The 54390-nt window shown below is 68.1% G+C and carries 46 protein-coding genes and 7 pseudogenes (1 of these 53 cut by a window edge); 31 read left to right on the top strand and 22 right to left on the bottom strand.

Annotation, left to right across the window (positions count from 1 at the left end; translation table 11 throughout):
• The first annotated feature begins 20 nt into the window (after positions 1-20).
• A complete protein-coding gene (locus G9373_RS11905) occupies positions 21-1829 on the top strand; it encodes an alkyl sulfatase dimerization domain-containing protein (RefSeq protein ID WP_167115269.1) in 1809 nt (602 codons plus the stop codon).
• Here the strand turns inward: G9373_RS11905 and G9373_RS11900 are convergent.
• Positions 1819-2493 carry an acyl-CoA dehydrogenase family protein gene (locus tag G9373_RS11900; RefSeq protein WP_240960463.1) on the bottom strand — a complete coding sequence of 225 codons (675 nt, stop codon included), beginning with the start codon at positions 2491-2493 and terminating at the stop codon, positions 1819-1821. The two genes, G9373_RS11905 and G9373_RS11900, sit on opposite strands and share 11 nt — an antisense overlap.
• Positions 2494-2604: 111 nt before the next feature.
• On the bottom strand, positions 2605-3582 hold the full coding sequence (locus tag G9373_RS11895) for an acyl-CoA dehydrogenase family protein (RefSeq protein WP_169692798.1): 978 nt from the start codon (positions 3580-3582) through the stop codon (positions 2605-2607).
• A 438-nt stretch (positions 3583-4020) separates the two neighbouring features.
• On the opposite strand from G9373_RS11895, the gene G9373_RS11890 reads away from it, so the two are divergent.
• The 3 genes and pseudogenes from G9373_RS11890 to G9373_RS11880 form a co-directional block, all read left to right on the top strand.
• Entirely contained in the window at positions 4021-6573 is a 2553-nt protein-coding gene (locus G9373_RS11890) for a LuxR C-terminal-related transcriptional regulator (RefSeq protein ID WP_167115266.1), read from the top strand.
• A 90-nt stretch (positions 6574-6663) separates the two neighbouring features.
• Positions 6664-6912 (top strand): hypothetical protein, encoded by a 249-nt coding sequence (locus G9373_RS11885; RefSeq protein ID WP_005253439.1) that lies wholly within the window; start codon positions 6664-6666, stop codon positions 6910-6912.
• Positions 6913-6964: 52 nt separating this feature from the next.
• Positions 6965-8770, top strand: a pseudogene (locus tag G9373_RS11880) (serine/threonine-protein kinase PknD); the annotation flags it as partial.
• A gap of 10 nt (positions 8771-8780) precedes the next feature.
• Here the strand turns inward: G9373_RS11880 and G9373_RS11875 are convergent.
• Positions 8781-9116, bottom strand: coding sequence for a WhiB family transcriptional regulator (locus G9373_RS11875; RefSeq protein WP_054245890.1), 336 nt, complete (start codon positions 9114-9116; stop codon positions 8781-8783).
• Positions 9101-10105, bottom strand: a complete 1005-nt coding sequence (locus G9373_RS11870) for an ROK family glucokinase (protein WP_005562100.1) — start codon at positions 10103-10105, stop codon at positions 9101-9103. The genes G9373_RS11875 and G9373_RS11870 overlap by 16 nt, the downstream gene beginning before the upstream one ends.
• A 229-nt stretch (positions 10106-10334) precedes the next feature.
• Here G9373_RS11870 and ugpC point away from each other — a divergent pair, with 229 nt between their 5' ends.
• The gene (gene ugpC / locus G9373_RS11865) at positions 10335-11417 is read left to right on the top strand and encodes a sn-glycerol-3-phosphate ABC transporter ATP-binding protein UgpC (RefSeq protein ID WP_005253435.1); all 1083 of its coding nucleotides are present in this window, start codon (positions 10335-10337) and stop codon (positions 11415-11417) included.
• A 2-nt stretch (positions 11418-11419) separates the two neighbouring features.
• Here ugpC and G9373_RS11860 read toward each other — a convergent pair whose 3' ends face one another.
• Positions 11420-12412, bottom strand: a complete 993-nt coding sequence (locus G9373_RS11860) for a LacI family DNA-binding transcriptional regulator (protein ID WP_206032090.1) — start codon at positions 12410-12412, stop codon at positions 11420-11422.
• A gap of 207 nt (positions 12413-12619) precedes the next feature.
• On the opposite strand from G9373_RS11860, the gene G9373_RS11855 reads away from it, so the two are divergent.
• From G9373_RS11855 to G9373_RS11840, 4 genes are read left to right on the top strand one after another with little or no spacing between them, the layout of a single operon-like run.
• Positions 12620-14305 carry a glycoside hydrolase family 13 protein gene (locus tag G9373_RS11855; protein ID WP_167115263.1) on the top strand — a complete coding sequence of 562 codons (1686 nt, stop codon included), beginning with the start codon at positions 12620-12622 and terminating at the stop codon, positions 14303-14305.
• Positions 14302-15567, top strand: coding sequence for an ABC transporter substrate-binding protein (locus G9373_RS11850; protein ID WP_167115260.1), 1266 nt, complete (start codon positions 14302-14304; stop codon positions 15565-15567). The genes G9373_RS11855 and G9373_RS11850 overlap by 4 nt, the downstream gene beginning before the upstream one ends.
• A 12-nt stretch (positions 15568-15579) precedes the next feature.
• Positions 15580-16617 carry a sugar ABC transporter permease gene (locus G9373_RS11845; protein WP_167115257.1) on the top strand — a complete coding sequence of 346 codons (1038 nt, stop codon included), beginning with the start codon at positions 15580-15582 and terminating at the stop codon, positions 16615-16617.
• Between the two features lie 3 nt (positions 16618-16620).
• Positions 16621-17508: a carbohydrate ABC transporter permease gene (locus G9373_RS11840; RefSeq protein WP_054245886.1), complete on the top strand. Its 888-nt coding sequence runs from the start codon at positions 16621-16623 to the stop codon at positions 17506-17508.
• Between the two features lie 52 nt (positions 17509-17560).
• Here the strand turns inward: G9373_RS11840 and G9373_RS11835 are convergent, their stop codons facing one another.
• Positions 17561-18619, bottom strand: coding sequence for an AraC family transcriptional regulator (locus G9373_RS11835; protein ID WP_206032073.1), 1059 nt, complete (start codon positions 18617-18619; stop codon positions 17561-17563).
• Positions 18620-18710: 91 nt separating this feature from the next.
• Between G9373_RS11835 and G9373_RS11830 the strand changes: the two genes are divergently transcribed.
• From G9373_RS11830 to G9373_RS11820, 3 genes and pseudogenes are all read left to right on the top strand, one after another.
• Positions 18711-20171, top strand: a complete 1461-nt coding sequence (locus G9373_RS11830) for an NAD(P)/FAD-dependent oxidoreductase (RefSeq protein WP_167115254.1) — start codon at positions 18711-18713, stop codon at positions 20169-20171.
• Positions 20168-21097, top strand: coding sequence for an alpha/beta hydrolase (locus G9373_RS11825; protein ID WP_206032072.1), 930 nt, complete (start codon positions 20168-20170; stop codon positions 21095-21097). Before G9373_RS11830 ends, G9373_RS11825 begins: the two co-directional genes overlap by 4 nt.
• Positions 21094-21704 (top strand): annotated as a pseudogene (locus tag G9373_RS11820) (SDR family NAD(P)-dependent oxidoreductase); the annotation flags it as partial. The gene G9373_RS11825 and the pseudogene G9373_RS11820, both read left to right, overlap by 4 nt.
• A 42-nt stretch (positions 21705-21746) precedes the next feature.
• Here G9373_RS11820 and G9373_RS11815 read toward each other — a convergent pair.
• Together G9373_RS11815 and G9373_RS11810 are read right to left on the bottom strand one after the other, a co-directional pair.
• Positions 21747-22064: an SHOCT domain-containing protein gene (locus G9373_RS11815; RefSeq protein WP_120659866.1), complete on the bottom strand. Its 318-nt coding sequence runs from the start codon at positions 22062-22064 to the stop codon at positions 21747-21749.
• A gap of 16 nt (positions 22065-22080) precedes the next feature.
• Positions 22081-22551, bottom strand: a complete 471-nt coding sequence (locus G9373_RS11810; protein ID WP_206032071.1) for a DUF6325 family protein — start codon at positions 22549-22551, stop codon at positions 22081-22083.
• A gap of 393 nt (positions 22552-22944) precedes the next feature.
• Here G9373_RS11810 and G9373_RS11805 point away from each other — a divergent pair, with 393 nt between their 5' ends.
• The 5 genes from G9373_RS11805 (at position 22945) to G9373_RS11785 (ending at position 27478) form a co-directional block, all read left to right on the top strand.
• Positions 22945-24183, top strand: a complete 1239-nt coding sequence (locus tag G9373_RS11805) for a low temperature requirement protein A (protein ID WP_206032089.1) — start codon at positions 22945-22947, stop codon at positions 24181-24183.
• A gap of 116 nt (positions 24184-24299) precedes the next feature.
• Entirely contained in the window at positions 24300-25550 is a 1251-nt protein-coding gene (locus G9373_RS11800) for a molybdopterin-dependent oxidoreductase (protein ID WP_064081039.1), read from the top strand.
• Between the two features lies 1 nt (position 25551).
• Complete coding sequence (locus G9373_RS11795; protein ID WP_167115248.1) at positions 25552-26064, top strand: hypothetical protein; 513 nt, start codon at positions 25552-25554, stop codon at positions 26062-26064.
• Positions 26061-26720 carry a class I SAM-dependent methyltransferase gene (locus G9373_RS11790; protein WP_206032070.1) on the top strand — a complete coding sequence of 220 codons (660 nt, stop codon included), beginning with the start codon at positions 26061-26063 and terminating at the stop codon, positions 26718-26720. The genes G9373_RS11795 and G9373_RS11790 overlap by 4 nt, the downstream gene beginning before the upstream one ends.
• Positions 26721-26809: 89 nt before the next feature.
• Positions 26810-27478: a hypothetical protein gene (locus tag G9373_RS11785; RefSeq protein ID WP_054248869.1), complete on the top strand. Its 669-nt coding sequence runs from the start codon at positions 26810-26812 to the stop codon at positions 27476-27478.
• Positions 27479-27516: 38 nt separating this feature from the next.
• On the opposite strand, the gene G9373_RS11780 is transcribed toward G9373_RS11785, so the two are convergent.
• Positions 27517-28929, bottom strand: coding sequence for a hypothetical protein (locus tag G9373_RS11780; protein WP_054248868.1), 1413 nt, complete (start codon positions 28927-28929; stop codon positions 27517-27519).
• 20 nt (positions 28930-28949) lie between these two features.
• Here G9373_RS11780 and G9373_RS11775 point away from each other — a divergent pair, with 20 nt between their 5' ends.
• The 7 genes and pseudogenes from G9373_RS11775 (at position 28950) to G9373_RS11745 (ending at position 34140) form a co-directional block, all read left to right on the top strand.
• Entirely contained in the window at positions 28950-29756 is an 807-nt protein-coding gene (locus G9373_RS11775) for an S-methyl-5'-thioadenosine phosphorylase (RefSeq protein ID WP_005567860.1), read from the top strand.
• Positions 29753-30820 (top strand): NAD-dependent epimerase/dehydratase family protein, encoded by a 1068-nt coding sequence (locus tag G9373_RS11770; protein ID WP_005567858.1) that lies wholly within the window; start codon positions 29753-29755, stop codon positions 30818-30820. The genes G9373_RS11775 and G9373_RS11770 overlap by 4 nt, the downstream gene beginning before the upstream one ends.
• A 7-nt stretch (positions 30821-30827) precedes the next feature.
• Positions 30828-31487, top strand: a pseudogene (locus tag G9373_RS11765) (glycosyltransferase family 2 protein); the annotation flags it as partial.
• Positions 31484-32158: pseudogene (locus tag G9373_RS11760) on the top strand (DUF2064 domain-containing protein); the annotation flags it as partial. The pseudogenes G9373_RS11765 and G9373_RS11760, both read left to right, overlap by 4 nt.
• A gap of 74 nt (positions 32159-32232) precedes the next feature.
• Positions 32233-32439, top strand: a complete 207-nt coding sequence (locus G9373_RS11755; protein ID WP_240960467.1) for a TetR family transcriptional regulator — start codon at positions 32233-32235, stop codon at positions 32437-32439.
• Positions 32440-32699: 260 nt separating this feature from the next.
• Positions 32700-32912: a hypothetical protein gene (locus G9373_RS11750; RefSeq protein WP_120661348.1), complete on the top strand. Its 213-nt coding sequence runs from the start codon at positions 32700-32702 to the stop codon at positions 32910-32912.
• Between the two features lie 70 nt (positions 32913-32982).
• Positions 32983-34140, top strand: coding sequence for an alpha/beta hydrolase (locus G9373_RS11745; protein WP_167115242.1), 1158 nt, complete (start codon positions 32983-32985; stop codon positions 34138-34140).
• Here G9373_RS11745 and G9373_RS11740 read toward each other — a convergent pair.
• Both G9373_RS11740 and G9373_RS11735 read right to left on the bottom strand, forming a co-directional pair.
• Positions 34109-35062, bottom strand: a complete 954-nt coding sequence (locus G9373_RS11740) for a phosphatase PAP2 family protein (protein WP_206032085.1) — start codon at positions 35060-35062, stop codon at positions 34109-34111. The two genes, G9373_RS11745 and G9373_RS11740, sit on opposite strands and share 32 nt — an antisense overlap.
• 86 nt (positions 35063-35148) lie before the next feature.
• Positions 35149-35934, bottom strand: coding sequence for a crotonase/enoyl-CoA hydratase family protein (locus G9373_RS11735; RefSeq protein ID WP_054247987.1), 786 nt, complete (start codon positions 35932-35934; stop codon positions 35149-35151).
• Between the two features lie 79 nt (positions 35935-36013).
• Here G9373_RS11735 and G9373_RS11730 point away from each other — a divergent pair, with 79 nt between their 5' ends.
• The 3 genes and pseudogenes from G9373_RS11730 to G9373_RS11720 all read left to right on the top strand — a co-directional run.
• A complete protein-coding gene (locus tag G9373_RS11730) occupies positions 36014-36625 on the top strand; it encodes a TetR/AcrR family transcriptional regulator (RefSeq protein WP_005567845.1) in 612 nt (203 codons plus the stop codon).
• Positions 36622-38259: an acyl-CoA dehydrogenase family protein gene (locus G9373_RS11725; RefSeq protein ID WP_054247989.1), complete on the top strand. Its 1638-nt coding sequence runs from the start codon at positions 36622-36624 to the stop codon at positions 38257-38259. The genes G9373_RS11730 and G9373_RS11725 overlap by 4 nt, the downstream gene beginning before the upstream one ends.
• Positions 38256-39287: pseudogene (locus G9373_RS11720) on the top strand (crotonase/enoyl-CoA hydratase family protein); the annotation flags it as partial. The gene G9373_RS11725 and the pseudogene G9373_RS11720, both read left to right, overlap by 4 nt.
• Here the strand turns inward: G9373_RS11720 and G9373_RS11715 are convergent.
• The 4 genes from G9373_RS11715 to G9373_RS11700 are packed head-to-tail and all read right to left on the bottom strand — an operon-like array spanning position 39254 to position 42035.
• A complete protein-coding gene (locus G9373_RS11715) occupies positions 39254-39943 on the bottom strand; it encodes a cation transporter (RefSeq protein WP_064079895.1) in 690 nt (229 codons plus the stop codon). The pseudogene G9373_RS11720 and the gene G9373_RS11715 sit on opposite strands and share 34 nt — an antisense overlap.
• Complete coding sequence (locus G9373_RS11710) at positions 39943-40272, bottom strand: metalloregulator ArsR/SmtB family transcription factor (protein WP_005253404.1); 330 nt, start codon at positions 40270-40272, stop codon at positions 39943-39945. Before G9373_RS11710 ends, G9373_RS11715 begins: the two co-directional genes overlap by 1 nt.
• Before the next feature lie 57 nt (positions 40273-40329).
• A complete protein-coding gene (locus G9373_RS11705) occupies positions 40330-41553 on the bottom strand; it encodes an RNA polymerase sigma factor (protein ID WP_206032069.1) in 1224 nt (407 codons plus the stop codon).
• Between the two features lie 41 nt (positions 41554-41594).
• Complete coding sequence (locus G9373_RS11700; protein WP_005253402.1) at positions 41595-42035, bottom strand: YciI family protein; 441 nt, start codon at positions 42033-42035, stop codon at positions 41595-41597.
• A gap of 220 nt (positions 42036-42255) precedes the next feature.
• On the opposite strand from G9373_RS11700, the gene G9373_RS11695 reads away from it, so the two are divergent.
• Positions 42256-44079 (top strand): NAD(P)/FAD-dependent oxidoreductase, encoded by a 1824-nt coding sequence (locus tag G9373_RS11695; protein ID WP_005567837.1) that lies wholly within the window; start codon positions 42256-42258, stop codon positions 44077-44079.
• A 61-nt stretch (positions 44080-44140) separates the two neighbouring features.
• Here the strand turns inward: G9373_RS11695 and G9373_RS11690 are convergent, their stop codons facing one another.
• A complete protein-coding gene (locus G9373_RS11690; protein ID WP_206032084.1) occupies positions 44141-45532 on the bottom strand; it encodes a wax ester/triacylglycerol synthase family O-acyltransferase in 1392 nt (463 codons plus the stop codon).
• A 441-nt stretch (positions 45533-45973) separates the two neighbouring features.
• Here G9373_RS11690 and G9373_RS11685 point away from each other — a divergent pair, with 441 nt between their 5' ends.
• Positions 45974-46882, top strand: a complete 909-nt coding sequence (locus G9373_RS11685; RefSeq protein WP_005567833.1) for a glycosyltransferase family 2 protein — start codon at positions 45974-45976, stop codon at positions 46880-46882.
• A gap of 62 nt (positions 46883-46944) precedes the next feature.
• Here G9373_RS11685 and G9373_RS11680 read toward each other — a convergent pair.
• Together G9373_RS11680 and G9373_RS11675 are read right to left on the bottom strand one after the other, a co-directional pair.
• Positions 46945-47379: pseudogene (locus G9373_RS11680) on the bottom strand (SRPBCC family protein); the annotation flags it as partial.
• 9 nt (positions 47380-47388) lie between these two features.
• Positions 47389-47688, bottom strand: coding sequence for a DUF4193 domain-containing protein (locus tag G9373_RS11675; protein ID WP_005248611.1), 300 nt, complete (start codon positions 47686-47688; stop codon positions 47389-47391).
• 467 nt (positions 47689-48155) lie between these two features.
• Between G9373_RS11675 and G9373_RS11670 the strand changes: the two genes are divergently transcribed.
• Entirely contained in the window at positions 48156-48539 is a 384-nt protein-coding gene (locus tag G9373_RS11670; RefSeq protein ID WP_005567830.1) for a hypothetical protein, read from the top strand.
• 8 nt (positions 48540-48547) lie between these two features.
• On the opposite strand, the pseudogene G9373_RS11665 reads toward G9373_RS11670, so the two are convergent.
• Together G9373_RS11665 and G9373_RS11660 are read right to left on the bottom strand one after the other, a co-directional pair.
• Positions 48548-50932, bottom strand: a pseudogene (locus tag G9373_RS11665) (glutamate--cysteine ligase); the annotation flags it as partial.
• Positions 50933-50941: 9 nt separating this feature from the next.
• Complete coding sequence (locus G9373_RS11660; protein WP_005253397.1) at positions 50942-51133, bottom strand: hypothetical protein; 192 nt, start codon at positions 51131-51133, stop codon at positions 50942-50944.
• Positions 51134-51247: 114 nt separating this feature from the next.
• Between G9373_RS11660 and G9373_RS11655 the strand changes: the two genes are divergently transcribed.
• Positions 51248-52258 (top strand): LLM class flavin-dependent oxidoreductase, encoded by a 1011-nt coding sequence (locus tag G9373_RS11655; protein ID WP_005567824.1) that lies wholly within the window; start codon positions 51248-51250, stop codon positions 52256-52258.
• 18 nt (positions 52259-52276) lie between these two features.
• Here G9373_RS11655 and ggt read toward each other — a convergent pair whose 3' ends face one another.
• Together ggt and G9373_RS11645 are read right to left on the bottom strand one after the other, a co-directional pair.
• Complete coding sequence (gene ggt, locus G9373_RS11650) at positions 52277-54247, bottom strand: gamma-glutamyltransferase (protein WP_167115237.1); 1971 nt, start codon at positions 54245-54247, stop codon at positions 52277-52279.
• 37 nt (positions 54248-54284) lie between these two features.
• Positions 54285-54390: the final stretch of an FUSC family protein gene (locus tag G9373_RS11645; protein ID WP_206032083.1), read on the bottom strand. The gene runs 1421 nt beyond the window's last position; only the last 106 of its 1527 coding nucleotides appear in the window; the start codon falls outside the window, past its right edge; it ends in the stop codon at positions 54285-54287.

Genomic DNA, 54390 nt, shown 5'->3' with positions numbered 1-54390 from the left:
CGACACGAGAAGGAAGAATCATGACACCCGATTTCTCGGACACCACCGATTTCGAGGACGCCGACCGCGGCTTCGTCGACCGTCTCGACCCCCGCACCGTCACGGATGGGGACGGTCGCGTGGTGTGGGACATGCAGGAGTATTCGTTCCTGAACGGCGACTGCCCGGACACCGCCGACCCGAGCCTCTGGCGTCAGTCGCAACTGTGCGCGAAGGACGGCCTGTACGAGGTCACCGAGGGCATCTACCAGCTTCGCGGTATCGATCTGTCCAACATGACGATCGTCGAGGGCGAGACGGGCATCCTGGTGATCGACCCGCTGATCTCGCAGGAAACCGCGGCCGCCGCGCTCGCGCTGTACCGGAAGAACCGTGGCGATCGGCCCGTCACCGGAGTGATCTACACGCACTCCCACATCGATCACTTCGGCGGCGTCGTCGGCGTTCTCCCGGACGGTCGCGGCGACGTCCCGATCCTCGCCCCCGAAGGGTTCCTCGAACACGCGGTGGCCGAAAACGTCTACGCCGGAACCGCTATGGGACGCCGCGCCACCTACATGTATGGCGCGTTGCTCCCCAAGGGGCCGCGCGGTCACGTCGGCGCCGGCCTCGGCACCAACGTGTCGTCGGGTGTCCCCGGACTGATCCCACCGACCGTCGACATCACCCACACCGGTCAGGAGGAGACCGTCGACGGCATCCGGATCATCTTCCAGGTGACGCCGGGAACGGAGGCGCCCGCCGAGATGAACTTCCTGTTCCCGGACCACCGGGCACTGTGCATGGCGGAGAACGCCACCCACAATCTGCACAATCTCCTCACGCTGCGGGGCGCGCTGGTCCGGGACCCCCGCGCCTGGTCGCGGTACCTCGATCAGGCGATCGAGATGTTCGACGGCGGCTACGACGTCGCGTTCGCCTCCCACCACTGGCCGACGTGGGGTCGCGACCGGGTGGTGAAATACCTGTCGGAGCAGCGCGACCTGTACCAGTATCTGCACGATCAGACCCTGCGGATGCTCAACTCCGGGCTGACGGGGCTCGAGATCGCGGAGAATTTCCCGATGCCTCCCGCCCTCGAATCAGCCTGGCACACACGTGGTTACTACGGCTCCGTCAGCCACAACGTCAAAGCGATCTACCAGCGCTACATGGGCTGGTTCGACGGCAACCCGACGTCGCTGTGGCAGCACACGCCGGAGAACGTCGCGACACGGTACGTCGAATGCATGGGCGGTCAGGACGAGGTCCGGGCAAAGGCGCAACGGTATTTCGACGACGGCGACTTCCGGTTCGCCGCCGAACTCCTCAAGCATGCGGTGTTCGCCGACTCGTCGGACAGCGACGCGAAAGAACTACTCGCTCGCACCTACGAGCAACTCGGGTTCGGCTCGGAGAACGCGACGTGGCGCAACTTCTACCTCACCGGCGCACTCGAATTGCGCGGCGGCATCGTTCCGCCTCCAATTACCGAACTCGGCGCGGACATGCTGAGCGCCCTGACGATCGAGCAGATCTTCGACTCCGTCGCCCTCCGCATCAACGGCCCGCGAGCCTGGGACAAGACCCTCGTCGCGGAGTGGCACTTCACCGAACCCGAAGCGCACTACCGGACGACGCTGTCCAACGGTGCACTCATCCAGACGCTGTCGCCGAGGACCGCGACGCAACCGGACGTCTCGCTGACCCTGACGAAGATGCAGTTGGTCGGACTGTTCGCCGGCAAGGGACTCGAGGGCGTAGAGGTGGCGGGTGACCCGTCGAAGCTCTTGGTCCTCACGGAACTCGTCGACCCACCCGACAGCGCGTTCCCGATCGTCACTCCGTAGGCGCTCCGCGCCCGTGCACCTTTTTGGTAGCTGGGACAACCAGAAAGGCGCACGGGCGGCGGAGCCGCCTAACCACGTACCCCGGCTGCACCGCCTGGAATTTGCCCACCGCGCGACCGAACTGCGTGCGCGCCGAGGTGTGCTCGACGACGAGGGCCAGGACGCGTTCCATGGTCCCGGCCATCGCGAGCGCCCGAGCCAGTGCGCCGCGCCGGAGGAACTCCGTCACGACGTCGGCGGGCACCGGCGTGCCCTGCTGCGCGGAGACGTCGACCCGGACGTGGTCCCGGGGCATCGACGCGAGGTTGGCCGCCTCCGTCACCTCGACATCCGCGCGGGCGAATTCGGCGACCCGCCACGTGACGTCCGCCTCCCACACGGCCACCAGCGCATCCACCGAACGCGCCCACGGGACGTGCCGCGCGGTGCCGTCGGCATCCAGCACGGCTGCGGTGCGGACCACGGCGGGGCCGGAAGTCGCGGTCGGGCAACCGGACCTGCCGAGCAGCCAACCCGCGAGCAGATCGTTCTCGGCGATCGGGAGATCAGCGGCGCCGGCGGCCGCGAGCAGGTACGCCGACTCCGTCCACCCGGCGTCGCTGCCACCCCCGGATTCGGGGCCGGTGAGCCTCGTGAGGCCGAGTTCGGCGAGCGTCGACCACAACTCTCAGATCGAACTCCCGAGCCTCGCCCGGGGCCCGCCGATCTGTGGCGAAGACCTGGCCGAGCATGCGTGCGAACTCCCGCATCTCGGTGTCGGTTGCCGGTCCGGTCATCAGCGCATCCCCAATCCCCGCGCGATGACGCCGCGCAGAATCTCACTCGTACCGCCTCGCAGGGTGCCGAGGACCTTCACCACCGAGGCGCCGAGCTCGGCGTCGTCACCACGCCCCAGTGCCTCCGACACCGCGCGGGACATGTGATGGAGGCCGAAGGTCCGGGCGACGAGCGCTCCGATGCGGGCATCGGCCGGTTGCCGTCCCTCCCGGATTTCCTCGGCCATTGCGGCGAGGATCGAGAACGTGGACATGAAACGTTCCGGACCACTGCGTTCGAACCCGAGCTCGGACGTGACCTGCTTCCAGCCTTCGCCGATGCGGCCGAGCACCAACTCGTCGGGCACGAACACCTCGTCGAGGATCACCTCGTTGAAATGGTGGTCGCCCGACATCGAGAGGATCGGCCTGATCTGCACACCCGGGGAGTCCAGCAGAACGATGAATTGGCTGAGCCCGGCGTGGCGCTGCGCCTGGTCGAGCGGAGCCGACCGCGCGAGCGCGAAGAAGGCGTCGGCCCGGTGGGCGCCGGACGTCCACAATTTGGTCCCGGTGATCCGCCAGCCGCCGTCCACCCGGACCGCTTTCGTGCGGACACTCGCGAGGTCGGAGCCCGATTCCGGTTCGCTCATTCCGATCGCCCAGCTGATCTCGCCGGTGGCGATTCCGGGGAGGAAACGCTGCTTCTGTTCCTCGGTGCCGTAGGCGAGCAGCGACGGTGCGGCCTGCCGGTCCGCGACCCACTGTGCGGCAACGGGCGCGCCGACGGCCAGCAATTCTTCGGTGACGACGAACCGCTCCATGAACGTGCGGCCCTGCCCGCCGTACTCCGCCGGGATCGTCATGCCCAGCCAGCCGCGGGCCGCGAGGGCCTTCGTGAAGTCCGGGTTCCACCGGGTGAGCCACGTGTCCACACCGGGTGTGAACACGCCGGCGTCGATCTGCTCGCGCAGGAACGCTCGCACCTCGGCCCGCAACGTGTCGAGGTGGTGATCGGGTGGGTCCGCGGCCGGCACCACCTGTGTGCATGCTGTCCACTTTCGTTGACGTGTGGCGGATGTTTCCGCAGGCTCACGCCTGCAACGCGGCTTTGGCCAATTTTCTCAGGTCACCGCGAAGTGACGGACTCCGAATCGGGTGCACGATCGCGATGACGAAGTAGTCCGAACGACATCACGAAAGCGTGGCGTTGCCGTTCGGTAAAACACGTTCACCCACACAAAACAACGCATTCTCGCTAAAATCGTCGCACCGGCCTACGGCGTCGGGGATTGGCGTTTGTCGAAGATCGTTTCTCGGTGCAGCGAGAATTGGGGGTCGGCGTGACGGCAGCACCTCTCGGGGAATTTCATCTGAGTACTCGAATACCTTCGAGTGCAGGGGGTCGGACGGTTACCCGGACCCGCCTGCACACCATGCTCACCGAAGCGCTCACCGACGACGCCCACCCCTGCCCGGTTGCGCTCGTCTGTGCACCGGCCGGGTCGGGCAAGACGCGGGCCGTGGCCGACTGGGCACGGGAGGTGCTCGCCGCCGCCGACGCTCCGACCATTGCCTGGCTCACGATCGAGGAGCGGCACAACGACCTCGACGTAGTCCACCGTGCCATCCTCCGCTCACTCAGCGACACCGGAAATCCTCGCCTGCAGAAGGCTTGCGCCGGGCTCGATTCCGAGGCGCCGGACGTCGGCGCGCACTTGTCGGCCGCGTTGCACGAACTCGGCGAGAACATCTGGATGGTCATCGACGACGCCCACCTCCTCCGCGACACCGACGTACTCACCGACCTCGAGTCGTTCATGCGCTGGCAACCTCCGATGTTGCGGACGGTCATCATCGGGCGATTCGAGCCGCCGCTCGCTCTGCAGCGACTTCGCCTGGACGGCAAGCTGTTCACACTCACGGCGAAGGCTCTCGCGTTCACGTCCGCCGAGGCGGCCGAGATGCTCGACGAGCACGACGTCGTGCTGCGTCCGGCCGATCTCGACGCGCTGATGGACCGCACGGAGGGGTGGGCGGCCGGAATCCGCTTGGCGGGCATGTCTTTGGAAGGCCACCCGGATCCGAGCCGACTGATCGCCGAGTTCACGGGCGACCGCCGGGCCGTTGCCGACTATCTCATCGAGGAGGTCCTCGCCGGCCAGACCGACGAGATGCGCGAGTTCCTCCTGCGCACGTCCGTCCCGGCCTCGTTCACCGTCGAACTCGCGGAGAAGCTCACGGGCTGCACGGATGCGCACGGCAACATCGACTGGCTCGAGCACCACAATTTTCTGATCAGCCGCATCACCGACAGTCCCACGCACTACCGCTACCACCCGCTGCTGCGGAGTTATCTGCGGGCGGAGATCAGCCGGATCGGCCACGTCGAAGTCGAGCACCTCGAATTGACGGCCGCCCACTGGCACGATGAATTCGGGGACGCGTTGCTCGCACTCGAACACGCGGTGAACTCCGGTGATCACGACGAGATCGTGGCGCTGCTCGCCCGGACTTCACTGTCCCTGATCGTCGGAGGTCATGGTGAGGCCGTCGGCCGGCTTCTCACGCGGGCACCCCGATCTTCGCAGGACCACCCGTCTGCGCGGCTCATCCGCGCCGCCGCGGCGCTCGCGTCGGGCAACATCCCGGTGGCCACGTCCACCCTCGAACTTCTCGACCGCAGACGGTCGGGGTTGCTGGTGGACGGTGCCGCCGAGTCCCGGTTACATCTGCTGCTCCGCGAATCGCTCCGGGTGCAGACCGCGATCGGCACCGGCGACATCGAGACCGCCCTGAACCGGCTGCGCAGCGTGGGTGTCGGATCGAGCGGCGATCCCGATCTCGACGCGTTCGTCCTGCTCCAGGAAGGGCGTGCGCTGCTGTTCCTCGGGCGGAACGACGAGTCGGAGGTCGTCCTCGAGAAGTCGTTGGCTCACGCTCGCCTCGGCGGTGCGTCGCTGGGCGTCATGTACTGCCTGGGGTCTCTCGGCGCTGTCGCGATGTCGCGGGGGGACGTCGTGCGAGCGTCCGCACTGGCGGACGAGGCACTCGCGATCGGTCGGACGCATTCGGCAACGAGCGATCCGACATTCCACTTGACCAAGCTCATCGACTCCTGGTGCCGCTACCTCCGGATGGATCCCGATGCCGCCCGCCTTGCCGCCGAATCCGCCGAGGCGCTGCGTCGGGCGAACACCGGGATCGCGGGCTTCGCCGACGGTGCCGCCACCCTGTTCGGTCTCGACGATTCCGGATACCGGCACAATTCGGTGACAACGCTGCACGCGGAGAGCCCCGTGTCGTCCTCGTTGCCGGTTCCGCCGGGGGTCCGGGCGGTGTTGCTGCCTGCCATTCAGTACGCGTATCTGTCCGCCGGCGAGACCGGGTGGGCGCACGAACTGGCGACCGAGACGCACGCTCTCCTCGGGCCCACCGGCGACACAGCCCTCGTCGAGGCGATCATCCATCTGCATCTCCACCGACTCGACCTGGCCCGCAAGACGCTCCAACCCGTCGTGGACGGTGAACTGGAGTGCGCGGCGGGAACCAATCTGATTGCGGCGTGGCTCGTGGACGCATCGATCGCGCTTGCCCGCAAACATGATTCACGAGCCCACAGCGCACTCACCGAGGCGTTGCGTCTCGCGGAGCCGCAGTCGGCGTTGCGCCCGTTCCACGACTGCGGACCGCAGATCCGAGAACTTCTGGTGCGGAGCACCGGCCGGTTCGGTGTCCTCGAACCCTTCGCCGAGAGGCTCCGGGCGTCGTTCCCGCGGTCGGAGAGCGCTGCGTCCGACATGTTGACTCCCCGCGAACTGGAACTCCTCGTGGAGCTTCCGTCGTGGCGGACCGCCGAGCAGATCGCGGCAGATCTGTGCGTGTCGGTGAACACCGTGAAGACCCATCTGCGCGGGATCTACCGCAAACTCGGCGTCACCTCCCGCCGCGACGCCATCGCGGCCGCGCAACACAACGGCCTTCTCTGAGCCGGTTCACCACTTGCGGGTGAGGCGCGTTGCCGTTCTGTCGGTCACCCTGAAATCTACGGCTGACCGAGTTCTGGAACGACGATGCGAATGAAGGAGCCCGCCGTGGTGCGTCCTGAATCGAACTGGCCCGGCAAGGTCAGGTACGCCTTCCTGATCAGCGGCGCCCTGTCCGATCGGGTGCTGGCCGCGTTCCCCGAGTTGGACGTCTCGGACGTCACGACCGGCGACACCACGCTCTACGGTCCGGTCGACAGCCCGACAGATCTCCGTGGCATGCTGGCGCGCTTCGACGCGCTGGGACTGACCGTCATCGAGATGCGGCGGCTACCGGACTGACCCGGCGTCGGGGTTCAATGATTGGAGGGTCCCGGGAGGCGGTGAAGCCGATGTGAGCGGCGAGTTCGAACCGGGCACGGTGTTTGCCGGCTACGTGATCGAACGGGTTCTGGGACGAGGCGGCATGGGCACCGTCTACCTCGCCCAGCATCCCAACCTGCCGCGCAAGATCGCGCTCAAGCTGCTCGACACGTCGTGGACGAACGACGACTACGTCCGGTCACGTTTCGAGTCGGAAGCAGACCACGCCGCGCATCTCGACCATCCCAACATCGTCACCGTCCACGACCGTGGCCGTGAAGGCGGCAGGTTGTGGATCGCGATGCAGTACGTTCCCGGCACCGACGCCAGGAAAGCCCTCGGTTCCGGCGCCCTGGACGTCGAGCGCGCCGTGCACATCGTCAGCGAGACGGGGAGAGCACTCGACCACGCCCACGAGGCCGGGATTCTGCACCGCGACGTGAAGCCGGCGAACATCCTGCTCGCGCCGGGTGATCCCGAACGTGTACTGCTCACCGACTTCGGCACCGCCAAGGCCCTCGACGAAACACATCAGCTGACCCGCACCGGGGTGTTGGTGGCGACCCTGCACTACGCCGCGCCCGAGCAGATCGAGGGTGAGAAACTCGACCACCGCGTCGACATCTACGCGTTGGGCTGCACCTTCTTCCACCTGCTCACCAACGAACCGCCGTACCCCGGCAACACCGCGTCCTCGGTGATGCACGGCCATCTGAACGGACCGATTCCCCAGCCGAGCGTGGTTCGCCCCGGGCTGCCCGCCGGTGTCGATGCGGTCGTCGCGCGCGCCATGGCCAAGAACCGCGAAGCGCGCTACTCGACCTGTCGTGAGTTCAGCGATGCCATCCGGGCGATCGAGTGGGCCGGGCCCGGCCACGTGACCCGGCCTGCTGCCCTGGTCGACCCCGCCGCGACCACCCGCGCGAGCGGTCCGGACGTGACCCGCCCCGACACCGAACGGGGTGCGGCGCCCACGAAACCGACAACGGTCGGGGGCTCGCGCCGACGGAAACGCTGGCTGCTCGCCGCGCTTCTGGGCGTCCTCGTCGTCGCCGCTGTCGCCTACGTCGCCTGGCCGGGCGAGGAGTCGACGAGCGCGCAGGTCGTGCTCCCGCTGACCGATCTGCAGGGACCCGCCGGGCTCGCGGTCTCGGGCACCGGGGACCTGTACATCGCGGACAGCGCGGCCAAACAGGTCCTGAAAGTGAGCGCCGGGACGTATGAGCAGACAGCTCTTCCCTTCACCGGACTCGAGGTTCCGCAGGGAGTGGCGGTCAGTACGTCCGGCGATGTGTACGTCTCCGACCTCGTGACCAATACCGTGACGATGCTGCACGGCAGCACCCAGGTACCGATGCCGTTCGGCGGCCTGAACCAGCCGTTCGGAATCGCACTCGGACCGGACGCCACGCTGTATGTCGCCGATACGCTGAACAATCGGGTGATGGCCCTGCGCGACGTCACCGCGGCTCCCGTCGCGGTGCCGCTGACGGTGATCGGCCCGTTCGCCGTCGCCGTCAGTGAACACGGGGATCTCTACGTCGGCACGCCCAACAAGGTTCTCGCGTGGAACGCCGCCACCCATGCCCAGAGCTTTCTGCCCTTCACCGACCTCCAGAGCGTCGGGGGTGTCGCGGTCGACGACGAGGGAACCGTGTACGCCATCGATCAGAACCACAACCGGATTCTGCGGCTGGCCGCCGGTTCGGACGAGCAGGAGGTTCTCCCGTTCTCCGGGCTGGATCAGCCGGAGGGGATCGCCGTGTCGAGCCGAGGCGACGTGTACGTCGCGGACACCGACAACAGCAGAGTGGTCATGCTCCCGGCGGGCAGCTGACCGCAAGTGCTCAGGCCTGGCGCACCAGATCGAAGCCGAAGGATTCCGCCACGGCCTCGTCCACCCGGCCCTGGTGATTGGCGAGGAGTTCTTCGCGCTCGTTCGCGGAGAGTCCACCCCAGATGCCGTACGGTTCACCGACACTGAGCGCGTGCTCGCGGCACTGCACCAGCACGGGGCATCCGCGGCAGATCATCTTGGCGCGGAAGTCCCGCATCTCGCGTGCCCGGCCACGTTCGCGGTCGGGGTGGAAGAATGTGGACGACTCGTAGCCGCGGCATGCGGCGTCCCTCTGCCAGTCCCACACCTCGGCGACCGGAATGGGAAGACTCAACCGATTGGACATTGCACTCCTCCAGATACTCGTGAGCCGTTGTGTGCGAGCCCGAGAACTCGTTCCCGGGCCAGATCGGCGGCGCCGACGATGCCGACGTTCGCGCCGAGTTCAGCCAGTCGCACCTCGGCGACCGGTCGGTGTGCGCGTCCGGTGAGACGGTTCTCGAACGCGGCGGCGGCGGGACCGCGCAGCAGTTCGCCCGCCTCGCACACGCCCCCGCCGATGATGAACAGGTCGGGATCGAAGAACGCGGCGATGTCCGCCATGCCGTGCCCCAGCCAGGAACCGATCACCCGAAAACACTCGAGTGCGGCGGGGTCGCCCTCCTGCGCGGCCGCGGTGATGTGCAGGCCGGTGATGGCGTCCGCCCTTCCGCCGGCGCGGGCGAGGAGATCGGCGGCGAAACCGGGCGAGACGTTCGCGAGATCCTGCGCTTCGCGGACCAGCGCCCGCCCACTGGCGTAACGCTCCCAGCAGCCGTGGTTACCGCAACCGCAGCGGCGACCGTGCGGTTCGACGTTGAGATGCCCGAATTCCGCTGCCACACCGAACTTGCCGCGATGGAGAACGCCGTCGACGACGATGCCGCCGCCGATGCCGGTTCCGACCGTGAGCACGACGACGGTCTGCCCCGTCCGTCCGGCCCCGAAGCGCGCCTCGCCCCATGCCGCGGCGTTGGCGTCGTTCTCGACCACCGTCGGCAGTCCGCAGGAGGCCTGGACGACCTCGCCCAGGGGCTCGTTGCGCCAGGCCAGGTTCGGGGCGAAGAGCACGGTGCTGAGATCGGCGGCCACGAAGCCGGCCGCGCCGATACCGACCGCTTGCACGGGGTGCGTGTCCGCCAGTTCGCGAACGAGTTCGGCGATCGCGTTCTCGACCCCCCGCGCATCGTGGGACGGGGTGTCACGACGCACCATCCGGTGGATGACTCCGTCGGTGTCGACCACGCCGGCTGCGATCTTCGTGCCACCCACGTCGATGCCAATTGTCAGAGCCATGTCTCGTGTCCTCTTCAAATCTGCGAGTGAGGGGTGTCACGCTGACAGTAGAGGACCTTTGGATTTTCATCAATACACACTTCCGTCTTTTCGAGAACAAAGCCCGGTCATCTCCAAGTGGACAAGCACTGTGATCTAGGCCATAGTTCTTCCTCGTCGGCGTCTGCCGACACACCCCTAACACTCGGATCGTCCGGCACGTTCCTGCCGGTGGAGGGATTCATTTCTCATGGCAACAATCACCTATGACGGCGCGACCAGGCTCTTTCCCGGCTCGGACGTCCCGGCGGTCGATCAACTCGACCTGCACATCGAGGACGGCGAATTCCTCGTCCTCGTCGGCCCGTCCGGCTGCGGCAAATCCACCTCGCTGCGGATGCTCGCCGGACTCGAGGACGTCGACGGCGGCCAGATCCTGATCGGCGGCCGCGACGTCACGCACGCCGAACCCAAGGACCGCGACATCGCGATGGTCTTCCAGAACTACGCGCTCTACCCACACATGACCGTCGCGGAGAACATGGGCTTCGCCCTCAAACTCGCCGGCACCGACAAGACCGAGATCCGCACGCGCGTCGGGGAGGCCGCCGACATGCTCGACCTCGGCGACTACCTGGACCGCAAACCCAAGGCCCTCTCCGGCGGCCAGCGGCAGCGAGTGGCCATGGGCCGCGCCATCGTCCGGCAACCCCAGGTGTTCCTGATGGACGAGCCGCTGTCGAACCTCGACGCGAAACTGCGGGTGCAGACCCGCACCCAGATCGCCCAGCTCCAGCGCCGCCTCGGCACCACCACCGTCTACGTCACCCACGACCAGGTCGAGGCCATGACGATGGGCGACCGGGTCGCCGTCCTCAAGGGCGGGGTGCTGCAGCAGTGCGCGTCCCCGCGCGAGCTCTACCGCCGGCCCGCGAACGTCTTCGTCGCCGGTTTCATGGGTTCACCGTCGATGAACCTGTTCACCGTCCCCGTCACCGACGGCGGGGTGCGGATCGGCGACCAGCTGGTCCCCGTCCCCCGCGACGTCCTGACCGCGACGGGCGGGCGCGAGGTGATCTTCGGGATCCGGCCCGAGCACGTCGAGATCGCCGACTCCGGCGGGCTGAAACTCGAGATCGACGTCGTCGAGGAACTCGGCTCCGAGGCCTTCGTGTTCGGCCGCACCACCGTGGGCGGGCGGACCGAGAACCTGGTCGCGCGGGTCGACTGGCGCAACCCACCCGAGAAGGGCCAGGTCGTGCACGTCCGCGTCGACGAGGCCCATGCGCACCTCTTCGCCACCGACACGGCGGGCGAGCGCCTGGTGCGCTGACGTCAGAGTTCCGGAGGACGGGCGGTCGAGCCCCTGACCACCAGGTGGGTCGGGAGCACGACCGCCCGTTCCGCCGGTTCCCTGCCGCTGAGCAGTTCCACGACCGCCCGGCCGGCCGCCGCCCCCTGCTCTCCGACCGGCTGCCGGACCGTGGTCAGGTCGGCCAGCTCGGCCGTCGGGTGATCGTCGATCCCGATCACCGACATCCCGGCCGGAACGGGGATACCCGCACGTCGCAGCGTGCGCAACGCTCCGACGGCGACCTCGTCGGAATGACAGAACACCGCGGTGGGCACCTCGGCGCGGCTGAGCAGTAGTTCCATGCCGCGCTCGCCGCCCTCGATTCCCCAGGGAACGGTGACGGTGCAGTCGTCGTCGAGTCCGGCGTCGGCGAGGGCGGCGTGGAAACCCGCCACCCGGGCGATGTCGCCCTCCCAGTACTGGCCTTCCGGGTCCACAGTGCGGATCATGCCGATCCGGGTGTGGCCGATCCTGATCAGGTGCCCGACGGCCTGGCGCGCGGCCAGTTCGTCGTCGATCCGGACGGACGGGAACTCGCCGGCGTGCGCGCCGATGACGACCACGGTCACATCCATCTCCTCGAGCCGCGCCCGCTCCGGCCCGGTCAGAGGAAACGCCACGGCGATGACGGCATCGACCTTGCGGCGCAAGGGAAGCCGTTCGAAGAACGATTCGCGCTGGGACGACTCCTCGAGGCAGTACAGCAGCACGTCCAGATCCGCGGCGCGGAGTTCGTGTTCGATGCCGGCGAGAATCCGCGAATAGAACCAGGCGTCGATCCACGGCACCACGACGGCCACCCGCCCGGTCGCGCCCCCCGACAGCTTCGACGCCTCGGGTGAGATGACGTACGCCAACTCGTCCGCGACCCTCTGGATTCGCAGTCGCGTCGCTTCGGAGACACCCCGCTCGCCGCGCAACGCACGCGAGACGGTGGCGATCGAGACTCCGGTGCGGCGCGCGACGTCGGCCATGTTGACGGACTGCTTGGGGATCACGTTCCCACAGTAAGCGAGCAACGCAAATATTTGCGTAGATTCCTCACAGAATCCATGCCGCTGTAGTGCGCAAAAGAAATCACCCTGCCCGAGTTGACAGCCACCTGTGACGTGCCTCACGCTATTTACGCAAACGTTTACGCATCACATTCCCCCATCCCATCCCCGCACCGAGGAGATTCGATGACCCAGTCCGCGGAGTCGACCGCAACCACCGTCGCGAGCCGGCACCCCGAAGCCTGGTGGAAGACAGCCGTCGTCTACCAGGTCTACATCCGCAGCTTCGCCGACGGGAACGGCGACGGCGTCGGCGACCTCACCGGTCTGCGTTCCAAGCTGCCCTACCTCGCCGACCTCGGCATCGACGCCGTATGGATCAATCCCTGGTACCCGTCGCCGATGGCGGACGCCGGCTACGACGTGGCCGACTTCCGCGACATCGAGCCGTCGTACGGCACGCTCGCGGAGGGTGAGGTGTTCATCGCCGAGGCCCACGAACTGGGAATCCGCGTGATTCTCGACATCGTGCCCAACCACACCTCCAGCGAGCACCGCTGGTTCGAGGCCGCCCTCCGCGACGAGCCCGGAGCCCGCGCCCGCTACATCTTCCGCCCCGGCCGCGGCCCGGCAGGCGACGAGCCGCCCAACGACTGGCAGAGCGCGTTCGGCGGTCCCGCATGGAGCCGCCTGGACACCGGCGAGTGGTACCTGCACCTGTTCGCTCCCGCCCAGCCCGACCTCAACTGGGAGCACCCCGAGGTCCGTACGGAGTTCGAGGACATCCTGCGCTTCTGGTTCGACAAGGGCGTCGACGGCTTCCGGATCGACGTCGCCCACGGCCTGGCCAAGGACCCCGCACTCCCCGATGCCGGTGAGCGCCTTCCCGGTTCGCAGCACACCGACCCCCACCCCGCGTGGGATCAGGATGCCGTCCACGAGGTGTACCGGGGCTGGCGCGCCGTTGCCAACGCCTACGCCGACCGCGTCTTCGTCGCCGAGGCCTGGGTGCCCGGCAACGACCGCCTGGCCCGCTACCTGCGCCCCGACGAGCTGCACACCGCGTTCCAGTTCGACTTCCTGCGCGCCCCGTGGCGTTCCGCGAGCATCCGCGCCGTGATCGACGACGCGCTCGAACAGGCGGCCACCGTCGGGGCACCCGCCACGTGGGTGCTCTCCAACCACGACGTTCCCCGCACCGTCACCCGCTACTCCCGCTCACAGCCCGACCACCTGGTCGAAACCGACTGGGAGCGCGCCCGCTGGGCGCTCGAGGAGCCGAACCACGAACTCGGCAGGCGTCGTGCCCGCGCCGCCGCCCTGCTGCAGCTGGCGTTGCCGGGCACCGCATACATCTACCAGGGTGAGGAACTCGGACTGGAAGAGGTCGAGGACCTTCCCGACGAGGCCCGTCAGGATCCGACGTGGTTCCAGACCGGCTTCACCGACTGCGGCCGGGACGGCTGCCGGGTTCCGATCCCGTGGTCGAACGACGCGGTGCCGTACGGCTTCTCCCCGTTCGACGCGGAGGAGGACACATGGCTTCCGCAGCCGGAACACTGGGCCCCGCACACCGCGGAAGCGCAGGCCGGCCACCCCGAGTCGTTCCTCACGCTGTACCGCGAGGCGCTGGAACTGCGCCGCGACTTCTTCGACACCCCGCATGCCGTCGAGTGGCTCGACACACCCCGCGACGTGCTCGCGTTCGCCCGCGGCGCGGTGCAGTGCTGGGTGAACACCGGTACCGAACCGGTCGCACTCCCCGAAGGACTGACCGTCGTGCTCGGTTCGGTCGCCGGCATCACCGGCGGAGTTCTCCCGTCCGACGCTGCCGTGTGGCTGTCGGAACCGGGCGCGGGTGAATCACGATGAAGCGCGTCGCCGCCTGCGCGGTGGCCGTCGGCGTCCTGTTCGCGGCGACGTCCTGCGCCGATCAGGGCATCGACGCCGCCGCGCAGGCGGAGAAGGAGAACCTCGACGGCCGCGGGCCCATCACCTACGTGCAGGGCAAGGACAACTCCAACGTCGTCCGGCCGCTGATCGACGAGTGGAACGCCACCCACCCCGGGGAGGAGGTGACGTTCAAGGAGCAGTCCGACCAGGCGGACCAGCAGCACGAGGACCTGGTGCAGCACTTCCAGTCCCGCGACTCCGGATACGACGTCACCGTCGTCGACGTCGTGTGGACCGCCGAATTCGCGGCCCGCGGGTGGCTGCAACCACTCGAGGGTCCGATGGCGATCGACACGTCCGGCCTGCTACCCGCGACGGTCGAGGGGGCCACGTACGGGGACGTCCTGTACGCGGCTCCGCAGACCAGTGACGGTGCCCTGCTCTACTACCGCACCGACCTGATGGATCATCCGCCCGCCACCTGGGACGAGCTCATCGGCGCGTGCGGGACGGCGCGGCACGCCGGAATCGGCTGCTACGCCGGACAGTACGCCAAGTATGAGGGGCTGACCGTCAACGCGTCCGAGGCCATCAACACGGCAGGCGGGTCGATCCTCGGCCCGGACGGCGTGACCCCGACGATGAATACCCCGGAAGCCAAGGCGGGGCTGCAATCGCTCGTCGACGCCTACCGTTCGGGTGCGATCCCCCGCGAGTCCGTCACGTTCCAGGAGGAACAGGCACGGCAGGCATTCCAGAGCGGCGATCTGCTGTTCATGCGCAACTGGCCGTACGCGTACAGCCTGATGGACGGACAGGGCAGTTCCGCGGTGTCGGGCAAGTTCGGGGTGGTGCCGCTGCCGGGGAAGGGCGGACCCGGTCACTCGACTCTCGGCGGGCACAGCGCCGCGATCAACGTGTACTCCGAGCACAAGGCCACCGCCTCGGACTTCCTGAAGTTCTTCCTGGAGAAGAAGTCGCAGGCGTTCTTTCTCTCGCAGGGATCGCTCGCCCCCGTCCGCGCCGACGTCTACGACGACCCGGAACTGGTCGAGCAGTACCCGTACCTCCCCACGTTGAAGACGTCGATCGAGAACGCCGTGACCCGGCCGGTCACCCCGTTCTATCCCGCGGTCACCCGGGCCGTGCAGAACAACGCCTACGCCGCGATCAAAGGCGAGAAGACGGTGGACCAGGCCGCCGCCGACATCCAGTCCGCGATCGCCGCGGCCGGGTCCTAGAGGAGACAGCCGATGACCGTTCACGAACTCTCACTCGAGAAGACAGCCGCTCCCCCACACCGAGGCGGCGCGGGATCCGGCGAACCGGTGCCGGCGCGACCGCCGACGGGGCGCAGCAGGGCGGCGATGTTCCTGATCCTGCCGACCATGATCCTGCTGGGCATCGTCGTTCTGTACCCGGTGGTCAGCGCCATGGTGATGTCGCTGTTCAAGGACCCGACGATCGATCCCGCCACCGGCAAGTTCGTCGACCAGGGTTTCGCGGGACTGTCGAACTACACGCACTGGCTGTTCCAGCGGTGCACCGACACGACCGGAGCATCCGTGTCCTGCCCCGGCGGCACGCTGGGATCGCTGTTCTGGCAGTCGGTGTGGGTCACCGTGTTTTTCACCGTCGTCACGGTCGCCATCGAGGTCGCGCTGGGACTGTGGTTCGCCACCATCATGAACCGGGCGTTCCGCGGTCGGGCACTGCTACGTACCAGCATCCTCGTGGCGTGGGCCATCCCGACCGCCGTCACCGCGAAGCTGTGGTACTTCGTCTTCGCGTACGACGGCATCGCCAACAAGTTGCTCGGCACGGAGATCCTGTGGACCGGTGACACGTGGCCTGCCCGGTTCGCCGTCGTGATCGCCGACGCCTGGAAGACGACACCGTTCGTGGCGTTGCTGATCCTCGCCGGACTGCAGATGGTGCCCGCCGAGGTGTACGAGGCGGCGCGGATGGACGGCGCGAATGTCTGGCAGCGGTTCCGGTCGATCACGTTGCCGCTCATCAAGCCGGCCATTCTGGTGGCGGTCCTCTTCCGGGTGCTCGACGTCCTGCGGATCTACGACCTCCCGGCGATCCTCACCGGCGGCGGTGGCGGCGATGGCACGGCCACCACCACCCTGTCGATCCTGGTGATCGACCAGATGCGCCAGGGTTTCAACAGCGCGTCCGCCCTCTCCACGATCACGTTCCTGTTCATCTTCGCCGTCGCCTACGTACTGGTGAAGGTGATGGGCGTCAACGTGATCGACACCCAAGAGCAGCAGCGAAAGGCCTGATCCATGTCCACAGCAGTCGTCACACCGGGGATGTCCCGGCCCGCGGTGGTACACCGGCGCCGGGGACCGTCGCTCGCATCCATCCGCACCTACCTCGGCCTGGCGGTGATCGTCGTCTGGGGTCTGGCCCCCGTCTATTGGATGGTGGTCACCGCCTTCCGCCACTCCGACTACACGTTCGACACCACGCCGTGGCCCACCCACGTCACGCTGGAGAATTTCGCGAGCGTGTTCTCGACGGAGGCGGGCAACCACTTCGCCAGGGCGCTCGTCAACAGCACGATCATCGGCGCCGTGACCACCGCGATCGGCCTGATCGTCGGCATCGGCACCGCGTACGCACTGGCGCGACTGCAGTTCCGGGGAAAGCACGTCGTCCTCGGAATCATCCTGGCGGCGTCGATGTTCCCGGGTGTCGCCGTCCTGACGCCCCTGTTCCAGCTGTTCACGTCGATGGGCTGGTTCGGCACGTACCAGGCTTTGATCATCCCGAACATCTCGTTCGTGCTGCCCCTCACCATCTACACCCTCACGGCGTTCTTCAAGGAGTTGCCGTGGGAACTCGAGGAGGCAGCCCGGATCGACGGGGCCAGCAGGCGGCAGGCATTCCGAATGGTGTTGCTGCCCTTGGCCGCACCCGGACTGTTCACCACCGCGATCCTCGCGTTCATCGCGTCGTGGAACGAGTACCTGATCTCCAGTCAGCTGTCCAACGACGTGACCCAGCCGGCCACCGTCGCCATCGCGCAGTTCGCGGGTAGCAAGCCGCACGAGGAGCCGTTCACGTCCGTGATGGCAGCGGGAACGGTCGTGACCATCCCGCTCGTCATCATCGTGCTGCTGTTGCAGCGCCGCATCGTGTCCGGCCTGACCGCCGGTGGCGTCAAGTAATGCGGCTCCGCCGCCCGTGAGTACTTGTTAACCGCCCGACGTTAACAAGTACTCACGGGTGCAGGTCGGCCCGGTACTGCCTCGGCGTCTTCCCGAACCACCGCCTGCAGGAACGGTTGAGGGTGCTCTGTTCGGTGTAGCCGAGCAGTCCGGCGATCTGGCCGAGATGAAATCCCGGTTCGGCGAGGTATCTCGCCGCCTGGTCGCGACGCTCCCGTTCGATGAGGTCCTGGCATCGCACACCCTCCTCGGCCAGACGTCGTTGCAGCGTGCGCGGATGCATCGACAGTTGGTCGGCGATGGCCTCGGCGCTGCAATGACCGGTGGGCAGCAGGCGCCGGGCCAGCTCCGACACCCGTTCGGACAGCGCCGCGGTGCTCGGCAGGTAGTGGGATTCCAGGTATTTCGTGGCAATGCGCCGGGTCTCCGGATCTGCGCTGTCGATCCGCCGGTCCGCCAGGGCGCGGGGCAGTTCGAACCCGCACCACGACTGTCCGAACAGGACGGGGCAGTCCAGCGCATCCCGGTAGGCGGCGTCCGACCCGAGTTGGTCGTGCACGAACGAGATCATCGAGGGACGCGCGTCCGGTCCGCCCAGCAGCCGCAGGATGCGGACGCCGTTGGCCATGGCCAGCTCGTACCCCTGAGGCAGATAGGGCATGGACGGTTCCGTCATCTCGTAGACGAACCGGACGTCACCCCCTGCGGTGCGCGGCCGGACGGTCAGCTTCAGGGCGGGCGAATGCACGTAGAAGTAGCGGGCAATCGCCTCGAACGCGCCGTGCACGGTCTGCGCGTTCCGCGCGATCACGGCGACGGGCCCGAGGATGTCCAAGCCCTGCCAATATGAGAGCCGGAGCCCGAAGTCCGGACAGCCCAGGTCGGCGGCGCCGGCCTCCAGCACGTGCACGACCGCCTCGAACGACACGAACGCGTCCTCCTCGCGCTCGACTCCCGGTGGGATGTGGAAGCGCGCGAGGAACGATTCCGGGTCGGCGCCCAGCTCCCGGATCAGGTCGCCGCATCCCCAGAGGTTCGTGGCCCGGATCAGACTTCCCACGGGATCAACTCCCCTCTCGCCGGAAGCGGTGTCGGGAAATGCTAAAAGCATGTCCGGAAGTGTCAAGACCTGTGACGTGGCCCACAGTCATTCTGTTTGTACCCCATCCTGCAAACCCAGCAGGCAGAAGCGCGAGGAAGCCATGAGCACGACACATTTCGACGTTCTGATCATCGGTGCCGGACTGTCCGGCATCGGAACGGCCTGCCAGGTGGCAGCCGAGTTCCCCCACAAGACCATCGCCGTGCTGGAGCGCCGCGAGCGGCTGGGCGGGACGTGGGATCTGTTCCGCTACCCCGGTATTCGGTCCGACTCCGACATGTTCACGTTCGGCTACAAGTTCCGGCCGTGGCACGACTCGAAGGTGCTCGCGGATGGTGCGTCGATCCGCCAGTACATCGCCGATACCGCGCGGGAGTTCGGCGTCGAGGACAAGATTCGTTACGGCCTGAAGATCGTCGAGGCCGACTGGTCGACGGCCGAGGAACGCTGGACCGTGACGGCCCTGCACGAGGCAACCGGCGACATTCGCACCTACACCTGCGGGTACCTGGTCAGCTGCACCGGCTACTACGACTACGACGCCGGCCACTTGCCGGACTTCCCGGGTACGGACCGGTTCCAGGGCCGGTGCGTCCACCCACAGCAGTGGCCGGAGGACCTCGACTACACCGGTAAGAAGGTCGTCGTGATCGGAAGCGGCGCCACCGCCGTTACCCTGGTCCCGTCGATGGCCGGCGATGCAGAGCACGTGACCATGCTGCAACGCTCACCGTCGTACATCTTCTCGATACCCGCACTCGACAAGATCTCCGAGGTACTGGGCCGATTCCTCCCCGCCAAGTGGGTGTACGCGTTCGGACGCAAGCGCAACATCGCCCTCCAGCGCGGGCTCTACCTGGCATGCCGGCGGTGGCCCCGGCAGATGCGGCGATTCCTGCTCTGGCAGGTTCGACGACGCCTCGGCCCAGGATTCGACATGAGCCACTTCACGCCGAACTACATGCCGTGGGACGAGCGCCTCTGCGCGGTGCCGGACGCGGACCTCTTCACCGCGCTGTCGTCCGGCGACGCGTCGATCGTCACCGACCATATCGACACGTTCACCGAGAAGGGCATCCTGCTGAAGTCGGGACGGGAACTGGAGGCGGACGTCGTCGTCACCGCCACCGGCCTGAAGATCCAGGTGCTCGGCGGAATGGAACTGTCCGTGGACGGGCAGCCCCGCCCGCTGCACGGGCAGATGACCTACAAAGGGGTGCTCGTCGAGGGAATCCCGAACCTGGCCTGGGTTTTCGGCTACACCAACGCGCCGTGGACCCTGAAGTCCGACATCGCAGGCGCCTACCTGTGCCGGCTGCTCCGGTACATGGACGAGAGCGGTCACACCGTCGCGACGCCCCGCGACGTGGAGAACTCCGCGATGGACATCGGCATGCTCGACCAGTTGCAGTCCGGGTACGTGCAGCGCGGCAAGGATGTCATGCCCCGCCAGGGGTCCAAGGAGCCGTGGAAGGTTCTCATGCACTACGAGAAGGACTCCACGATGCTCCTCGAAGACCCGGTTCACGACGGGCTCCTGCAGTTCGGGGCGCCGGCATGAGGAACATCGACCGAGGTGTCATCCGGACCTGTCTGCGCAGCGCACGACCGCTGTTTGCGTCCCACCGCGTGCCCGTCGGGACGAAGCGCCTCATGGTCGAGACGGTGACGGCCGCCGCGCGCCCGCCTCGCGGCACCCGGTTCGAGCGCGACACGGTCGCCGGTGTCCCCGTCGTCCGGGTGCGGCCGGCGCACACCACCGGCGGGACGCTGATCTACCTCCACGGCGGCGGATACGCCCTCGGGAGCGCGAAGGGGTACCGCGGCCTGGTCGCGCACCTCGCCGCGGCCGCCGGGACGGCCGCGGTGATCCCCGCCTACTCACGCTCACCGGAATCCCGCTACCCGATTGCGCTCGAGGAAATGGTCGCGGTCTACTCCCGGCTACTCGACGACGGACTCGACCCGAACACCACCGTCGTCGCGGGTGATTCCGCCGGCGGCGGACTGACGCTGGCGCTCGCGATGACATTGCGTGATCGTGGCTTCCCCGCCCCGGCCGCGCTCGGCCTGATCTGCCCATGGGCCGACCTCGCGATCGACGTCGACAGGACGCGCCCGGTGCTGCGCGATCCCCTCATCCTTCCGTCCATGACGGCGGAATGGGCCCCGCGCTATGCCGGACACCACGATCCGCGATCGCCGGGGATCTCCCCGGTGTACGGCGACATGGCGGGCCTGCCGCCGATCGTCGTGCACACCGCCGGCGACGATCCGATCTCCGTCGACGCGGAGAAGATCGAAGCAGCCGTCGCCGCCGCGGGGGGCGTCCTCGACCATCTCCGGTTCGACGACCTCTGGCACGACTTCCACCTCCAGGTCAGCATCCTCGCCGAGGCACGCCAGGCGGTCACCGACCTCGGCGCAGCCCTGCGCCGGCACGTCCTGAAGATTCACCCCGACACAGCACAGGTTGCATCCACATGAGTACGTTCGACGGCAAAGTCGCCGTCATCACCGGAGCAGATCCGGCATCGGCCGGGCCCTCGCCCTCGATCTCGCGAACTACGGCGCCAAGCTCGACGTCGCCGAACGGGAAGCAGTGCTTGCCTACGCGGACGACGTCGTCGCACACTTCGGCACGGTCCACCAGATCTACAACAACGCCGGCATCGCCTACAACGGCAGCGTCGAGAAGTCCGAGTTCAAGGACATCGAGCGGATCATGGACATCGACTTCTGGGGCGTCGTCAACGGGACCAAAGCCTTTCTGCCGCATCTGATCGCGTCCGGCGACGGACACGTCGTCAACATCTCGAGCCTGTGCGGGCTGATCGCAGTGCCCGGCCAGAGCGCCTACAACGCCGCGAAGTTCGCCGTCCGCGGCTTCACCGAGTCGCTGCGTCAGGAGATGCTGATCGCCAAGCACCCCGTCCAGGTGACGTGCGTGCATCCCGGTGGCATCAAGACCGCCGTCGCCCGGAACGCCACTGTCGCCGAGGACGAGGACGCGCAGACCTTCGCGGAGTTCTTCGACAAGCGGCTCGCCCTCCACACCCCGGAGATGGCCGCGACGACGATTCTCGACGGAGTACCTTCCATGCCGTGGATAAAGTAGGAGACTGCCGCGGTCGTCCTAGGACGCCAGGATCTTCGCCTTCTCGGCGTTGAATTCGGCTTCGGTGAGCACACCTTGCGCTCGGAGTTCTCCGAGATCCTTCAGAGCGGCGATCCGGTCGACGCTCCCTCCTCCCGAGGAGGGTGTGGGGGCGGCCTGCGGCGGGGGTGCCTCGGCGTAGGCCGGGGCCTCGTTCTGCGGTGCTTGCGGTTGCTGCTGCGGTTGCTCTTTCGCCGCCCACCGCTGGCCCTGACGTCGAGACACTCGATTCGACACGGACGTCGCGGTTCCGGCGATGACAGCGGTGCGGGCGATCCCGCGGAGAAGTCCAGGCATGGTGTTGTCCTCGGTATCAGTTTCTGGCTTCGAGAGCGTCGAGTGACGCCAGGATGCCCTGTACAGGGATGCGGCCCGACGCCACGAGTTGCGCTCCGGTGCGACGCAGGGCGGTTGCGAGCGGTGCGGCCCAAGTGTTCTCGTAGACCAGTACCGCAGCCGAAGCACCTGGCTCGAGCACGGATCCGGCGTCGGCGATGTCCGTCAGGTCGAGTAGGCCGGTCGAGGCCTCGGCGAAGAGCGACACATCTATATCGCCCACGAGTCCGACGTCGACGACGTCGATCGCCACGACGGAGCCGTCCGTTTCCTTGCGAAGGAAGACCAGGTCGAGCACTCGCACGGTGCCCTGCTCGACGAGTTCGCGGAGGATCGCCAACGCTGATCCGTCCGGTCGTCGGTCGGCAGGGAACTCCACCACGAGATAATCGATGGGTCCGCTATCCTCCGGATCGATATCGTTCACCGGAAACCTCTCTTCGTGCATGCCAACCGGATCCGCAGATGCCACCCCGGATCCGGGCTCGGTCACGGTAGTCCGGGATCTCCCACGAGAATTCCGGCCATCGTCCGAGCATAATCCGGTTCGAGGCCCTCTCACGGGCTTTCCGTGATCCCACCGTGGTGGGTTCACCCGACACACAATTGGCCGCGGCCCTGGAGGAGGCGTCGGTCCCCGAAACCACCGCCCAGGGCGTCCTCGACATCAATTCCGGCGCGCGACTCGAGGCGCTCCGGGGGCGTACGCCGTCACCGCACTGCTCGTCACCACGGCGTTGTTCTCAACCGCGCGGATCCCCCGCACCCCGTCGGTACGCCCGAACGAAAGGCTGCGGCCGCCCCCACGGGTCGCCGCCGTTCGTAGGACTTTCCCGCGTCGCTGTCCGGTGGCAGCATTCTCCCCGTGACTTTTGCCCATCGTTTGCGTCCCCGTCTCGTCGAAGAGCGAGCGTCGGTATCGCCGCTCGAGCTGTTCTTCGACCTCGTCTTCGTCTTCGCGCTCACCCGCGTCACCGACCTGATGGCCGAGGACCCCACCGGGGTGAACCTGCTGCGCGGCGCACTGGTGATGGCCGTCCTGTGGTGGAGCTGGGTGGGGTACGCCTGGCTCTGCAACCTCGTGCGCGCCGACGAGGGCATCGTGCGGGTGGTGATGTTCGGCGCGATGGGCGCCATGTTCATCACGGCCCTGACGATCCCCGAGGCGTTCGACGACCTGGCCGGCGGACTCGACGGCCCCGTCATCTTCGCCCTCGGGTACTTCGTCGTCCGCCTGCTGCACCTGGTGATGTTCTGGGTGATCAGCCGCACCGACCCCCAGCTGCGCGGTCAGGTGCTGCGCTTCGCACCGAGCATGATCACCGGCACCGTGTTCCTGCTCATCGCGTCGCAACTCACCGGCACCGCGCAGACGGTGATGTGGATCCTCGCCCTCGCCGGCGACTACCTCGGCACACTGATCGGCGGTACCGACTGGCGGTTGCGGTCGGTGAGCCACTTCGCCGAACGGCACGGCCTCATCATCATCGTCGCGCTCGGCGAGTCGATCGTGTCGATCGGCATCGGTGTGGCGAGCCTGCCGATCTCCTGGGCGATCATCGTCGCCTCGCTGCTGGGACTGGCAGTGTCGGGGCTGCTGTGGTGGTCGTACTTCGACGTGACGTCGCTGGCCGTCGAGCACGCCTTCGAGGAGGCGACCGGTGCGCGTCAGATCAGGATCGCCCGGAACTGCTACAGCTTCCTGCACCTGCCGATGGTGATCGGGATCGTGATGCTGTCGCTCGGCCTGAAGAAGATCCTGTCGTACGTCGGCGACGGCAACCATCACCGGCTCACCGACCCGCTGTACGGCTGGCCGCTGATCGCACTGTTCGGCGGCGCGGCGCTGTACCTCCTCGCGCTGGTCGCGTTCAAGGCGTACGCGACGGGGTCGGTCACCGTGCCGCGCGTCGTGACAGCGGTCGTGCTGATCGCGCTGCTCCCCGTCGTCTGGCACATCCCGGCCCTCGCCACCCTGGGCGTGCTCACCGCGGTCCTGGTCGCGATGATCGGATACGAGATGGTCCGGTACGACCAGCCCCGCGACGAGATCCGCCACGGAGGTGCTTCGCACCCGTGAGTACTTGTCAACGTCCGGCGGTTGACAAGTACTCACGGGCGAAGCAGTCCTGCACGGTGGCGGCACCGAATTACCTCTGAGGCCCGAGATGATCGAGCCGGAGGGATTGACACACCATGACCGACAACTCTCGCGGCCCACGATTACGCAGTCCACTGCGCGGACCGTGGCTGACCTCGGTATTCGGCCTCGTCCTGCTCATCGGACTTCCGGTCGTCATCGTCACGGGACTGCTCTCGTACATCGCGTACGGTCCGCAGTTCGGGCAGGCCCGTCCCGGCGACGTCGGGTGGCTGCACCTTCCGTACTTCGCGTGGCCCACCCGGCCGTCGTGGTTGTACCGGCTCACGCAGGGGCTGCACGTCGGGCTCGGACTGATCCTGGTGCCGATCGTGCTCGCCAAGCTGTGGTCGGTGATCCCCAAACTGTTCGTGTTTCCGCCGGTGCGGTCGCCGGCGCAGGCGCTCGAACGTCTGTCGCTGATCGCCCTGGTGGGCGGTGCGCTGTTCGAGATCATCACCGGGGTCCTGAACATTCAGTACGACTACATCTTCGGCTTCGACTTCTACACGGCGCACTACTGGGGCGCGTGGGTCTTCATTGCCGGGTTCGTGACGCACACGATCCTGAAGGTGCCGTTGATGGTGAGGTCGCTGCGTTCCCGGTCGTTCCGGGAAGTGCTGCGCACGTCCCGCGCGGACACGCGCCCCGAACCGCCGGACGAGAACGGCCTCGTGGCCGAAGACCCCACCCCGCCCACGATCAGCCGCCGCGGCGCCCTCGCCCTGGTCGGTGGCGGCGCCGCCCTGGTCGCCGTCCTGTCGGTCGGGCAGACCACCGGCGGGTTCCTGCGCAGCGCCGCGCTACTCCTCCCCCGCGGCCGCTCGTACGGCGACGGTCCCAACGACTTTCAGATCAACCGCACCGCCGCGGCCGCGCAGATCACCCCGGAGCAGATCGGCGACACCTGGCGGCTCTCGGTGACGGGTGGCGCGGAACCCGTGCAGCTGAGCCGAAGTCAACTGCGCGCGATGCCGCCGCACACCGCGTCCCTTCCGATCGCGTGCGTCGAAGGATGGTCCACCACCGAGACGTGGACGGGCGTGCGACTGCGTGACCTCGCGGACGCCGCCGGGGTGACGGCGTTCACGTCGGCGAAGGTGACGTCGCTGGAACGGTCCGGGGCGTTCAACCAGGCGGTGCTGACGTCCGATCAGGTGCGCGACGCCGACGCCCTGCTCGCCCTCGAGGTCAACGGCGCGGACCTGTCCCTCGACCACGGCTACCCCGCCCGGATCATCGTTCCCGCCCTGCCCGGCGTCCACAACACCAAATGGGTGCGGGCCATCGAATTCCGGGAGGCGTGAGATGCGCCGATTCGCCCGCTTCTACGGAGCCAACCCGCTGCATCTGCTGGCGGTGCTGTTCACGTTCGCCCTCGCCGGCTATGCGGTGGCGGTGGTCGGTCCGCAGAATCTGTGGAATCAGGACGTGTGGTGGAAGTCGATCGCCGTGTGGTTCCTCGGCGCGGTGATCGCCCACGACCTCGTGCTGTTCCCGCTGTACGCGCTCGCGGACCGGTCCCTGACGTCCGGGCTGAACGCGTTGCGGGGCAGGAGACCGCCACGACCGCAGCCGGTTTCGGCGCTCAACTATATTCGCGTACCGGCGCTCGCGTCCGGGCTGACGCTGCTGCTGTTCCTGCCGGGAATCATCGAGCAGGGTGCCGACGCGTATCTCGCTGCGACGGGGCTGACGCAGGGACCGTTCCTCGACCGCTGGCTGCTGCTCACCGCCACGTTCTTCGCGGTGTCCGCCGTCGCGTACGCCACCCGACTCGCGCTGTCCCGCAAGGATGGTGACACGGTGAGCGGCTCATGAGGAGAGCCGACGTGTCCACGGACCTTCTGATGCGGCGCGCGTCGGCGGGACTCCCGTGCTGGGTGCGCGACGCACGGGGAACGCGTCGCCCCCTGCCGGTGGGCCGGTGGATGGGCGGGGATGCATCCTCACTCTCCGATCGGATCGCGGACCGGGTGATGCTCACCGGCTGTCACGGCGCCACCGTGGATCTCGGATGCGGACCGGGGCGCCTCACCGCGGCGCTCGTGTCGGCCGGCGTCGCGGCGCTGGGCGTCGATTCGTCGTTCACGGCAGTGCAACTCACGATCCGCCGCGGTGGACTCGCGCTGCACCGGGACATCTTCGCGCCGCTTCCACGGTCCGGGCACTGGGACCGGGTGCTGCTCGCCGACGGCAACATCGGCATCGGCGGAGAGCCGGTGCGGATACTGCGTCGCGCGCGAGAATTGTTGCAACCACACGGAATTGTGATCGCCGAGGTGGATCCGCCGACCACGACAGGAGTTTGTCACGAACTACTGCGCTGGGAGACGGAGCATCTCGCCGGCGAGTGGTTCGCCTGGGCGAGTGTGAGTGTCGCCGCGATGTCCGGGGTCGCACGCGCCGCCGGACTGAGCGTGATCGATGTTCTGCAGCACGCCAATCGGTACTTCGTGCGGATGGAATGGGCGTAAGAGCTCTCCCATCCGACGGCGAAGTCGCACCGAATACCTAGTGAACATCCACCCACCACCCCTTCCTCCGGAAAGGTTGTTTGATCATCATGTCGAACTATCGAAAAGCACTCGTAGCAGCGGCCATCGGCACCCTCGCCCTGACCCCGCTCGCGGCGTGCTCGAGCAACGATTCGAATGCATCGTCGAATGTCAGCGCAGCAGCAGCCACGCAACCCGCACCCGTCGCCCAGGTCGACAACCTGACCGGGGTGAGTACCGCTGTCGCACTGGATTCCGGCTTCACCGGAGCCCTGACGACGCTCGGCCTCACTCCCGGAGTGGTGGGTACGGCGGCCCTCGCCGACGGATCGGTCAGCTTTCCGATCACCGGCGGCAACGTCAAGTACTGGGAGCCGGGCACGGTCGATCCCTACGTACAGGGCGAGATCATGCACGACGGCAGTGGATTGTCGCTGGCGGCACCCGGCACCGTCGTCGAACTCACCGATTTCGCGATCGACCCGGGCACGTCGCTGCTCACCGGGGACGTGAGCGTCAACGGTGCGCCCGCGGCGGCCGATGCGGTGTTGTTCGATCTCAACGGCCGCACGTTGAAGCCGCTGCAGACAGGACCGAACGACACCGCGATCCTGCAGGGTACCGAGGTCAAGATCTCGGAGGACGCGGCCGGACTGCTGAACGAGACGTTCAAGACCGACGCCGTGAAGCCGGGGCTGCTGGTCGGAATCGCCACCATCACGATCGCGACCAAGTGACCGTCTGCCCCCGAACGGCACCTCGGATGCGCCGGCCGTCACCAGTTCGTGAACAGAAGATGGTTGACGGCCAGCGCACCGGCGGCCTGCACCGCGAGCCAGAACCGATGGCTTCCGCGCGGCAGGAGTGCGGGGGCGGCGAGAAGCCACACTGCGAACGGCAACCAGATCCGCTCGGTCTCCGCCTTGCTCAACGCGCTCAGGTCGGCGATCACCACCGCCAGCAGCGCGGAGAGTACGAGGAGGGGAACCGGCGACAGCGCCCGCACCCGTGACCAGGCGAACGCCCGGGGCAGCGCGGCGGGCACCGCCAACCCCACCGCGCAGACGAGCGACGCGAAGTTGGCCCAGCCCCAGTAGGCGAAGGGACGATCCGACGCGATGCCCTGGTAATACCGTTCCTGCACCAGTTGGTAGCCGTCGAACCACCAGAATCCGTACAGCGTGAACACAGCCGCCACCGCGAGCGCACCGACCAGCGCGCCGACCAGCGGGCGGGCCGTGCGCGCGATCACCAGGACGGCGACCGCCGGAATCGCCATCAGCGTGAGCCCGTAACTGAGGTAGACACCGAACCCGAGCAGCACGCCCGCCGCCACCGCGACGAGGGCGGGGACCGGGACGGCCCGAGTCGCCGACAGGGCCAGCAGGGCGATCCCCCACGCCACCACACCGGCGAACAGTGCGTCCGCCGACACCGCCACCCAGATCGCGGCGGGTGCGAGGACGAGGAATGGGGCCGCGCGGCGGGCCATGGCCTCGTCGCCGAGCGCACGGATGGCGACGATCACCGCGGCCCCGGCGCTGGATCCGACCGCGACGCACAGCGCGGACGCCCAGGCACCGCCGTCGAGTCCGATCCGGTCGAGCCAGACGAACGTCAGGAGCGCACCGGGCGGATGCCCGGACACGTGGGTGGTCCACGAATCGGCCTGCAGGTCCAGGATCCGCCCCGCGAAACCGCGCAGCGTCGCGGGGATGTCCGTGACACGAGGGACCTCGTGGAGATACTCATCGGTGGAGGTCAGGCGCCCGGCGAAGCCACGCTGCCAGCCGTCGACCAGCGCGAGCGCCATCGACCACAGGGCGGAAACGAGCCACACTCCCACCGTGAGGCGACGCCACGCCAGCGTCTGTGCCAGGCCCGGCCCCCACATCACGACCGCCGCCGCGACGGCGACGGCGACCGGCGTCCCCCACCCGAAGTGCACGTCGCGGAACCCGAACAGCGGCGCGGCGTCCGCGAAGTCCCGCACGCTCTCCGCGGTGCGGTTGACGATCGGGGTGATGGTCTCGTTTCCCAGGCGCGGGACGACGAACGCGACCACCACCAGGATCAGGGCGAGCGCGGCGCCCACGACGTCGCGGTACGGAATATTCCGCTCCTCGGCGCGCTGCGGGGATCCGATGACGTCATCTCCTTCGGCGAAAGTCGCACTCGCGCCCAGCATAACGACGGAGGATTGACTGCATGACCGCAATGAGTGCACGCGAACCGGCCCGCGCGGACGTCGCCGTGATCGGCGGGAGCGGCTTCTACTCGTTCTTCGACGAGGACGCCGCGGACGTCACGATCGACACTCCGTACGGCCGCCCCAGCGCCCCGATCACGGTCGGCGACGTGGAGGGCAGGCGGGTGGCGTTCCTCCCCCGCCACGGCGCCCGGCACGAATTCGCGCCGCACACCATCCCGTACCGCGCGAACCTGTGGGCGCTGCGCACGCTGGGCGTGCGGCAGGTGTTTGCACCCTGCGCCGCCGGCAGCCTCACCCCGGACCTCGGACCGGGCTCGATGGTCGTGCCCGACCAGTTGGTCGATCGCACCAGCGGGCGCACCCAGACGTACTTCGACGGAGGCGGCGTGCACGTGCAGTTCGCCGACCCGTACTGCTCGGACCTGCGCAAGGCCGCCGCCCGGCCGGGCACCGTGGAGGGCGGTGTGCTGGTGGTGGTCGAGGGACCGCGCTTCTCGACCAGGGCGGAGAGCCTGTGGTTCGCCCGGCAGGGCTGGACCCTCGTCAACATGACGGGCCACCCCGAGGCAGTCCTCGCCCGGGAACTCGAGATGTGCTACGCCACCATCGCTTTGGTCACCGACCTCGATGCGGGGATCGAGGCCGGCGGCGGTGTACGCGCCGTGGACGTGTTCGCCGAGTTCCAGCGCAATCTCGGGTCGCTGAAGACGCTGGTGCGGTCCGCGATCGCCGCCGCGCCCGAGGGCGCCTGCGAAGCCTGCCGCGTCCACGAGGGTGTGACACTGCCGATCGAGCTGCCATGACGGGAACACGCGTACTGCTCACGGGTGCGGCCGGATTCATCGGCAGTCACGTCCGCGCCGCGCTGACCGGAGCCGGCCACGACGTCGTGGCCGTGGATGCGCTGCTCCGCTCCGCGCACGGTGCCGACGTCGAGCCGCCAGACGGTGTGCGACGCGCCGACGTCCGCGACCTTCCCGCTCTGATCGAACTGCTGCGGGGTGTGGACGTCGTATGCCATCAGGCCGCCGTCGTCGGTGCCGGTGTGGATGTGAGCGATGCCCCGGCCTACGCCAGCCACAACGATCTCGGCACCGCGACGCTGCTCGCCGCGATGCACGAGTCGGGTTGCGAGAAGCTGATACTCGCGTCGTCGATGGTCGTCTACGGAGAAGGCCGGTACCGCAACGGGCGGGGCGAGTTCGTGGAACCGGCCGCCCGCCGGGAGAAGGACCTGGCAGCCGGAATCTTCGACGAGACGGATCCCGATACCGGAGAGCGTCTGGAGTGGGCACTCGTAGAGGAGAACTCGCCACTACGGCCGCGGAGTCTCTACGCCGCAGGCAAGGTCGCGCAGGAGAACTATGCGCTCGCCTGGGCACTGGCCACCGGCGGTTCCGTGACCGCTCTGCGCTATCACAACGTGTACGGCGATCGCATGCCGCGCAACACCCCGTACTCCGGGGTGGCCGCGATGTTCCGTTCCGCCCTCGAGAACGGCGACCCACCGCACGTGTTCGAGGACGGCAGGCAGACGCGGGATTTCGTGCACGTCCACGACGTCGCGGCGGCGAACGTGGCTGCGGTCGAGGCGGCGCTGACCGGATTCTCGGCGTTCAATGTGTGCTCGGGACAACCGATCACGATCGGCGAGGTGGCCGCGACGCTCGCGCGTTCGTACGGTGGCCCCGAACCCGTCGTCACCGGCGAGTACCGTCCCGGCGACGTGCGGCACATCGTCGCCGACCCCCGGCTGGCCCGGGAGCGGCTGGGGTTCCGGGCGCAGATCATGCCCGCCGAGGGGATCGCGGCGTTCGCGCACGCACCCCTGAGGAACGCGGCGCCGGCGGGACCTCCCCGTGTCTGAGCGCGCACCGATCCGTGCACGGGACGTCACCGTCGTGATCCCGTGCATGAACGAGGCCGGATCCCTGCCCGGAGTGCTGGCCGCGGTGCCACCCGACTACCGGACGGTGGTGGTGGACAACAACTCCACCGACGACACCGCCGCAGTCGCCGGCGCGCACGGTGCGTCGGTGGTGCGGGAGCAGGTCCCGGGATACGGTTCGGCCGTGCACGCCGGCGTGCTGGCGGCGCGAACACCGGTGGTCTGCGTGCTGGACGGCGACGGCTCGATGGACCCGGGTGAACTCCCCCGGCTGGTCGCCGCGCTGGACTCGGGCGCCGATCTCGCCGTGGGACGGCGGCGAGCTGATCGGCGCGGCACGTGGCCGCTGCACAGCAGGACCGGCAACGCCGTCCTCGCCGCACGACTCCGGCGCCGGTACGGCCTGCCGATCCACGACCTCGGGGCGATGAGAGCCGTGCGCAGACAGGACCTCCTCGACTTGGGCGTCGACGACCGCAGGTCGGGCTACCCGCTGCAGCTACTGGTGCTCGCCGGCCGCGCCCACTGGCGGGTCGTGGAGCGTGACATCACGTATCGCCCGCGCACCGCCGGCGCGTCGAAGGTGTCGGGTTCGCTGAAAGGCACCGTCGTCGCCATCCACGACTTCTGGAAGGTGATCGGGTGACTCTCGACGTCGCGGTGCTCGTGGTCGCGAAGGCGCCGGTGCCCGGGTTCGCGAAGACCCGGCTCGCGCGGGACGTCGGCGACGCCCGGGCCGCCGACCTCGCCGCCGCCTCGCTGCTGGACACCCTGGACGCCGTCACCGGTGCGGGTGCCGCGCGGCGGGTGGTGGCGATGACCGGCGACCTCGGCCGGGCGGTCCGGGGCACCGACATCGCGTCGGCGCTCGACCGTTTCACGGTGCTGCCGCAACGGGGTGAGGATTTCGCGGAGCGATTGGTGAACGCCCACACCGACACGTTCGACGCGTTCGGCCTGCCGGTCCTCCAGATCGGCACGGACACACCGCAGGTGACGGCGGGACTGCTCGCGGAATCGGCGGACCTGCTCACCGAGAGGAAGGGCCGATGCGTCCTCGGACTCGCGGAGGACGGCGGGTGGTGGATCCTCGGAGTGCCCGACGCCGTGGCGGCGGAGGCGATCCGCCCGGTTCCCACGTCGAGTCCGGACACCGGACGCCTCACCCGGGAGGCGCTCCTCGCGGCGGGCGCCGAGGTGCTGTCGCTGCCGACGCTCCGCGACGTCGACTACGCGGCCGACGTCGCCCCGGTCGCCGCCCTCTGTCCGGAGTCCAGCCGCTTCCGCCGTGAGTACTTATTAACCGCCCGCGGTTGACAAGTACTCACGGGGCGTTGATGCGGGCAAGTGCGAGGCAGAGAGGTTCGGTGGGATCGAGTTCGATCCCATGGCTGGCCGGGGTCGCGTCGACGATCTTCGAGTCCGTGTCCGCCGAAGTCTCCGACGTCCGGTTCACCGCCCGCGCCGCGGTCGGGATCATGGTCTCGACCACCGACCTGTGGCTCGAGTCGTCGAAAGACTCCGGAAAACCGGACACCGGGTACTTCGTCGGCCAGCCGGTCGGTGAGGTCGCGCTCGACGTCGAGGGACAGGGCTGATCCCGCGCCGTCCTGTTTCAGCTCGCCGTCCGCCAGGAAGCGGAAGACGTTCGGGTGCTCGGCGACTGCCGACGTCTACAAGCTGGTGGCGCCCAAGTTCAACTTCCTGCTCACCACACCGCACAAGGCGCTGCACCATGCCAGCACCGGCGACTGGGTGGTGCGGTCGGCGATGGTCTTACCAACCTGTCGCTGGTCAAGAGCAACTCCGTCGGCGCATTCGCCGGACAGTATTCGCAGTGGCGTCGAACCTGCGGGACATGATCGTCCAGTACCAGGCCACGTCGTCCGCCCAGATCGTGCAGGCCGGGCTGGCGAGCGGCGATCAGGACGCCGCCGAAGTCCTGGTGTTCCTCGACCAGACGGTCACCAACTCCAACTCCCCGGACCCTCGTGTCGACCGGAACCGCATGCAACTGGCGCTGGTCCACGAGGGCAGCGGCTGGAAACTGGCGAATGTCCAACTGCTGTAACGCACCGTAACTTCCATGCCACCGGGCCCCTCTGCTCCCGCGCGTACCATCGGAGTGGATGTCGGAGAGAATGACACGCCATCCGTCCACCGTGGCCGACTGGAGCAACGATCGCCGCAAGGCGCGTCTGCACGCGACACGGCTCGGTCACCAGTGGCAGAAATTCGGTCGCACCCGGCGCCTCCTCGCCGCGGTCGCGCTCGGGACCGTCCCCCTGCTCCTGGCCGGCGGCCAGTACTGGGTTCACGACGTGCAACCCGAACGCGAGCGACTCGCACTCACCCAGCCACAGATCCACGAGGTGTACGACGCGCAGTCGCCCGCAGACCACGACACCGCCGTCGTCGACCTGGTCGGGTTGGGCAACAAGGATGCCACCGACACGGCCCGCACCCTGTCCTCGTACGACCGCATCGGGCGGGTATGGGCGGTCCAGTACGACAACGGCGGCATCGACACCAAGGTGATCAGCGAACTGATCGCCGCCCGCGCGGCCGACGAGGGCATCGACAACCTCGTCCTGTCCGGGCACAGCATGGGTGGCGTCGTCGCGCTGGAGGTCGCGCAGCACATCTACGAGGACACGGACGCCAACCTCATCGGAGTGGTACTCGACTGCACCCCGGTGGACCTGCACGCCGTCCGGGCCGGGAGCCGCGACAGCGGCGAGGACATGCTGAGGTGGATCGGCTGGCTCCCCGGCGCGCGGGAGAGCCGGACGATGCGCCTGCTGGTGGAGACCGCGGCCCGGCAGAGCAGGTTCCTCGACACGAAGTCGGACTGGTATCCGCACGTCGACGTCGACGAGTTCCGCGACGTCGTCGACGAGGTCCTCACCGAGAAGGTCCTGTCGGAGGACGTGGCGAGCAACGGGCTGATCGAATCGCAGTTCAAGACCATCGTCGCGTCCGGTGCGATCGACAACCTGAAGTCGCTGGCGGTGGAGACGGAAGACAAGCCGCGGCCCGGGATCGTCTTCGTGCGTCCCCGCGCGGGGTGGAAGGACCAGGTGGTCGACGTCGACTACACGCAGAAGATCCTCGTCGAACAGTCCGGCGGGACCGACGGCGCGCTGCTGGTGGCGAAGCTCGACGGGACCGGTCACGCGAATCCGAATCAGCAACCGGTCGCGTACAACGAGGCGATCGTAGGCCGCATCCTGCCTTTCCTCCAGCCCATGTTCGACGAGGTGTCGGTCACCAGCGACGCCGCGGGCGGCCGGCGGTGACGGCCCGGCCGGGCCATACCGTCGTGCGGGACTCCCACGCCCGTGCCAGCAGGACCGCCAGGCCCAGGTACGCCCATCCCGCCAGCACGTCCACGACGTAGTGCTCGCCGCCGTAGACCAACACGAACGCCATGGCGAGCGGGTAGGCGACCAGCAGCGCCCGCGACCACAGGTTCTTCGCGAACGGCCAGAGAGCGACGGCCACGAGCAGGGCGAACGCCGCGTGCAGGGACGGCAGCGCGGCGACGGGGTTGCTCTGCGCCTCCAGCCATCGTGTGCTGACATCAGTGGGGACCACACCGAATCCGAAACCGGCGACGCGGCCCACGCTGCCCGAGATCACGTCCCCCTCGGCGGCCAGCCACGGCGGAACGGACGGAAGCAGGATGTAGGTGACCAGGCCGAGATACGACAACAACAGCACCCGCCGCATGTACCCCGACCACAGGTCGCGCGAGTACACGTAGAAGACGGCCGCGACGACCCACGGAACGATGAAGTGGCTGGTGTAGACGATTCCCGTGAGCAGAGTCCACCACGGCAGCTCACCCGTCGGGGACAGCAGATTCTCCTGCAACCACACCGTGGGGATCGTGCCGCCGAACAGCCAGGTCTCCACGGACACCAGTTCCTCCGCCCGCACCGGCATCCCGAGTTCGTGGGCAAACCCCCGGCTGAGGTCGTACACGACGAGAGCGGCGATGAGCGGCAACCAGTCCCGCACGACGCGCAGATGGTCCTGCCACGGCCGGTCTATCGTGAAGGCGACGAGGCCGGCGACGATCCACGTCGCCTGGTAGATGCGGTCGGTGGGGAGCCCCAGCGTGTAGATCGTGACGGCCAGCGCGAGCAGGTACGCACACCACACCGCGCGCCGGAACCGCACTCGTCGCCAGGAGGCACCCGGCGTCCCCGGCGGCAGCGTGTTCGCGGGTGAGGACCGCTCGTCCGACCAGTCATCCACGCGCACAATGCTATCCCCCGTGAGTGCTTATCAACCGCCCTTGGTTAATAAGTACTCACGGGCGCAGCATCACCGTGCCTGCCTGCCCCGGCGGCGAAGCGTGCGGCACCCTCGACCGTTCCGTTGGCCAGAGAGATTGCACCGTGCCGGAATTCGTTCAGCAGGGCCTGATCCTCGGTGAGCCCCGACTGCTCGAGTAGCGACAACCGGTCCTGCCGCAGGCACACCTGAGGCAGACCGGCGATCTCGGCGGCCAGCTGCCGAGCCGCGGTGAGGGCCTCCCCGGCCGCGACCTTCCGGTTGATCAGCCCGATGCTCAGGGCTTCGTCGGCGTCGACGGGCCGGCCGGTGAGGACGAGGTCCATCGCGCGACTCTCCCCGATGAGCCTCGGCAGGCGGACGGTTCCGCCGTCGATGAGCGGCACGCCCCAGCGGCGGCAGAACACTCCGAGGACGGCATCCGCACCAGCGATCCGCAGGTCGGCCCACAGCGCCAGTTCGAGCCCGCCTGCCACCGCGTGCCCGTCGATCGCGGCGATCACCGGTTTGGACAACCGCATCCGGGAGATCCCCATCGGAGCGTCACCGTCGGGTGCGACCCGGTTCCCGTTCCCGGAACTGATCGACTTGAGATCCGCTCCCGCACAGAATGTTCCACCCTCACCGTGGAGCACCGCGACGGACGCGTCCTCGTCCGCGTCGAATGCGCGGAAGGCGTCGGCGAGCGCGTCGGCGGTGGGCCGGTCGACGGCATTGCGGACTTCGGGCCGGTTCAGGCTGATGGTCGTGACCGGGCCGTCCTTGCGGACGAGTACCACGTCGGAAGTCATCGAGTGCGCCTTTCCTCGCTGGTGCAGCCGACGCTAGCACCCTTGACGGAAGAACGGAACGGGTGTTCACTCCTTGAATATGGCCTACCGGCGCACACCCGCCGTCCAGGAACGCCTGGACGCGCTCCGCACCACCCTCATCGATTCCGCGATCGGGCTGATCGCCCGCCACGGATACGCCGGGTGCTCGATCTCCGCGGTCGCGGCCGAGGCGGGGGTCGGCACCGGCACCGTCTACCGGCACTTCGCGAACAAGGGCGAACTGTTCGCGGAAGTCTTCCGCATCGTCTGCAGTCGCGAGGTGAGCGCCGCCGTCGAATCCGGCAACGCCGCCCGGGGCGCCGAGGGCCGCTGCGTCGCCGCGGTATCCGCCTCCGTCAGCACGTTCGCCGAACGCGCGCTGCGCGCACCCACCCTGGCCTACGCGCTGCTCGTCGAGCCCGTCGACCCGCAGGTCGACACCGAACGCCTCCTGTTCCGCGAGTCGTTCCGCGACGCCCTCGCGGTCGCGATTGCCGCCGCCGTCGAGGCCGGGGAGATCCCGGAACAGGACGCGTCGGTGACCGCCGCCTGCATCGTCGGCGCCATCGGCGAAGCCCTGATTCTGCCCCTGGCCCGCGGTGCCGCCGACGGCGCGATCATCCCCGCCCTGCTCACCTTCACCCTTCGATCCCTCGGGAGCCCGACATGAGTGCCACACACGAGGTCGTCAACCAGGTGCCGCCGCTGGTCAGTTTCGACGCGGCCGATTACGCACCGATCCTCGAAGCGCTGCAACGCGAGGGCGCCCACGACGCGCTCGAGGAACTGCACGACGTCGGCCGCCTCGCCGGAAGCGAGGAGGCGCAGCGCTGGGGCGATCTCGCCGAGGCGCACCCTCCCGTCCTGCGCACCCACGACCGCTACGGCAACCGCATCGACGAGGTGGAGTACGACCCCGCGTACCACCAATTGATGACTACTGCCGTCGAGATGGGCCTGCACGGCGCGCCGTGGGCCGACCCCAACCCGCGCGCCCACCTGGTCCGGGCCGCGAAGATGGCGGTGTGGGGCCAGGTCGACCCCGGTCACGGCTGCCCGATCTCCATGACGTACGCCGTCGTCCCCGCCCTGCGCCACAACCGTGAGCTGGCGGAACAGTACGAACCGTTGCTCACCGCCCGGGTCTACGATCCGGCGCTGCACCCTCCACTGACGAAGGCCGGGCTGATCGCCGGGATGTCGATGACGGAGAAGCAGGGCGGCTCCGACGTCCGCGCGGGCACCACCCGCGCCGTGCCGCAGTCCGACGGCAGTTACGTCCTGACCGGGCACAAGTGGTTCACGTCGGCGCCGATGTCCGACGTGTTCCTCGTGCTGGCGCAGGCCCCCGGCGGACTGTCGTGTTTCTTCCTGCCCAGGGTGTTGCCGGACGGCACCCGCAACCGGATGCACCTGCAGCGACTCAAGGACAAACTCGGCAACCATTCCAACGCCAGCAGCGAGGTCGAGTACGACGAGGCCGTGGCGTGGCTGGTCGGCGAGGAAGGCCGCGGCGTGCGGACGATCATCGAGATGGTCAACATGACCCGCCTCGACTGCACCATCGGCACGGCCACCGGCATGCGTGTCGGCACCGCGCAGGCCGCGCACCACGCCGTGCACCGCAGCGCATTCGGCGCTCACCTGGTGGATCAGCCGCTGATGCGGAACGTGCTCGCCGACCTCGCCGTCGAGTCGGAGGCGGCCACGACCGTCGCCCTGTGGCTGGCCGCGCTCACCGACCGCGCGACCGCGGGCGACGAGCACGCGAACACCCTGCGTCGCATCTCGCTGGCGGTCAGCAAGTACTTCGTCTGCAAACGCGGCCCGATCCACGCCGCCGAGGCCCTGGAATGCCTGGGCGGCAACGGGTACGTGGAGGAATCACGGATGCCGCGGCTGTACCGGGAGGCTCCCCTGCTGTCGGTGTGGGAAGGTTCCGGCAACGTCGCCGCCCTGGACACCCTGCGCGCGATGGCGAAACAGCCGGAGACGCTTCAGGTCTTCTTCGACGAACTCGATTCCGCTGCCGGAGCCGACGCGCGACTCGACGCCGCCGTCGCGGATCTGAAGGCGAGTTTCAGCGACGTCAGCTCACTCGAGCACCGGGCGCGGCGGGTCGTTGGCGACATGGCGCTCGCCCTGCAGGGTGCGCTGCTGATCCGCCACGGGCATCCGGCGGTGGCCGACGCGTTCTGCGTCAGCCGGCTGTCCGGCGACTGGGGCACCGTGTTCGGGACGCTGCCGACCGGCGTCGACACCGCCGCCATCATCGACCGCGCCACACCCAAGGTGGGGTCGTGACCGGCCACGACGACCACGCCGGCACCCGTCCGGCGGCCTGGCGCGACGGCTGGGACGAGGACGACGACTCCCTGTTCGCGGGTCGGGAACCGGATCGGCCGGACGCCCCGGCGGAGTATCGGACCCTCACCTACGAGGTGACCGGACGCATCGCCCGGATCACGTTCAACCGTCCCGACCACGGCAACGCGATCACCGCCGACACTCCTCTGGAGCTCGCCGCCACCGTGGAACGCGCCGACCTCGATCCCCGCGTCCACGTGATCCTGCTGGCGGGGCGCGGAAAGGGATTCTGCGGCGGATACGACCTGGGCATCTTCGCCGAGCACGGCGGCCACACCGGCGAGGGGCCGGACCGCACGACGGGCACCGTGCTCGATCCGATCGTGCAGGCGCGCAACCACAATCCGTTCGGCAACTGGGATCCGATGGCCGACTACGCGATGATGAGCCGGTTCAACCGCGCCTTCGCGAGCCTACTCCACGCGAACAAGCCGACGGTCGCGAAGATCCACGGATTCTGCGTGGCCGGCGGCACCGACATCGCGCTGTACTGCGACCAGATCGTCGCCGCGGACGACACGAAGATCGGCTATCCCCCGACCCGGGTGTGGGGTGTGCCTGCCGCGGGCATGTGGGCGCACCGCCTCGGCGACCAGCGGGCGAAGCGACTCCTCCTCACCGGCGACTGCATCACGGGACGGCAGGCTGCCGAGTGGGGTCTCGCGGTGGAGTCGGCGCCCGCGGAGGAACTCGACCGGCGCACCGAGGACCTCGTCGAGCGGATCGCGAGGATGCCCGTCAATCAGCTGATGATGGTGAAACTCGCACTGAACAGCGCACTGCTGGCGCAGGGCGTCGCGAATTCGACGATGGTGAGCACCGTCTTCGACGGCATGTCCCGGCACACCCGCGAGGGATACGCGTTCCAATTACGCTCGGCCACAGCCGGATTCCGTGAGGCCGTCCGCGAACGCGACGAGCCGTTCGGCGATCACAAGTCGCAGCAGTCGCCGCCGGGATCCTGATCCGCGGCGCGAGCACCGACCCGCGCGGGGCAGCAGGTGTCGCCCTTCCACGCGTCGACGCCTTCCTTCACCGCGATGACCGCGATCACCAGGCCGGCGATCGGATCGGCCCACGACCAGCCAAGGGTGCTGTTGAGCAGCAACCCGACCAGCAGCACCGCGGACAGGTACGTGCACAACAGGGTCTGCTTGGAATCCGCCACCGCAGACAGGGAACCGAGTTCACGACCGGCCCGCCGCTGCGCCCACGACAGGACCGGCATCACGACCAGACTCGCTGCGGCCAGCACGATTCCGACCGTCGAGTGCTGCGCTTCGCCGACCCCCAGCAGTGACCGCACCGCGTCGACGCTCACGTACGCGGCGAGCCCGAAGAACGAGAACGCGATGACGCGCAGCGCGACCTTCTCCCGCGACTCGGGATCGCGTCCCGCGAACTGCCACGCGACCGCGGCCGCCGACGACACCTCGATCACCGAATCCAGGCCGAACCCGATCAACGCCGTCGACGACACCCGCGCACCCTCGGTGAGTGCCACGATCGCTTCGATCACGTTGTAGGTGATCGTCGCGGCCACGAAGAACCTGATCCGGCGGGACAGGACCTGCCTGCGTTCGCCGGACGGCCTGGTGGGCATGCCGAGTTCGGACGCCATCAGCAACAGCCTTCGGTCTCCGCGTCCGGGCAGCAGGACGGATCGACCGCGAGCACCAGGCCGAGCAGGTCGTCGAGGGCACGTCCGATCCGCGGGTCGGCGAGTTCGTACCGGCTCCGCCTTCCCTCCGGCACCGCGGCGACCAGACCGCAGCCACGCAGGCACGACAGATGATTCGACAGGATCTGCCGGGACACCCCGATCTTCTCGGCCAACTCCGACGGATACCCAGGCCCGGACCGCAGGCTCAGCAGAATCTGTGTGCGGGTGGTGTCCGACAGCGCGTACCCGAAACGCGCGAGGGCGTCCCGGTGGACCAGTGTCTCCATGATCCTGACTGTACATCGGTTTCTGTATTCAGGAAATCATGAATCAACGGTCGAGACTCACGGCTCGGCGTGCTCCGACGCGGCGGCGGCGCGGGCCATGAGGAGGTTCCGTTCACGGTGGGTGGGTGCGGTCGCCGCGGCGTCCTCGAGGGTCCGGGCCGCCTCGTCGTAACGACCGAGGCGTTCGAGGACTTCGCCCCGCACGGCGCCGTAGAGGTGGTGGCGCGCCAGCCGAGGGTCGTCCCGTACGGCGTCGAGAGCAGCGAGCGCCGCCTCGGGTCCGTCCGAATGCAGCAACGCCACCGCACGATTGAGTTCCACCACCGGCGACGGCGCCACCTGCGCCAGCGCGTCGTACAGGGCGACGATCGCCTCCCAGTCGGTGTCCTCGAAACGTGGCGCCCGGGCATGGCACCCGGCGATCGCGGCCTGCAGCGAGTAGGGGCCGAGCGGGCGGCCGAGCCCGACTGCCCGTTCCAGCGCGGCATTGCCGTGCGTCAGAAGGGTTCGGTCCCACCGCGACCGGTCCTGATCCTGCAGCAGGACCGGCTCACCGTCGGGACCCACCCGGGCGGCGAACCGTGACGCCTGCCACTCGGTGAGCGCCACCAGTCCGTGCACCTCCGGTTCCCGGGGCAGCAGGCCGGCGAGGACACGGGCGAGCCGCATCGCCTCCGACGCGAGGTCACGCCGAATCCAGTCCTCACCCGACGTGGCGGAGTACCCCTCGTTGAACACCAGATAGACCACCTCGAGCACCGCCGACAACCGTGCCGGAAGTTCCTCGCGTGCGGGCACTTCGAATGGGACCTTCGCCTCCGACAGCGTCCGCTTGGCCCTGCTGATCCGCTGCCCCATCGTCGCCGAGGGGACGAGGAACGCCCGCGCGATCTCGTCGGTGCGCAAACCCCCGACCAGTCGAAGGGTCAGTGCCACACGCGATTCCCGGGGAAGCACCGGATGACATGCCACGAAAACCAGAGCCAGCAGGTCGTCCTCCACGCCGTCGACGGCGTCCGGCGCGGGCAGGGCGCTCGGCGGTTGCGCGGACGGATCGACGGCGATCTCCGTATATTTCGACTGCCGCGATCGTTCACGGCGAATGCGATCGATCGCCTTGTGCTTGGCCGTGGCCGTCAGCCACGCACCCGGTTTGCCGGGGACGCCCTGCTCCGGCCACTGTTCGAGCGCGAGCACGAACGCGTCCTGAGCGATCTCCTCGGCGATCCCGACGTCACGGACGAGGCGGGTGAGCGACGCAATGAGGCGCGGAGACTCCATGCGCCACACCGCCTCGACCGTGCGCTGGACGTCCACCGGACTCAGCCGTTCGGGTGCTGCTCGCGGATCCGCGCCGCGAGTGCCTCTTCCTTCTCCCGCAGCTCCGGAGTGAACTCGTCCCCGAAGTCCTCCGACTCGAAGATCGGCCGCACCTCGATCAGCTGGCGCATTCCGGTGCCGGGGTCGGCGGGGCACTTCTTGACCCACTCGATCGCCTCTTCGAGGGATCGCACCTCCCAGATCCAGTAGCCCGCGATGATCTCCTTCGACTCGGTGAACGGGCCGTCGACCACCGACGTCGTGCCGCCCTCGAACACCACCCGCGCGCCTGCGCTGGTCGGCTTCAGACCCTGGCCGTCGAGCATGATGCCCGCGTTCACCAATTCCTCGTTGTACGCGCCCATCGCGGCCAGCATTTCCTCGGTCGGGGCGATCTTGTCTTCGTCGGCACCTGCACCCTCGATCATCACCATGACCCGCATGATTTCCTCCTCGATTGTGGTCGGTCCAGGCCTTCTTGCCGTGGACTCACACAGTACGTCGAACGGGCCACCACGGATTTCGACATTCACCCCGTGAGTACTTATCAACCGCGGGACGTTGACAAGTACTCACGGGCGGGATTGCAACACGATGCAACGCTTGCCGCCCGCCCCACTCCGGAGTGTGCTGTATGTCACATACCAAGCGAAGGAGAGGTACATGACACAGACGGTCCAGCCGACTGCGGTGCAGACGTCCCTGACACCTCAGGAACGAGTCGACCTGTGGTTGGCGAGCTTCGAATCCGCTCTCGCCGCGCGCGACGTCGACCGCGCCGCGGGCATGTTCGCAGTCGACAGCTTCTGGCGCGACCTGGTGGCGTTCACCTGGAACCTCAAGACGGTCGAGGGACGCGACGCCGTCGCCGCGATGCTGCACGCACGCCTGGACGACACCGACCCCGTCAACTTCCGCACCACCGAGACACCGGACGAGGCCGACGGCGTCACCTCGGCGTGGATCGAATTCGAGACCGCGACGGGCCGGGGCAAGGGACACCTGCGCCTGAAGGGTGACGAGGCGTGGACCTTCCTCACCACACTGCAGGAGTTGAAGGGCCACGAGGAACGCCGGGGACGGAACCGCGTCAAGGGTGCAGTTCACGGCTCCGGCGGCGAGACCCTGAGCTGGGCGGAGAAACGGGAGATCGAGGAGCGGGAACTCGGTTACACCCGCCAGCCGTACGTTCTCGTGATCGGCGGTGGCCAGGGCGGCATCGCGCTCGGCGCGCGGCTGCGCCAACTCGGGGTCCCGGCCATCGTCGTGGACAAGAACGAACGCCCCGGCGACCAGTGGCGCAACCGCTACAAGTCGCTGTGCCTGCACGACCCGGTCTGGTACGACCACCTGCCCTACATGCCGTTCCCGGACAACTGGCCGGTCTTCGCGCCGAAGGACAAGATCGGCGACTGGCTGGAGATGTACACCAAGGTGATGGAGATTCCGTACTGGTCGTCCACCACCTGCACGTCCGCGACGTTCGACGAGGAGACCGAGGAGTGGACCGTCGTCCTCGACCGCGACGGCGAGGACGTGGTACTCCACCCGAAGCAGCTGGTGCTCGCCACCGGCATGTCGGGCAAGCCGAACATCCCGTCGTTCCCGGGTCAGGACGTCTTCCGGGGCGAGCAGCACCATTCGAGTCAGCACCCCGGTCCGGACGCCTACGTGGGGAAGCGCGTCGTCGTCGTGGGAGCCAACAACTCGGCTCACGACATCTGCAAGGCGCTCTTCGAGAACGGCGCCGACGTGACGATGCTGCAGCGGTCGTCCACGCACATCGTGAAGTCGGAGTCCCTGATGGATCTCGGCCTCGGCGACCTCTACTCGGAGCGCGCTGTCGCGGCGGGAATGACGACGGAGAAGGCCGACCTCACGTTCGCGTCGCTGCCGTACAAGATCATGCACGAGTTCCAGATCCCGATCTATCAGAAGATCGCCGAACGGGACAGGGACTTCTACGACCGACTGGAAAAGGCCGGATTCAAGCTCGATTTCGGTGACGACGGGTCCGGTCTGTTCATGAAGTACCTGCGCCGTGGGTCCGGCTACTACATCGACGTCGGCGCGTCCGACCTCGTCGCCGACGGCAGCATCCACCTCGTGTCCGGACAGGTCGACCATCTCATCGAGGACGCCGTGGTTCTCACCGACGGGACGGAACTGCCGGCCGACCTCGTCGTCTACGCCACCGGCTACGGGTCCATGAACGGCTGGGCCGCCGACCTCATGGGTCAGGAAGTGGCCGACAAGGTCGGAAAGTGCTGGGGCCTCGGCTCCGACACCACCAAGGACCCCGGACCGTGGGAGGGCGAGCAGCGCAACATGTGGAAGCCGACCCAGCAGGAAGCGCTGTGGTTCCACGGCGGCAACCTGCACCAGTCGCGGCACTACTCGCTGTATCTCGCTCTGCAGCTCAAGGCCCGGCACGAGGAGATCCCGACACCGGTCTACGGGCTGCAGGAGGTGCATCACCTCAGCTGATCGCCCCCGACATGCAGCGGCGCCCCGCATCACCGGTGCGGGGCGCCCAGGCGCGCACCGGTCATATGGTCGAGGTCGATGCCCCCACTGCCGCCGCCAGGGAGTCGAACTGTGCGTGGATCAGCGCCACGTAGCGCTCGGGGTCGTCCATCATGTTCGGAGTCGTGAGAACCGAGATGGTCAGTGTGTCGCCGAGCGAATGGATCGCATGTGTGAGACCCTGTCTGTCCGTCAGCGCCGCGGCACCGTACGTCGACACGGCCTGCGCGTCCCGCAGCCACAGATCAACGCCACCGCGTGCGACGTTGGTCGTCACGACGTTGAAGTATGGAACCGACGAGGTAGAGGACGGCAACCGTGATGCGATCCAGTTGATCGCCCGCACGACGAAACCTGGAGTCACGTCGACCAGCGACTCGGAACGCAGAACCTCGGCGCGCTGTTTGCGGTCCCGCTCCGCCGCTGTGGAGGTGTGGATCGCGCGGAGCCGCTCGAGGGGGTCGTCGATGTCGGTGTGAAGATCGACCTGCAGGACCGTGATCTGGTTTGCCGACTCCAAGTGTCCGAGCGACCGGAGCGACATGGGAACATTCGCCGCCAACGATTCTTCGGTTTCCTCGCCGACTTCCCGTAGGTAGTCGCGGAGGGCGCCCGAGACCACCGTCAATGCCACGTCGTTGACCGTCGCGTCCCCTGCGGCTCGGATGGCCCGGACGTCGTCGAGCAGGAACGAAGCGGCGTCGAACGTCCGCTCCGGGCCCACGCTCCCGTTGAACCTCGTGGCCGGTCGCGTCCTCGGTGGCATCCGGACGTCTCCGCTGTCGACCGCGGCCTTCACTTCCTTGCCCGCGGCCGAGACGTGCCGGATGCCTCGCACGAACGCGCGCAACTGCCGTGAGATCGTCGGTATCGCCTGCCTGACCGATTTCGGCCCGACTGGCGTTTGCGGCCCCGTCACCTGCTCTCGGTCAACCTGAGCGGCGAAGAGTCGTCGGGTCATCTCCAGGGTGGCCGTGCCATCGCCCACCGAGTGGTGGAACTTCAACAGCACCGCCGACGCGTCCGCGACACCATCGATGTCCGTCAACCCGGTAACGACTTGCATCTCCCAAGGCGGACGCTGCAGATCCAACCCGCGGCCAACGAACTCCGAGGCGATGCGGCGGAGCTCGCCCCACCCTCCGCCTCGCGCATCGGTGACCTCGAGGTGGTTGTCGATGTCGAAGTCGTGGTCCGCCACCCAGCTCGGGTGGTCGAGATCGAGGGGCACACGCTGCAGTCGACGCGTGAACACGTCCACCGTGGTCACCCGCTCGGCAACGAACGCCCTGACCTCGCCCGGGGTCATCGAACCTCGCGGATCCGTCGACGTGTCGAAGACGTACATCGCGATGCTGAGTAACGGGGTGTTCTCCTGCTCCAGGTACACCCATGCGGCGTCGCGTGGTGCCAACTTCACTTTCTCAGCGCTCCTTCTGCGTGGACGACGTTCGATCGACTGGGGATCCGGCCCCTTCGAGCAGTAGCACGGGAGCCGACTGCAGCGCGAGTCCCCCGCGAAGGATCCCTCGCCGATCCGCCGTGGGAAGTGATTGAAGAATCGAGCAGTCTCGGAGAGAGTTGGCGGATTGTCGGGGGTCACGAACCCACCGGGCGATCCTGGCGGGGACCGCGCGCACACCGCGAAACATCTTCGCGGTCTACCCACGGTAGACCCCGGTGGGCGGACGATGCCGGCACGCGCTCCACACTCCGAAACATCACCGATAGATCGGCGCCATCCTGCACTCGTGCCTCGGCGGTCGTATCGTCGGTCGTGTTCCCACCTCAACCACAACCAAACCCGTGAGTATGTAGAGTGCTCTTCGACCACCCTCCACCAAAGGATCGTGCGATGACGCAGCCCCCCACCGATGGGCAGCAGCAGAACCCACCGGAGAACGAGCCTCGACCTGCACCAACACTGACCGTCGTCATACCGGTCTACAACGAAGAGGCCACCATCGGTCGAGCGCTCGACGCGCTCGTTGCACAGGGCGACCAAATCGACGAGATCATCGTCGTCGACAACAACTGCACCGACGACACCGTCGCCGTGGCCCAGGCACACGAAGCCGCGGGCAGACTTCGCATCATCACCGAGGAACAGCCCGGCCTGATCCCCGCCCGCAACGCAGGTATCGCAGCAGCGAAGACGCCGATCGTCGCGCGCATCGACGCCGACACCGTCGTGCAGCCGGGTTGGGCGCACTCGATCCGCGAGTTCTTCGCCGCCGCCGACCCGGAGTTCGGGGCCGCACTCGGCCCGTTCGAGCAGTACGACATGCCACTCCAGGGCGTCCAGCGATTCATGGTGCGCGTGGCATCCGACACGAAGAAGGACGCCGGGGTTCAGGAAGCTCGCGGCGTGTACGGGGCGAATATGGCGGTGCGCAAGAGCGCGTGGGAAACCATCCTTCCCGCACTGCACGAGGGCCGGGGCATCTGGGAAGACTCGGACATCTCGCTCTCACTCCAGGGTGCGGGAATCAAGATCGCAATGCTGCCCGGGATGAAGGTACAGGTGTCCGGCCGGCGGATGCTGTCGTCTCGCAAGTCGTATTTCGAGTACACGGCATCACTCCCCCGCACGCTGCGCGCCCACGGGTTGACGAAGCAGGCACGCGTCTCGTGGATCGGTGTGTGGCTGGTCCGGGCGATGTACTTCGCGGTCTGGATACCCACGCGCAGTTTCGACCCGGTCACCCGCAAACACAGTGTGCGGCGGATCTTTTCGGATCACGAGGACCGGATCATACCCTGATCCGAGGGGACGAAGCGCCCTCACTCGTCGAGAGTGAGGGCGCTGGTGAATCGTGGTACCGCTTACCTCGCTTCGAGAACCCCGGTCATCTGTTTGACGGTCTTGGCCGCGAGCACCTCGAATGCGAGGCGGGCGACGGGGTCGGCGAATCGCGCCAGGCCGGTGAAGTGGAGTTGCGCGCGGTAGGTGATCGACGTGGAGGCGTCGTCCACCTTCTCGAACGCCAGATCGTCCGACGTGGCTGCGGTCTTGTTGCGGCCTTCGAAGACGACGTGATCGGGGTCGTCGCGGGTCATGCGGTAGGTGAGTTCGGTGGTGCGTCCGAAGAACGACGACACGTTGTGCCATTCCGTGCCCACCCCCACCGGGCCGGGGGTGGTCTGCTCGCACTTGTCGGTCCCGGGATCCCAGGCCGTGGTGTTCGCGAAGTCGCGCAGGTACGCGACGACTTTCTCGAGCGGTGCGGCGACGGTGAACGTTCTACTGACCTCGGCCACTCGGGCCTCCTATGCGCAATCGCGGCAAATCAGCTGTCCGCCCTCTTCGGACGCGAGACGCGACCGATGATGGACCAGGAAGCAACTGCTGCAAGTGAATTCGTCGGCCCTCTTCGGGACGACGCGGACCGTGAGTTCCTCACCGGACAGGTCGGCGCCGGGCAGTTCGAAGGACTCCGCCGTGTCGGTCTCCTCGACGTCGACGACGGACGACTGCGAGTCGTTCCTCCGTGTCTTCAATTCTTCGAGCGAGTCCGCGGCGAGTTCGTCGTCGACGGTAACCCGTGGTGCGTCGTAGTCGGTTGCCATGACTTCCTCCCTTTGGCTCATGTTCCCCGTGTCGTGAAATTCCACACTTGCGGGGCACGGTTGCTAGACAACGCACCGATCCCGCGTTTTGTTCCCGGGCGGCCACAGCTCGTCCCGTGATTGCGGGATGCCCGTTCCGGGTACCACTCAATCAGCCGATCAGAAGGTGGTCAGTTGATGACGAGTGCCCACGACGAGCTCGGCAATCCCGTGCCGGACCCGGAGCCGGTGCCGCCGGATCCGGGCCCTCCTCCGGTGCCGCCGACGCCGACGCCGCCTCACCCGTTTCCGCCCGAGCCGGGCCCCGAACCTGCACCTCCCGAACCCGGACCACAGCCGGAACCGCCGGGACCTCCGGGACCTCCGCCGACGCCTCCGATTCCCGAGCCGACTCCCCCGTTTCCGCCGCAGATGCACGGCCGGGACCGCTCCCTGTAGGTCAGCCTCACCTACAGGGAGGTACGTGGATGCGCACGCTCGACCGCCGCAAGTTCCTGACGGTGAGTGCCGGGGTCGGCCTGGCCGACGCCACGTGGCTCTGGGCCCAGGACGCGCTCGGTGGGACGCACCCCGAAGTCTTCAACCGCGGACAGTTCACCGGTGAGGCCGTTTCGCGTACGAGGCGAACGTTCTACGTCCGCTCCCCGAACGACCCGCGCTCACGTCTGATGACGTCGCTCGGGTTCGTCGTCCCGGAGCAGATCGCGCAACTCGCAGCCGACCAGGACGCGTTCACCATCAGCAAGGAGCAGTTCGACATCGACGTCCTCGTCTGGAATGTCCTCAGCCTCCCGTACGCCGTCGAGGCGACGGTGCCGAAACTGGCGGATGCCGCCGCCAAACCGGCCTGACGCCGCGGTCACCCGGACTGGTCTTCGAGCCGGGTGAGCGCGACCAGCGTCCGGACCCCGTGGATCATTGCGCGTTCGTCGAGGTTGAACGCCGGCTGGTGAAGCTCTTGCCGGGTGCCGATCCCGTCCCACACGCCGAGTCTGGCCATCGCGCCCGGAACCTTCTCGAGGTACCACGCGAAATCCTCGCCGCCGCTGGACTGATGTGCCTCGGCCAGGTGGTCGAAGCCGACGACCGATTCGATCGCCTCCCGGAGGTCGGCGGTGCAGTCGGGATCGTTGACGACGGGCGGGACGCCCTGCAGGTAGGAGAGTTCGTACCGCACGTTGTACGGCGCGAGCAGGTGACAGATCGTGTCCGTGACCAGCGGTTCGAGCGAGGCCCACGTCTCACGGGACGCGCTGCGCAGGGTGCCGACCAGTTCACCCGATTCGGGAACGGAGTTCGCGACCTGCCCGGCGGCCACCTTCCCCCACGTGAGGACGGTCGCGGTGCGGGCGTCGATTCGGCGGTCGAGCACGGACGACAGACCGGTCACCAGGACGGCCGCGGCATGGATCAGATCGCCGGTCAGATGGGGTCGCGCGGTATGTCCCCCCGCCGACCACAACCGCACGGTGACGGAGTCGTTGGAGGATGTGATCGGCCCGGTCCGGGTGGCCAGTTTTCCGACCTCGAGATTCGGGTCGCAGTGCAGTGCAAAGATTTTCGACACCCCGTCGAGTGCGCCCGCGGCGATCGTGTCGACCGAGCCGCCCGGGGTGGTCTCCTCCCCGGGCTGGAAGATGAGCCGGACCCGGGACGGCGGCGGGTATTTCGTGAGGACGGATGCCGCCCCCATCAACATGGTGGTGTGGGCGTCGTGACCGCACGCGTGTGACACTCCGGGCACCCTCGACTCGAACGGGAGACCGGTCGTCTCGGCGATCGGCAGCGCGTCGAGGTCGGCGCGCAGCGCAATGCACTCGCCCGTGTCCGGACCGAGGTCGCACCACAGGCCGGTCCCGCCGGGCATCAGGACGGGTGCGAGCCCGAGACCGACGAGATGGGCCCGCACGACGCCGGTTGTCCTGCGTTCCTCGAACGACAGTTCCGGGTGCGCGTGCAGATCCCGGCGCCACTCGATCAGCTTTTTCTCGTCGAGCTCCGTCGACTCCGTCCACGTCATGTCGGCGGTCTCGCCGCGGTCCCAGAACCTCGCGCTCCAGTATCGCCGGGTCCGGCCGGCACCGGTCGACCTCGGGCCGAGCTCGCGCGGCGCGGGTGGCGACTCCACTTCGGGAAGGTGCTCGGAGCGGCCCGCCGTCTCCGCGAGCAGCAGATCGACCACGTCGGTGAGCCGGCCGCGGCGACCGAGCGCCTGACGTTGCCGGGCGGCGGAGCTGCCGTGGGTGGTGGCCTCGGCGGACAGCTCCACCACGGTGTCCCAGTCGCCGGTCTCCTCGAGCTGCGGCCGCAGCGAATTCACGAAGTCGCCGACGAGTTCCGCCGCAGGACGTGCCTGCGGAACCGTCACGTCGACGAGTTCCTCCTCCAACCCCGACCGGGCCGCCCGCCACAGTGCCGCCCTGGTCAGGGTCGGGACGACCTCGACGCCCTTCGTCCCGGCGCGCAGACCCTCCACCTCGCGTTCGACGAGCGCACGGAACAGGGCGGCGACGAGCACGACCGTGTCCAATCGCGGGCAGCTGTCGCACACCCGCAACTCCAGGGTCGGAAGTTTCACCGACGGCCGGACGTCGAAGTACGCCATACCGGGGTCACTGATCACCCCGCTGGCGACCAGGTCGTCGATCAGGGTGCCGTATTCGGCGGCCGAGGAGACGGGCGCGGCCGGACCGGTGCTCGGCCAGCGCAACCACAGAAGGGTCCGCGCGCTGGCGTAGCCGGTGTCCGCACCGTCGGACCGGAACGGGGAACTCGCGCTGAGCGCCAGGAGGACGGGCATCAGCGGAGCGACGCGGTGCGCGACCTGCACGGCCTCGTCGCGGTCGGGCAGGTCGACGTGAACCTGCGTGCCGCAGATCAGCTGCTCGCGGGCGAGAACCTGGTAGTCCGCGAGCATGCGCCGGTAGCGCTGCGTCCCCGTCACGTGCATCTCGGCGGGCAGCGCCAGCGGCATCGAGCCCGCGGCCGCCACGCCGATGCCGAGCCCCTCGGCCGCGTCGATCAGCACTCTCCGATGCCGCTCCAGGTCGGTCCGCAGGCCGTCGAGGTCGGCGTACACACCGCTGTTGACCTCGACGACGCACTGCTGGAGTTCGTCGACGAACACGCCGTCGGGAAGTCGTGCAAGCAACTCCGGCGCGCGGGTGGTCAGGCGCCGGGTCTTGCGATCGATGAGGTGGAATTCCTCCTCGACCCCCACTTTGCGTGGGTCGCTGGCGAGCACGATGTGCCTCTATTTCTCTGTGGCACCCTCGGTGTCGTCGAAGAACGCCCAGGTGCCGTCCTCGTCGACTTCCATCCGCCATCCGAGCTCGGAATTGTCTGCGCGAACGTCGACGAACCATGCGTGCGCGTCGTCGGCGCTCGGGATCTCCTTCGTTTCGACCACAGTGCCCCGGGGATCGATCACTCGGTATTTCGCCATGGTCGTCGGGTTCCCCGCCGACTCCGGTCTGAATCATCGGACGGAATATCCCGTCCGTCCGCGCAGTTACACCATCTAATTGATGATTCAACTATCACAAGCGAGGGGTGTGGCATGGAACTCGGGTTGACGACGTTCGCCGAGGTCGGTTCCGGCGGAGCCGGGGCGGTGTCGCCGCGGCAGCGCCTGAAGGATCTGCTCGAAGAGGTCGTCCTGTCCGAGCAGGTCGGCCTCGACGTGTACGGCGTCGGTGAGCACCACCGGGCGGACTTCGCCGCGTCGGCGCCCGCAGTCGTGCTGTCGGCCGCCGCCGCGCGGACGTCCCGCATCGCATTGACCAGCGCAGTCACCGTCCTGAGCTCCGACGACCCGGTGCGCGTGTTCGAGGAATTCGCGACCCTCGACCTGATCTCCGACGGGCGCGCCGAGGTGATGGCCGGTCGCGGCTCGTTCACCGAGTCGTTCCCGCTGTTCGGTTACGACCTGGCCGATTACGACGAACTGTTCGTCGAGAAACTCGGCCTGCTGCTCGCCCTCCGCGACTCCGAGACAGTGAACTGGTCGGGACGGCACCGGTCGGCGCTGACGGACCAGTCCGTCTACCCGCGGCCCGAACGTCCCCTTCCCATCTGGGTCGGGGTCGGCGGCAATCCCGAGTCGGTGGCCCGCGCCGGACTCCTCGGCCTGCCGATGGCGCTCGCGATCATCGGCGGACAACCCGCCCGCTTCGCACCGCTGGCCGACCTGCACCGCCGTGCCGTGTCGGAGGGTGGGCACGAACCGCAGCCCATCGCCGTCCACGCGCACGGTTACGTCGCGGACACCGAGGACCGGGCGGTTTCGGAGTTCTACCCGTCGTACGCCGCGGCCATGACCGGCCTCGGACGCGAACGCGGGTGGGCGCCGATGAACCCGCAGGCATTCGACGGTCTGCGCGGACCCGGCGGTTCGCTCGTGCTCGGCAACCCCGAGCAAGTGGCGGAGAAGATCGCCGGCATGCGCGACACCCTGGGCATCGAGCGGTTCATGCTGCACCCCAGCGTCGGGCCGCTGCCCCACAACCAGGTGATGCGCGCGATCGAACTGCTCGGCACCAAGGTGGCCCCGCTCGTCGAGCAGGCATAATTCCTGCGGTGGCGGTGCCTAACCCGTACCGTCACCCATCACCGCGCCCTCCCGGCGTGGGTCCGCGCCGCCGACCCAACCCGAGTCCTGGCGTTGCAGCGCGCTGAGCCCGCTGGACTGCGGCGCGACCGACACCTGGTGACCCATCGCCCGCAACTGCACGATCAGGGGGTCGTCGGCGCCGTCGTTGGCCGCATTGATGTTCGGATGCTCCCCGCCGACGCCGGTGACCGGGGTGTTGGCCGCTCCGAAGTCGACCGCCGACACCGCCTGCTGCGGGTTCAGACCCCAATCCAGCATTCCCACGAGCGTTTTCACGACGAACTGGATGATCACGGAACCGCCCGGCGACCCCGTCACGTACTGGACGTCCCCCCGCGAACCGTCGCTGTCGCGGTCGAAGACGAGCGTCGGGGCCATCGAACTGCGGGGCCGCTTACCCGGTTCGACACGGTTGGCGAGCGGCGTCCCGTCCGGCCCGACGGGCTGGGCCGAGAAGTCGGTGAGCTGATTGTTGAGCACGAAGCCGTCCGTCATGTGGAACGAGCCGAACGCCGATTCCACCGTCGTCGTCATCGACGCGACGTTGCCGTACTTGTCGGCGATCGAGATGTGGCTGGTGCCGTGTTCCTTGTCCTGCGGCTGCACACCGAGCGGGACCGGCCCGAAGTTGCCCGGTTGCGCGGTGCCCATGCTCTTGCCGGGGTCGATGAGGCCGGCCCGCTGCTTCAGGTAGTCCTCGTTCAGCAGCGTGTCGAGGGAATTGCCCGGCAGCGGAACGAAATCGGAGTCCGCGACGTACTTGTCCCGGTCGGCGTACGCCAGTCGCTCCGCCTCGGAGATGAGATGCACGGCCTCCGCCGTCGGCTTGCCGCCGTTGTCGTCGAGGTTCGTGGGCCCGTATTCGGACAGGTCGAAGTTCTCCAGGATGCCGAGCGTCGCCGCGACCGCCGTGCCACCGGACGACGGGTTGGGCATGCCGCAGATCTCGTGATCCCGATACGGCGTGCACAGCGCCGTCCGCTTCTTCGCCTGGTAGTTCGCGAGGTCGTCGAGAGTCACCTGTCCGGGAGTGCGCCCACCCGACGCCGTCGCCGTCGCATCGACGATGCCCTGGGCGATGGCCCCGGTGTAGAAGGCGTCGGCACCGCCCGCCGCGATCGCGCCGAGCGTCTTGGCCATGGCCGGGTTGGTCAGCTTCGTGCCTGCCGGCTTGGGGCTGCCGTCCGGGTTGAGGAAGTACGCCTTCGACGGCTCGTCGAGCGCCAGATCGGGAGCGGACTCGGCGATCTGCCCGGCCATCCGGGGGCTGACCTCGAGTCCCTGGTCCGCGAGCGAGATGGCCGGGTCGAACAGTTCCCGCCACTGGTCCCGGCCGTGTTCGCGGTGCGCCAGCTCGAGCATCCGCACCACCCCGGGAACCCCGATGGACCGGCCACTCGCCCGGGCGTCGGGCTTGGGCTCGGTGCGGTCGGTGTCGCTGATCCAGCGCAGGTAGTTCTCCGTCGCCGCCATCGGCGCGACCTCGCGCCCGTCGTACGCCTCGACACTCTTCTGCCCGGCGTCGTAGTAGAGCAGGAACGCCCCGCCCCCGATTCCGGACGACTGCGGTTCGACGAGGCCGAGAACGGTCTGGGCCACGATCAGCGCGTCGGCGGCCGTGCCCCCGTCCCGCAACACCGCGCACGCGGCTTGCGTCGACACGGGATTGGCGGTGGAGACCGCATACGACGCGGTGCTCACCGGCACCATCCCGGAGCGGTACACGGTGGCGATCTCGGGGTTGGTCGCGAGGTTCTGGGTGGTCGGCGCCGGACCGGGGGGCGGCGGTGCCTTGGCGATCGGGGTGCCGTTGGGAACGTCCGCACAGGTGGCCGCCGGATCGCTCTGCGGTTCCTCGTCCGACGCGCACGCGGCCAGCATGCCGACGCAGAGAGCCGCGGCCAACGAGGCCCGAATAGCTGTTCCGATTCCCGTCACAGGACCCATCACCGAACCCTAACAGCGGAGATCCGGTGCCGACCGGCTAAAGACGAGGTCCGAAGTGCCGGGTGAGGATTCGGTAGCCGAGCTCGTGGAGGTGGTGGTGCTCGGGCCACCGGTCGCGGGTCCACGCCGGGTCGGTGTGGGCG

It is taken from the genome of Rhodococcus sp. A14 (assembly GCF_011603105.1).
GTDB classification, from domain to species: Bacteria; Actinomycetota; Actinomycetes; order Mycobacteriales; family Mycobacteriaceae; genus Rhodococcus_F; species Rhodococcus_F opacus.
The sequence above is the reverse complement of the archived record's forward strand: the minus strand, read 5'-3'. Positions and strand labels throughout refer to the sequence as shown.

What these genes read in the sequence shown, in the direction of transcription:
- G9373_RS11870 (WP_005562100.1), bottom strand. Translation starts at nt 10,105, where the DNA reads ATGGCTCTGACAATTGGCATCGACGTGGGTGGCACGAAGATCGCAGCC.
- G9373_RS11855 (WP_167115263.1), top strand. Translation starts at nt 12,620, where the DNA reads ATGACCCAGTCCGCGGAGTCGACCGCAACCACCGTCGCGAGCCGGCAC.
- G9373_RS11745 (WP_167115242.1), top strand. Translation starts at nt 32,983, where the DNA reads ATGACACGCCATCCGTCCACCGTGGCCGACTGGAGCAACGATCGCCGC.
- G9373_RS11660 (WP_005253397.1), bottom strand. Translation starts at nt 51,133, where the DNA reads ATGGCGAAATACCGAGTGATCGATCCCCGGGGCACTGTGGTCGAAACG.
- G9373_RS11810 (WP_206032071.1), bottom strand. Translation starts at nt 22,551, where the DNA reads ATGCACGAAGAGAGGTTTCCGGTGAACGATATCGATCCGGAGGATAGC.
- G9373_RS11715 (WP_064079895.1), bottom strand. Translation starts at nt 39,943, where the DNA reads ATGGCGTCCGAACTCGGCATGCCCACCAGGCCGTCCGGCGAACGCAGG.
- G9373_RS11835 (WP_206032073.1), bottom strand. Translation starts at nt 18,619, where the DNA reads ATGCTTTTAGCATTTCCCGACACCGCTTCCGGCGAGAGGGGAGTTGAT.
- G9373_RS11825 (WP_206032072.1), top strand. Translation starts at nt 20,168, where the DNA reads ATGAGGAACATCGACCGAGGTGTCATCCGGACCTGTCTGCGCAGCGCA.
- G9373_RS11670 (WP_005567830.1), top strand. Translation starts at nt 48,156, where the DNA reads ATGCGCACGCTCGACCGCCGCAAGTTCCTGACGGTGAGTGCCGGGGTC.
- G9373_RS11775 (WP_005567860.1), top strand. Translation starts at nt 28,950, where the DNA reads ATGACCGCAATGAGTGCACGCGAACCGGCCCGCGCGGACGTCGCCGTG.
- ugpC (WP_005253435.1), top strand. Translation starts at nt 10,335, where the DNA reads ATGGCAACAATCACCTATGACGGCGCGACCAGGCTCTTTCCCGGCTCG.
- G9373_RS11735 (WP_054247987.1), bottom strand. Translation starts at nt 35,934, where the DNA reads ATGACTTCCGACGTGGTACTCGTCCGCAAGGACGGCCCGGTCACGACC.
- G9373_RS11695 (WP_005567837.1), top strand. Translation starts at nt 42,256, where the DNA reads ATGACACAGACGGTCCAGCCGACTGCGGTGCAGACGTCCCTGACACCT.
- G9373_RS11875 (WP_054245890.1), bottom strand. Translation starts at nt 9,116, where the DNA reads ATGTCCAATCGGTTGAGTCTTCCCATTCCGGTCGCCGAGGTGTGGGAC.
- G9373_RS11795 (WP_167115248.1), top strand. Translation starts at nt 25,552, where the DNA reads ATGCGCCGATTCGCCCGCTTCTACGGAGCCAACCCGCTGCATCTGCTG.
- ggt (WP_167115237.1), bottom strand. Translation starts at nt 54,247, where the DNA reads ATGGGTCCTGTGACGGGAATCGGAACAGCTATTCGGGCCTCGTTGGCC.
- G9373_RS11860 (WP_206032090.1), bottom strand. Translation starts at nt 12,412, where the DNA reads ATGGCCGACGTCGCGCGCCGCACCGGAGTCTCGATCGCCACCGTCTCG.
- G9373_RS11710 (WP_005253404.1), bottom strand. Translation starts at nt 40,272, where the DNA reads ATGGAGACACTGGTCCACCGGGACGCCCTCGCGCGTTTCGGGTACGCG.
- G9373_RS11840 (WP_054245886.1), top strand. Translation starts at nt 16,621, where the DNA reads ATGTCCACAGCAGTCGTCACACCGGGGATGTCCCGGCCCGCGGTGGTA.
- G9373_RS11705 (WP_206032069.1), bottom strand. Translation starts at nt 41,553, where the DNA reads ATGGAGTCTCCGCGCCTCATTGCGTCGCTCACCCGCCTCGTCCGTGAC.
- G9373_RS11700 (WP_005253402.1), bottom strand. Translation starts at nt 42,035, where the DNA reads ATGCGGGTCATGGTGATGATCGAGGGTGCAGGTGCCGACGAAGACAAG.
- G9373_RS11885 (WP_005253439.1), top strand. Translation starts at nt 6,664, where the DNA reads ATGAAGGAGCCCGCCGTGGTGCGTCCTGAATCGAACTGGCCCGGCAAG.
- G9373_RS11790 (WP_206032070.1), top strand. Translation starts at nt 26,061, where the DNA reads ATGAGGAGAGCCGACGTGTCCACGGACCTTCTGATGCGGCGCGCGTCG.
- G9373_RS11890 (WP_167115266.1), top strand. Translation starts at nt 4,021, where the DNA reads ATGCTCACCGAAGCGCTCACCGACGACGCCCACCCCTGCCCGGTTGCG.
- G9373_RS11770 (WP_005567858.1), top strand. Translation starts at nt 29,753, where the DNA reads ATGACGGGAACACGCGTACTGCTCACGGGTGCGGCCGGATTCATCGGC.
- G9373_RS11905 (WP_167115269.1), top strand. Translation starts at nt 21, where the DNA reads ATGACACCCGATTTCTCGGACACCACCGATTTCGAGGACGCCGACCGC.
- G9373_RS11685 (WP_005567833.1), top strand. Translation starts at nt 45,974, where the DNA reads ATGACGCAGCCCCCCACCGATGGGCAGCAGCAGAACCCACCGGAGAAC.
- G9373_RS11815 (WP_120659866.1), bottom strand. Translation starts at nt 22,064, where the DNA reads ATGCCTGGACTTCTCCGCGGGATCGCCCGCACCGCTGTCATCGCCGGA.
- G9373_RS11800 (WP_064081039.1), top strand. Translation starts at nt 24,300, where the DNA reads ATGACCGACAACTCTCGCGGCCCACGATTACGCAGTCCACTGCGCGGA.
- G9373_RS11655 (WP_005567824.1), top strand. Translation starts at nt 51,248, where the DNA reads ATGGAACTCGGGTTGACGACGTTCGCCGAGGTCGGTTCCGGCGGAGCC.
- G9373_RS11675 (WP_005248611.1), bottom strand. Translation starts at nt 47,688, where the DNA reads ATGGCAACCGACTACGACGCACCACGGGTTACCGTCGACGACGAACTC.
- G9373_RS11730 (WP_005567845.1), top strand. Translation starts at nt 36,014, where the DNA reads ATGGCCTACCGGCGCACACCCGCCGTCCAGGAACGCCTGGACGCGCTC.
- G9373_RS11785 (WP_054248869.1), top strand. Translation starts at nt 26,810, where the DNA reads ATGTCGAACTATCGAAAAGCACTCGTAGCAGCGGCCATCGGCACCCTC.
- G9373_RS11850 (WP_167115260.1), top strand. Translation starts at nt 14,302, where the DNA reads ATGAAGCGCGTCGCCGCCTGCGCGGTGGCCGTCGGCGTCCTGTTCGCG.
- G9373_RS11845 (WP_167115257.1), top strand. Translation starts at nt 15,580, where the DNA reads ATGACCGTTCACGAACTCTCACTCGAGAAGACAGCCGCTCCCCCACAC.
- G9373_RS11750 (WP_120661348.1), top strand. Translation starts at nt 32,700, where the DNA reads ATGATCGTCCAGTACCAGGCCACGTCGTCCGCCCAGATCGTGCAGGCC.
- G9373_RS11725 (WP_054247989.1), top strand. Translation starts at nt 36,622, where the DNA reads ATGAGTGCCACACACGAGGTCGTCAACCAGGTGCCGCCGCTGGTCAGT.
- G9373_RS11780 (WP_054248868.1), bottom strand. Translation starts at nt 28,929, where the DNA reads ATGCTGGGCGCGAGTGCGACTTTCGCCGAAGGAGATGACGTCATCGGA.
- G9373_RS11830 (WP_167115254.1), top strand. Translation starts at nt 18,711, where the DNA reads ATGAGCACGACACATTTCGACGTTCTGATCATCGGTGCCGGACTGTCC.